The organism is Amycolatopsis sp. NPDC028719, assembly GCF_055565395.1.
Genome location: NZ_JBVHUL010000004.1, coordinates 610,913 through 664,333, shown reverse-complemented (window position 1 = coordinate 664,333; position 53,421 = coordinate 610,913). Strand labels below are relative to the sequence as shown.

At 71.2% G+C, this 53,421-nt stretch carries 66 protein-coding genes (2 of these 66 only partly in view); 44 read left to right on the top strand and 22 right to left on the bottom strand.

Annotated elements, in window-relative coordinates:
• The 6 genes from ACZ4TR_RS21730 to aroA form a co-directional block, all read left to right on the top strand.
• Window positions 1–758: the 3' portion of a F0F1 ATP synthase subunit gamma gene (locus ACZ4TR_RS21730; RefSeq protein ID WP_364520496.1), read on the top strand. 181 nt of this gene lie to the left of the window's left edge; only the last 758 of its 939 coding nucleotides appear in the window; its start codon lies beyond the left edge, outside the window; it ends in the stop codon at window positions 756–758.
• Entirely contained in the window at window positions 758–2,185 is a 1,428-nt protein-coding gene (atpD, locus tag ACZ4TR_RS21725) for a F0F1 ATP synthase subunit beta (RefSeq protein ID WP_285476233.1), read from the top strand. Before ACZ4TR_RS21730 ends, atpD begins: the two co-directional genes overlap by 1 nt.
• A 114-nt stretch (window positions 2,186–2,299) precedes the next feature.
• Window positions 2,300–2,665 (top strand): F0F1 ATP synthase subunit epsilon, encoded by a 366-nt coding sequence (locus ACZ4TR_RS21720; protein WP_364520497.1) that lies wholly within the window; start codon window positions 2,300–2,302, stop codon window positions 2,663–2,665.
• A gap of 25 nt (window positions 2,666–2,690) precedes the next feature.
• A complete protein-coding gene (locus ACZ4TR_RS21715) occupies window positions 2,691–3,125 on the top strand; it encodes a DUF2550 domain-containing protein (protein WP_257918441.1) in 435 nt (144 codons plus the stop codon).
• 55 nt (window positions 3,126–3,180) lie between these two features.
• Window positions 3,181–3,501, top strand: coding sequence for a putative quinol monooxygenase (locus ACZ4TR_RS21710; protein WP_364520499.1), 321 nt, complete (start codon window positions 3,181–3,183; stop codon window positions 3,499–3,501).
• A gap of 51 nt (window positions 3,502–3,552) precedes the next feature.
• Window positions 3,553–4,791 carry a 3-phosphoshikimate 1-carboxyvinyltransferase gene (gene aroA, locus ACZ4TR_RS21705; RefSeq protein ID WP_465288707.1) on the top strand — a complete coding sequence of 413 codons (1,239 nt, stop codon included), beginning with the start codon at window positions 3,553–3,555 and terminating at the stop codon, window positions 4,789–4,791.
• Here the strand turns inward: aroA and ACZ4TR_RS21700 are convergent.
• Window positions 4,788–5,363: a cob(I)yrinic acid a,c-diamide adenosyltransferase gene (locus ACZ4TR_RS21700; protein WP_465288706.1), complete on the bottom strand. Its 576-nt coding sequence runs from the start codon at window positions 5,361–5,363 to the stop codon at window positions 4,788–4,790. The genes aroA and ACZ4TR_RS21700 overlap by 4 nt on opposite strands.
• A 61-nt stretch (window positions 5,364–5,424) precedes the next feature.
• On the opposite strand from ACZ4TR_RS21700, the gene murA reads away from it, so the two are divergent.
• The gene (gene murA / locus ACZ4TR_RS21695; protein WP_465288705.1) at window positions 5,425–6,699 is read left to right on the top strand and encodes a UDP-N-acetylglucosamine 1-carboxyvinyltransferase; all 1,275 of its coding nucleotides are present in this window, start codon (window positions 5,425–5,427) and stop codon (window positions 6,697–6,699) included.
• A gap of 1 nt (window position 6,700) precedes the next feature.
• Here murA and ACZ4TR_RS21690 read toward each other — a convergent pair whose 3' ends face one another.
• Window positions 6,701–7,294, bottom strand: coding sequence for a TetR/AcrR family transcriptional regulator (locus ACZ4TR_RS21690; RefSeq protein ID WP_465288704.1), 594 nt, complete (start codon window positions 7,292–7,294; stop codon window positions 6,701–6,703).
• Window positions 7,295–7,387: 93 nt separating this feature from the next.
• Between ACZ4TR_RS21690 and ACZ4TR_RS21685 the strand changes: the two genes are divergently transcribed.
• The 4 genes from ACZ4TR_RS21685 (at window position 7,388) to ACZ4TR_RS21670 (ending at window position 10,922) form a co-directional block, all read left to right on the top strand.
• Window positions 7,388–7,819 carry a nuclear transport factor 2 family protein gene (locus tag ACZ4TR_RS21685; RefSeq protein WP_465288703.1) on the top strand — a complete coding sequence of 144 codons (432 nt, stop codon included), beginning with the start codon at window positions 7,388–7,390 and terminating at the stop codon, window positions 7,817–7,819.
• Window positions 7,812–8,630, top strand: a complete 819-nt coding sequence (locus ACZ4TR_RS21680; RefSeq protein WP_465288702.1) for an NmrA family NAD(P)-binding protein — start codon at window positions 7,812–7,814, stop codon at window positions 8,628–8,630. Before ACZ4TR_RS21685 ends, ACZ4TR_RS21680 begins: the two co-directional genes overlap by 8 nt.
• Entirely contained in the window at window positions 8,627–9,817 is a 1,191-nt protein-coding gene (locus tag ACZ4TR_RS21675; protein WP_465288701.1) for an alpha/beta hydrolase family protein, read from the top strand. Before ACZ4TR_RS21680 ends, ACZ4TR_RS21675 begins: the two co-directional genes overlap by 4 nt.
• A 97-nt stretch (window positions 9,818–9,914) precedes the next feature.
• Window positions 9,915–10,922, top strand: coding sequence for a hypothetical protein (locus ACZ4TR_RS21670; RefSeq protein ID WP_465288700.1), 1,008 nt, complete (start codon window positions 9,915–9,917; stop codon window positions 10,920–10,922).
• 1 nt (window position 10,923) lies between these two features.
• On the opposite strand, the gene ACZ4TR_RS21665 is transcribed toward ACZ4TR_RS21670, so the two are convergent.
• Together ACZ4TR_RS21665 and ACZ4TR_RS21660 are read right to left on the bottom strand one after the other, a co-directional pair.
• Window positions 10,924–11,547 carry a LysE family translocator gene (locus ACZ4TR_RS21665; protein ID WP_465288699.1) on the bottom strand — a complete coding sequence of 208 codons (624 nt, stop codon included), beginning with the start codon at window positions 11,545–11,547 and terminating at the stop codon, window positions 10,924–10,926.
• On the bottom strand, window positions 11,547–12,170 hold the full coding sequence (locus ACZ4TR_RS21660; protein WP_465288698.1) for a LysE family translocator: 624 nt from the start codon (window positions 12,168–12,170) through the stop codon (window positions 11,547–11,549). The genes ACZ4TR_RS21665 and ACZ4TR_RS21660 overlap by 1 nt, the downstream gene beginning before the upstream one ends.
• 157 nt (window positions 12,171–12,327) lie before the next feature.
• Here ACZ4TR_RS21660 and ACZ4TR_RS21655 point away from each other — a divergent pair, with 157 nt between their 5' ends.
• From ACZ4TR_RS21655 to ACZ4TR_RS21640, 4 genes are all read left to right on the top strand, one after another.
• Window positions 12,328–12,846, top strand: a complete 519-nt coding sequence (locus tag ACZ4TR_RS21655) for a PH domain-containing protein (protein WP_465288697.1) — start codon at window positions 12,328–12,330, stop codon at window positions 12,844–12,846.
• 37 nt (window positions 12,847–12,883) lie between these two features.
• Window positions 12,884–13,420, top strand: coding sequence for a hypothetical protein (locus tag ACZ4TR_RS21650; protein WP_465288696.1), 537 nt, complete (start codon window positions 12,884–12,886; stop codon window positions 13,418–13,420).
• A 64-nt stretch (window positions 13,421–13,484) separates the two neighbouring features.
• Window positions 13,485–14,105, top strand: a complete 621-nt coding sequence (locus ACZ4TR_RS21645; protein WP_465288695.1) for a hypothetical protein — start codon at window positions 13,485–13,487, stop codon at window positions 14,103–14,105.
• Window positions 14,106–14,189: 84 nt separating this feature from the next.
• Window positions 14,190–16,205: a protein meaA gene (locus ACZ4TR_RS21640; protein WP_465288694.1), complete on the top strand. Its 2,016-nt coding sequence runs from the start codon at window positions 14,190–14,192 to the stop codon at window positions 16,203–16,205.
• Here the strand turns inward: ACZ4TR_RS21640 and ACZ4TR_RS21635 are convergent.
• Window positions 16,177–16,740, bottom strand: coding sequence for a cysteine hydrolase family protein (locus ACZ4TR_RS21635; RefSeq protein WP_465288693.1), 564 nt, complete (start codon window positions 16,738–16,740; stop codon window positions 16,177–16,179). The genes ACZ4TR_RS21640 and ACZ4TR_RS21635 overlap by 29 nt on opposite strands.
• Window positions 16,741–16,811: 71 nt before the next feature.
• Here ACZ4TR_RS21635 and ACZ4TR_RS21630 point away from each other — a divergent pair, with 71 nt between their 5' ends.
• From ACZ4TR_RS21630 to ACZ4TR_RS21615, 4 genes are all read left to right on the top strand, one after another.
• Window positions 16,812–17,774: a GlxA family transcriptional regulator gene (locus ACZ4TR_RS21630; protein ID WP_465288692.1), complete on the top strand. Its 963-nt coding sequence runs from the start codon at window positions 16,812–16,814 to the stop codon at window positions 17,772–17,774.
• Complete coding sequence (locus ACZ4TR_RS21625) at window positions 17,771–18,544, top strand: enoyl-CoA hydratase-related protein (protein ID WP_465288691.1); 774 nt, start codon at window positions 17,771–17,773, stop codon at window positions 18,542–18,544. Before ACZ4TR_RS21630 ends, ACZ4TR_RS21625 begins: the two co-directional genes overlap by 4 nt.
• Before the next feature lie 64 nt (window positions 18,545–18,608).
• Window positions 18,609–19,109: a TetR/AcrR family transcriptional regulator gene (locus tag ACZ4TR_RS21620; protein WP_465288690.1), complete on the top strand. Its 501-nt coding sequence runs from the start codon at window positions 18,609–18,611 to the stop codon at window positions 19,107–19,109.
• On the top strand, window positions 19,106–19,570 hold the full coding sequence (locus ACZ4TR_RS21615; RefSeq protein WP_465288689.1) for a DUF2867 domain-containing protein: 465 nt from the start codon (window positions 19,106–19,108) through the stop codon (window positions 19,568–19,570). Before ACZ4TR_RS21620 ends, ACZ4TR_RS21615 begins: the two co-directional genes overlap by 4 nt.
• Here ACZ4TR_RS21615 and ACZ4TR_RS21610 read toward each other — a convergent pair.
• A complete protein-coding gene (locus ACZ4TR_RS21610; protein ID WP_364520539.1) occupies window positions 19,542–20,087 on the bottom strand; it encodes an NUDIX hydrolase in 546 nt (181 codons plus the stop codon). The genes ACZ4TR_RS21615 and ACZ4TR_RS21610 overlap by 29 nt on opposite strands.
• Before the next feature lie 37 nt (window positions 20,088–20,124).
• Between ACZ4TR_RS21610 and nucS the strand changes: the two genes are divergently transcribed.
• A complete protein-coding gene (gene nucS / locus ACZ4TR_RS21605) occupies window positions 20,125–20,784 on the top strand; it encodes an endonuclease NucS (RefSeq protein ID WP_364520541.1) in 660 nt (219 codons plus the stop codon).
• Between the two features lies 1 nt (window position 20,785).
• Window positions 20,786–20,992: a DUF1653 domain-containing protein gene (locus tag ACZ4TR_RS21600; protein WP_364520543.1), complete on the top strand. Its 207-nt coding sequence runs from the start codon at window positions 20,786–20,788 to the stop codon at window positions 20,990–20,992.
• Between the two features lie 3 nt (window positions 20,993–20,995).
• Here the strand turns inward: ACZ4TR_RS21600 and ACZ4TR_RS21595 are convergent, their stop codons facing one another.
• On the bottom strand, window positions 20,996–21,154 hold the full coding sequence (locus ACZ4TR_RS21595; protein ID WP_465288688.1) for a hypothetical protein: 159 nt from the start codon (window positions 21,152–21,154) through the stop codon (window positions 20,996–20,998).
• Window positions 21,155–21,616: 462 nt separating this feature from the next.
• On the opposite strand from ACZ4TR_RS21595, the gene ACZ4TR_RS21590 reads away from it, so the two are divergent.
• The 8 genes from ACZ4TR_RS21590 to ACZ4TR_RS21555 all read left to right on the top strand — a co-directional run bounded on the left by ACZ4TR_RS21590 (window position 21,617) and on the right by ACZ4TR_RS21555 (window position 29,887).
• Window positions 21,617–22,393 carry a hypothetical protein gene (locus tag ACZ4TR_RS21590; protein WP_465288687.1) on the top strand — a complete coding sequence of 259 codons (777 nt, stop codon included), beginning with the start codon at window positions 21,617–21,619 and terminating at the stop codon, window positions 22,391–22,393.
• 187 nt (window positions 22,394–22,580) lie between these two features.
• A complete protein-coding gene (locus ACZ4TR_RS21585; protein ID WP_465288686.1) occupies window positions 22,581–24,278 on the top strand; it encodes a sodium:solute symporter family protein in 1,698 nt (565 codons plus the stop codon).
• Between the two features lie 10 nt (window positions 24,279–24,288).
• A complete protein-coding gene (locus tag ACZ4TR_RS21580) occupies window positions 24,289–24,573 on the top strand; it encodes a hypothetical protein (protein ID WP_465288685.1) in 285 nt (94 codons plus the stop codon).
• A gap of 47 nt (window positions 24,574–24,620) precedes the next feature.
• Window positions 24,621–25,628 carry a DUF3558 domain-containing protein gene (locus ACZ4TR_RS21575; protein ID WP_465288684.1) on the top strand — a complete coding sequence of 336 codons (1,008 nt, stop codon included), beginning with the start codon at window positions 24,621–24,623 and terminating at the stop codon, window positions 25,626–25,628.
• A 67-nt stretch (window positions 25,629–25,695) separates the two neighbouring features.
• The gene (dhaK, locus tag ACZ4TR_RS21570; protein ID WP_465288683.1) at window positions 25,696–26,697 is read left to right on the top strand and encodes a dihydroxyacetone kinase subunit DhaK; all 1,002 of its coding nucleotides are present in this window, start codon (window positions 25,696–25,698) and stop codon (window positions 26,695–26,697) included.
• Window positions 26,697–27,326, top strand: coding sequence for a dihydroxyacetone kinase subunit DhaL (gene dhaL / locus ACZ4TR_RS21565; protein WP_465288682.1), 630 nt, complete (start codon window positions 26,697–26,699; stop codon window positions 27,324–27,326). The genes dhaK and dhaL overlap by 1 nt, the downstream gene beginning before the upstream one ends.
• Entirely contained in the window at window positions 27,323–27,997 is a 675-nt protein-coding gene (gene dhaM, locus ACZ4TR_RS21560; protein ID WP_465288681.1) for a dihydroxyacetone kinase phosphoryl donor subunit DhaM, read from the top strand. The genes dhaL and dhaM overlap by 4 nt, the downstream gene beginning before the upstream one ends.
• Before the next feature lie 120 nt (window positions 27,998–28,117).
• Window positions 28,118–29,887 (top strand): 3-hydroxyacyl-CoA dehydrogenase family protein, encoded by a 1,770-nt coding sequence (locus ACZ4TR_RS21555; RefSeq protein ID WP_465288680.1) that lies wholly within the window; start codon window positions 28,118–28,120, stop codon window positions 29,885–29,887.
• On the opposite strand, the gene ACZ4TR_RS21550 is transcribed toward ACZ4TR_RS21555, so the two are convergent.
• The 4 genes from ACZ4TR_RS21550 to ACZ4TR_RS21535 form a co-directional block, all read right to left on the bottom strand.
• The gene (locus ACZ4TR_RS21550; RefSeq protein WP_465288679.1) at window positions 29,888–30,412 is read right to left on the bottom strand and encodes a hypothetical protein; all 525 of its coding nucleotides are present in this window, start codon (window positions 30,410–30,412) and stop codon (window positions 29,888–29,890) included.
• Window positions 30,413–30,516: 104 nt separating this feature from the next.
• Window positions 30,517–30,927 (bottom strand): tRNA (N6-threonylcarbamoyladenosine(37)-N6)-methyltransferase TrmO, encoded by a 411-nt coding sequence (gene tsaA, locus ACZ4TR_RS21545; protein ID WP_465288678.1) that lies wholly within the window; start codon window positions 30,925–30,927, stop codon window positions 30,517–30,519.
• Window positions 30,924–31,352 carry a nucleoside deaminase gene (locus ACZ4TR_RS21540; protein ID WP_364520568.1) on the bottom strand — a complete coding sequence of 143 codons (429 nt, stop codon included), beginning with the start codon at window positions 31,350–31,352 and terminating at the stop codon, window positions 30,924–30,926. The genes tsaA and ACZ4TR_RS21540 overlap by 4 nt, the downstream gene beginning before the upstream one ends.
• The gene (locus ACZ4TR_RS21535; protein ID WP_465288677.1) at window positions 31,349–32,188 is read right to left on the bottom strand and encodes an LLM class flavin-dependent oxidoreductase; all 840 of its coding nucleotides are present in this window, start codon (window positions 32,186–32,188) and stop codon (window positions 31,349–31,351) included. The genes ACZ4TR_RS21540 and ACZ4TR_RS21535 overlap by 4 nt, the downstream gene beginning before the upstream one ends.
• A 93-nt stretch (window positions 32,189–32,281) precedes the next feature.
• Here ACZ4TR_RS21535 and ACZ4TR_RS21530 point away from each other — a divergent pair, with 93 nt between their 5' ends.
• Complete coding sequence (locus ACZ4TR_RS21530) at window positions 32,282–32,746, top strand: Lrp/AsnC family transcriptional regulator (protein ID WP_465288676.1); 465 nt, start codon at window positions 32,282–32,284, stop codon at window positions 32,744–32,746.
• Window positions 32,730–33,254, top strand: a complete 525-nt coding sequence (locus ACZ4TR_RS21525) for a P-loop NTPase family protein (protein WP_465288675.1) — start codon at window positions 32,730–32,732, stop codon at window positions 33,252–33,254. The genes ACZ4TR_RS21530 and ACZ4TR_RS21525 overlap by 17 nt, the downstream gene beginning before the upstream one ends.
• A 2-nt stretch (window positions 33,255–33,256) precedes the next feature.
• Here the strand turns inward: ACZ4TR_RS21525 and ACZ4TR_RS21520 are convergent, their stop codons facing one another.
• Window positions 33,257–33,733: an Lrp/AsnC family transcriptional regulator gene (locus ACZ4TR_RS21520; RefSeq protein ID WP_465288674.1), complete on the bottom strand. Its 477-nt coding sequence runs from the start codon at window positions 33,731–33,733 to the stop codon at window positions 33,257–33,259.
• Window positions 33,734–33,791: 58 nt separating this feature from the next.
• Between ACZ4TR_RS21520 and ACZ4TR_RS21515 the strand changes: the two genes are divergently transcribed.
• Window positions 33,792–34,910, top strand: a complete 1,119-nt coding sequence (locus tag ACZ4TR_RS21515) for a trans-sulfuration enzyme family protein (protein ID WP_465288673.1) — start codon at window positions 33,792–33,794, stop codon at window positions 34,908–34,910.
• Here ACZ4TR_RS21515 and ACZ4TR_RS21510 read toward each other — a convergent pair.
• Window positions 34,907–35,119, bottom strand: coding sequence for an FmdB family zinc ribbon protein (locus tag ACZ4TR_RS21510; protein WP_364520580.1), 213 nt, complete (start codon window positions 35,117–35,119; stop codon window positions 34,907–34,909). The genes ACZ4TR_RS21515 and ACZ4TR_RS21510 overlap by 4 nt on opposite strands.
• 45 nt (window positions 35,120–35,164) lie before the next feature.
• Between ACZ4TR_RS21510 and ACZ4TR_RS21505 the strand changes: the two genes are divergently transcribed.
• On the top strand, window positions 35,165–36,289 hold the full coding sequence (locus tag ACZ4TR_RS21505; protein ID WP_465288672.1) for an alkaline phosphatase family protein: 1,125 nt from the start codon (window positions 35,165–35,167) through the stop codon (window positions 36,287–36,289).
• A 264-nt stretch (window positions 36,290–36,553) separates the two neighbouring features.
• A complete protein-coding gene (locus ACZ4TR_RS21500) occupies window positions 36,554–36,859 on the top strand; it encodes a hypothetical protein (RefSeq protein WP_364520584.1) in 306 nt (101 codons plus the stop codon).
• Between the two features lie 36 nt (window positions 36,860–36,895).
• Here the strand turns inward: ACZ4TR_RS21500 and ACZ4TR_RS21495 are convergent, their stop codons facing one another.
• Complete coding sequence (locus tag ACZ4TR_RS21495) at window positions 36,896–37,435, bottom strand: GNAT family N-acetyltransferase (protein ID WP_465288671.1); 540 nt, start codon at window positions 37,433–37,435, stop codon at window positions 36,896–36,898.
• Here ACZ4TR_RS21495 and ACZ4TR_RS21490 point away from each other — a divergent pair.
• Window positions 37,434–38,195: an alpha/beta fold hydrolase gene (locus tag ACZ4TR_RS21490; protein WP_465288670.1), complete on the top strand. Its 762-nt coding sequence runs from the start codon at window positions 37,434–37,436 to the stop codon at window positions 38,193–38,195. The two genes, ACZ4TR_RS21495 and ACZ4TR_RS21490, sit on opposite strands and share 2 nt — an antisense overlap.
• Here the strand turns inward: ACZ4TR_RS21490 and ACZ4TR_RS21485 are convergent.
• Window positions 38,183–39,004, bottom strand: a complete 822-nt coding sequence (locus tag ACZ4TR_RS21485) for a phosphotransferase (RefSeq protein WP_465288669.1) — start codon at window positions 39,002–39,004, stop codon at window positions 38,183–38,185. The two genes, ACZ4TR_RS21490 and ACZ4TR_RS21485, sit on opposite strands and share 13 nt — an antisense overlap.
• A 135-nt stretch (window positions 39,005–39,139) precedes the next feature.
• Between ACZ4TR_RS21485 and ctaD the strand changes: the two genes are divergently transcribed.
• The 4 genes from ctaD to ACZ4TR_RS21465 all read left to right on the top strand — a co-directional run bounded on the left by ctaD (window position 39,140) and on the right by ACZ4TR_RS21465 (window position 43,469).
• Window positions 39,140–40,930, top strand: coding sequence for an aa3-type cytochrome oxidase subunit I (ctaD, locus tag ACZ4TR_RS21480; protein ID WP_364520592.1), 1,791 nt, complete (start codon window positions 39,140–39,142; stop codon window positions 40,928–40,930).
• A gap of 115 nt (window positions 40,931–41,045) precedes the next feature.
• On the top strand, window positions 41,046–42,275 hold the full coding sequence (gene serB, locus ACZ4TR_RS21475) for a phosphoserine phosphatase SerB (RefSeq protein ID WP_364520594.1): 1,230 nt from the start codon (window positions 41,046–41,048) through the stop codon (window positions 42,273–42,275).
• Complete coding sequence (locus tag ACZ4TR_RS21470) at window positions 42,272–43,051, top strand: peptidyl-tRNA hydrolase (protein WP_465288668.1); 780 nt, start codon at window positions 42,272–42,274, stop codon at window positions 43,049–43,051. The genes serB and ACZ4TR_RS21470 overlap by 4 nt, the downstream gene beginning before the upstream one ends.
• Window positions 43,052–43,067: 16 nt before the next feature.
• Window positions 43,068–43,469 (top strand): OsmC family protein, encoded by a 402-nt coding sequence (locus tag ACZ4TR_RS21465; protein ID WP_465288667.1) that lies wholly within the window; start codon window positions 43,068–43,070, stop codon window positions 43,467–43,469.
• Between the two features lie 239 nt (window positions 43,470–43,708).
• On the opposite strand, the gene ACZ4TR_RS21460 is transcribed toward ACZ4TR_RS21465, so the two are convergent.
• The 3 genes from ACZ4TR_RS21460 to ACZ4TR_RS21450 form a co-directional block, all read right to left on the bottom strand.
• Window positions 43,709–44,050 (bottom strand): hypothetical protein, encoded by a 342-nt coding sequence (locus tag ACZ4TR_RS21460; protein WP_155541322.1) that lies wholly within the window; start codon window positions 44,048–44,050, stop codon window positions 43,709–43,711.
• Window positions 44,051–44,108: 58 nt separating this feature from the next.
• The gene (locus ACZ4TR_RS21455) at window positions 44,109–46,160 is read right to left on the bottom strand and encodes an ATP-dependent DNA helicase (protein WP_465288666.1); all 2,052 of its coding nucleotides are present in this window, start codon (window positions 46,158–46,160) and stop codon (window positions 44,109–44,111) included.
• A 122-nt stretch (window positions 46,161–46,282) separates the two neighbouring features.
• The gene (locus ACZ4TR_RS21450; RefSeq protein WP_364520603.1) at window positions 46,283–46,873 is read right to left on the bottom strand and encodes a biotin transporter BioY; all 591 of its coding nucleotides are present in this window, start codon (window positions 46,871–46,873) and stop codon (window positions 46,283–46,285) included.
• Between the two features lie 306 nt (window positions 46,874–47,179).
• On the opposite strand from ACZ4TR_RS21450, the gene ACZ4TR_RS21445 reads away from it, so the two are divergent.
• A complete protein-coding gene (locus ACZ4TR_RS21445; RefSeq protein ID WP_465288973.1) occupies window positions 47,180–47,797 on the top strand; it encodes a choice-of-anchor P family protein in 618 nt (205 codons plus the stop codon).
• A gap of 5 nt (window positions 47,798–47,802) precedes the next feature.
• On the opposite strand, the gene ACZ4TR_RS21440 is transcribed toward ACZ4TR_RS21445, so the two are convergent.
• From ACZ4TR_RS21440 to ACZ4TR_RS21430, 3 genes are read right to left on the bottom strand one after another with little or no spacing between them, the layout of a single operon-like run.
• A complete protein-coding gene (locus ACZ4TR_RS21440; RefSeq protein WP_465288665.1) occupies window positions 47,803–48,447 on the bottom strand; it encodes a bifunctional 4-hydroxy-2-oxoglutarate aldolase/2-dehydro-3-deoxy-phosphogluconate aldolase in 645 nt (214 codons plus the stop codon).
• A complete protein-coding gene (locus ACZ4TR_RS21435) occupies window positions 48,444–49,013 on the bottom strand; it encodes an isochorismatase family protein (RefSeq protein WP_465288664.1) in 570 nt (189 codons plus the stop codon). The genes ACZ4TR_RS21440 and ACZ4TR_RS21435 overlap by 4 nt, the downstream gene beginning before the upstream one ends.
• 22 nt (window positions 49,014–49,035) lie before the next feature.
• On the bottom strand, window positions 49,036–50,337 hold the full coding sequence (locus tag ACZ4TR_RS21430; RefSeq protein WP_465288663.1) for a nicotinate phosphoribosyltransferase: 1,302 nt from the start codon (window positions 50,335–50,337) through the stop codon (window positions 49,036–49,038).
• 74 nt (window positions 50,338–50,411) lie between these two features.
• Here ACZ4TR_RS21430 and clpS point away from each other — a divergent pair, with 74 nt between their 5' ends.
• From clpS to ACZ4TR_RS21415, 3 genes are read left to right on the top strand one after another with little or no spacing between them, the layout of a single operon-like run.
• A complete protein-coding gene (clpS, locus tag ACZ4TR_RS21425) occupies window positions 50,412–50,711 on the top strand; it encodes an ATP-dependent Clp protease adapter ClpS (RefSeq protein WP_285476174.1) in 300 nt (99 codons plus the stop codon).
• Complete coding sequence (locus tag ACZ4TR_RS21420) at window positions 50,708–51,265, top strand: DUF2017 domain-containing protein (RefSeq protein ID WP_364520611.1); 558 nt, start codon at window positions 50,708–50,710, stop codon at window positions 51,263–51,265. The genes clpS and ACZ4TR_RS21420 overlap by 4 nt, the downstream gene beginning before the upstream one ends.
• Window positions 51,262–52,242: a P1 family peptidase gene (locus ACZ4TR_RS21415; RefSeq protein WP_465288662.1), complete on the top strand. Its 981-nt coding sequence runs from the start codon at window positions 51,262–51,264 to the stop codon at window positions 52,240–52,242. Before ACZ4TR_RS21420 ends, ACZ4TR_RS21415 begins: the two co-directional genes overlap by 4 nt.
• Window positions 52,243–52,636: 394 nt before the next feature.
• Here the strand turns inward: ACZ4TR_RS21415 and ACZ4TR_RS21410 are convergent, their stop codons facing one another.
• The gene (locus ACZ4TR_RS21410) at window positions 52,637–53,017 is read right to left on the bottom strand and encodes a hypothetical protein (protein ID WP_465288661.1); all 381 of its coding nucleotides are present in this window, start codon (window positions 53,015–53,017) and stop codon (window positions 52,637–52,639) included.
• A gap of 82 nt (window positions 53,018–53,099) precedes the next feature.
• Between ACZ4TR_RS21410 and ACZ4TR_RS21405 the strand changes: the two genes are divergently transcribed.
• A protein-coding gene (locus ACZ4TR_RS21405; RefSeq protein WP_093948156.1) for a M67 family metallopeptidase crosses the window boundary here: on the top strand, window positions 53,100–53,421 show its 5' portion. 86 nt of this gene lie beyond the right edge of the window; only the first 322 of its 408 coding nucleotides appear in the window; it begins with the start codon at window positions 53,100–53,102; the stop codon falls past the right edge of the window.

Sequence of the window (53,421 nt, the reverse complement as noted above, 5' to 3'; positions counted from 1 at the left end):
CCACCACGCTCGACCACCCGATGCTGGTGGAGCGCCCGAACCCGAAGCGGGCCGCCGTCCTGGTCGTGACCAGCGACAAGGGCCAATGCGGTGGGTACAACTCCAACGTGCTGCGCGCGACCGAAGAGCTGCTCGCCCTGCTTCGTGACGAGGGCAAGGAGCCGAAGGTCTACGTCACCGGCAACAAGGGGCTGAACTACTACCGGTTCCGCAACCGCGACGTCGTCGACGGCTGGACGGGCTTCTCCGACCAGCCGGGCTACGCCGACGCGGTCGCGGCCGGGGACGCCCTGGTGGAGTCGTTCATGCGCGGCGTGGACGACGAGCACGGCAACGCCGACGGTATCGAGGGTGTCGACGAGATCCACATCGTCTACACCGAGTTCGTGTCGATGCTGACGCAGCGCCCGACCGCCAAGCGCGTCGCGCCGCTCGAGGTCGAGTACTCCGAAGGCGAAGAGGAGAAGCCCGCCGGGCTGCTCCCCAGCTACGAGTTCGAGCCGAGCGCCGACAAGCTCCTGGACGCGCTCCTGCCGAAGTACATCAACACGCGTCTCTACTCGGCGCTGCTCGAGTCGGCGGCGTCCGAGCTGGCCGCCCGCCGGACGGCGATGAAGGCCGCGTCGGACAACGCGAACGAGCTGGTCGGCAACCTGACGCGGGAGATGAACCAGGCCCGCCAGGCGCAGATCACCCAGGAGATCTCCGAAATCGTCGGTGGCGCGAACGCGCTCACCGCAGCAGGAAGTGATGATTGATGACCAGTACTGAAGCCCCGCGCGCCAAGGGGCGCATCGTGTCGGTGACCGGTCCGGTCGTCGACGTCGAGTTCCCGCGCGGTTCCGTGCCCGACCAGTTCAACGCCCTCAAGGTCGAGATCGAGTTCGAGCAGCTCCGGAAGACGGTGACCCTCGAGGTCGCCAGCCACCTGGGTGACAACCTCGTCCGCACCATCTCGCTCCAGCCGCAGGACGGCCTGGTCCGGGGCGCCGAGGTCACCGACACCGGCAAGCCGATCACCGTGCCGGTGGGCGACAAGGTCAAGGGCCACGTCTACAACGCGCTCGGCGAGTGCCTCGACGAGCCCGGCTACGGCGACGACCTCGAGCGCTGGGGCATCCACCGCAACCCGCCGTCCTTCGACCAGCTCGAGGGCAAGACGGAGATGCTGGAGACCGGCCTGAAGGTCGTCGACCTGCTCACCCCGTACGTCCAGGGTGGCAAGATCGGCCTGTTCGGCGGCGCCGGCGTCGGCAAGACGGTGCTCATCAAGGAGATGATCACCCGTGTCGCCCGGAACTTCGGTGGTACGTCGGTGTTCGCCGGGGTCGGCGAGCGCACCCGTGAGGGCAACGACCTCTTCCTGGAGATGAGCGAAGACGGCGTCATCAACGACACCGCCCTCGTGTTCGGCCAGATGGACGAGCCGCCGGGCACGCGCATGCGCGTCGCCCTGTCCGCGCTGACCATGGCGGAGTACTTCCGCGATGTGCAGAACCAGGACGTGCTGCTGTTCATCGACAACATCTTCCGGTTCACCCAGGCCGGTTCCGAGGTGTCGACCCTGCTGGGCCGCATGCCTTCGGCCGTGGGTTACCAGCCGACGCTGGCCGACGAGATGGGTCAGCTGCAGGAGCGGATCACCTCGACCCGGGGTCGCTCGATCACCTCGATGCAGGCGATCTACGTCCCCGCGGACGACTACACCGACCCGGCCCCGGCCGCGACGTTCGCCCACCTGGACGCCACCACCGAGCTCTCGCGTGGTGTCTTCCAGAAGGGCATCTTCCCGGCGGTGGACCCGCTGGCGTCGACGTCGACGATCCTCGACCCGGCCATCGTCGGTGAGGACCACTACCGCGTGGCTTCCGAGGTCATCCGGATCCTGCAGAAGTACAAGGAGCTGCAGGACATCATCGCGATCCTCGGGATGGACGAGCTCTCGGAAGAGGACAAGCTGACCGTTCAGCGCGCGCGCCGCATCGAGCGGTTCCTGTCGCAGAACATGCTGGTCGCCGAGGCGTTCACGCAGATCCCGGGCTCGACGGTGCCGCTCTCGGAGACCATCGAGTCGTTCGACCGCATCTCGAAGGGTGACTTCGACCACTACCCGGAGCAGGCGTTCCTGGGTATCGGTGGCCTCGAGGACCTCGAGAAGAAGTACAAGGAAATCACCAAGAAGTGATTTTCGGAGCGCGGCGGGGGCAGTGTCCTATGTGGACTCAGGCCCCCGCCGTTCTCGTAACCCAGGACAGACCCATTACACTCGGTGGTAACACCCCGAGCGAAGGAGTGCTACGTGGCTGAGATGTCCGTGGAGCTGGTGGCCGTCGAGCGCCGTCTCTGGTCGGGTACCGCCACTTTCGTGGTGGCCCAGACCACCGAGGGCGAGATCGGCATCATGGCCGGCCACGAGCCCGTGCTCGGGCAGCTCGTCGAGGGTGGCGTGGTCAAGGTTTCGACCACCGACGGCGAGACGGTCTGCGCGGCCGTGCACGGCGGATTCCTCTCCGTGACCGGCACCGGGGTGAGCATTCTCGCCGAGAGCGCCGAGCTGTCCGACGAAATCGACGTCAACGCGGCGAAGGCGGCACTGAGCGCCGACGACGAGACCGAGCGGACGAGGGCCACGGCCCAGCTCCGCGCGGCAGGTCAGACGGCCTGAGCGGGATGCGGGCAGGAGCCGGGCCGTGAAGATCACCGTGGTCGTAGTCGGGCTCCTGATCGTGCTCGCCGTGCTGGTCGCCTGGTACGGCCAGCGGTGGATCCGGATGCGCCGCGGCGGGGGCGTGAGCGTCGCGCTGCGGTGGCGTCCGGACGCCGCCCGGTCCAGCTGGCACCTGGGGCTCGGCCGCTACGAGGGCGACGAGTTCGTCTGGTACCGCGTGTGGAGCCTGCGGACCGGCCCGGACCGCGTCTTCCAGCGCGAAAGCATGCAGATCGCCGACCGGCGTGACCCGTCCGGGAGCGAGGCCTACGCCGTTCCCGAAGGCTCGACGGTGCTGCGCTGCGAGTCGGAAACCCAGGAAGCGATCGAGATCGCCATGGGGCCGGGCGCGCTCACGGGCTTCCTCTCCTGGCTCGAATCCGCCCCGCCGGGGCGCCGTCTCCCGCGCGCCTCCTGACGCTGTCTCAGATCGAGACAGCCGGAGTCCGTTCCGAGGGCTTAGGGTTGGGCGCATGATCTTCATCGTGGTCAAGTTCCCGGTCAAGCCGGAGCACGCGGAAGCCTGGCCGGACATCGTCGCGGACTACACCAAGAACACCCGCGGCGAGGCGGGCAACCGGTTCTTCGAGTGGTCCCGCAGCCTCGAAGACAAGAACACGTACGTGCTGGTCGAGGGCTTCGAGGGGCAGGACGCCGCCGTCGCGCACGTCGGTTCCGACCACTTCAAGTGGGCGACCGCGAACCTGGGCGCCTACCTCAGCGACCACCCGCAGATCATCAACGTCCAGGACGCCTCCGACTGGGGCCCGATGGCGGAGATCTCCCCAAAGTAACCCCAGGCGGCACTTTCACGGGAAAGTGCCGCTCTCCGTAGACTTGGGTTCGTGACTCTCGTCGAGATCCCCGGCTCCAAGTCCGTCACCGCCCGCGGCCTGTTCCTGGCCGCCGCCGCGCACGGCACCACGACCCTCGGCCGTCCGCTGCACTCGGACGACACCGAGGGCTTCGCCGAGGGGCTCGTCAAGCTGGGTTACGGCGTCGACCGCCAGCCGGGCGCCTGGACCATCGAGGGCCGCCCTTCGGGCCCGGGCGTCGCCGAAGCGGACGTCTTCTGCCGCGACGGCGCCACGACGGCCCGGTTCCTGCCCGCGCTGGCCGCCGCCGGCACCGGCACGTTCCACTTCGACGCGTCCGACCAGATGCGCCGGCGGCCGCTCGGCCCCCTGACCGACGCGCTGCGGGAGCTCGGCGTCGACCTGACCTTCGAGGGCGAGCCGGGGCACCACCCGCTGACGATCCGCGCGAACGGCGTCAAAGGCGGTTCGCTGACCCTCGACGCGGGGCTGTCGTCCCAGTTCCTGACGGCGTTGCTGCTGCTCGGGCCGCTGACCGCGGAGGGGCTGCGGATCACGGTGACGGATCTCGTGTCGGTGCCGTACGTCGAGATCACGCTGGAGATGATGCGGCGCTTCGGCGTCGACGTCCGGCGCGAGGGCAAGACGTTCGTCGTGCCGCCGCAGCCGTACCAGGCGTGCGAGTACCCGGTGGAGCCCGACGCGTCGACAGCCAGCTACTTCCTGGCCGCGGCGGCGGTCACGGGCCGCACGGTGACCATCCCGGGCCTGGGGTCGGCCGCGCTGCAGGGCGACGTCCGTTTCGCCGACGTGCTGGAGCAGATGGGCGCGCACGTCGAGCTGACCGAGGATTCGGTGACGGTCGCGGGGCCCTCGGACGGCCTGCGCGGGGTCACGGTGACCATGCGCGACATCTCCGACACGGTCCCGACGCTGGCGGCGATCGCGCCGTTCGCTTCGGGCCCAGTGCGCATCGAGGACGTCTACAACACGCGCATCAAGGAGTGCGACCGCCTGGACGCGTGCGAGGAGAACCTGCGCGCGCTGGGCATCCAGGTCGAGACGGGCCGCGACTGGATCGAGATCCGGCCGGGCACGCCCACCGGTGCCTTGGTCAAGTGCCGCCGCGACCACCGGATCGCGATGGCGTTCAGCATCACGGGCCTGCGGACGCCCGGTATCACCCTGGACGACCCGGAGTGCGTGAAGAAGACGTTCCCCGGCTTCCACCAGACGCTCGGGTCGCTGCGGGAGAGCTGGGGGATCTAGGAGGGCTGCCCGCCCGGCTGCCACAGCACGTCACCCTCGGGGTTCGCCAGCCGGGCGAGGATGAACAGCAGGTCCGACAGCCGGTTCAGGTACTTGAGGGCGATCGGGTTCGTCGTCTCCCGCTCGGCTTCGTACAGGGCCCAGGCGCTTCGCTCCGCGCGCCGGGACACCGTCCGCGCCTGGTGCAGGAAGGCCGCCCCCGGCGTGCCGCCCGGCAGGATGAACGACGTCAGCTTCGGCAGGCGCTCGTTGAACTCGTCGCACCAGCCCTCGAGCCGCTCGACGTACTTCTCGGTGATCCGCAACGGCGGGTAGGGCGGGTCGTCGGAAATCGGCAGGCAGAGGTCCGCGCCGACGTCGAAGAGATCGTTCTGCACCGTGCGCAGCACGTCCGTCACTTCGGCCGGGAGGCCGCCGACCGCGATCGCCAGGCCCAGCACCGAGTTCGTCTCGTCGGTGTCCGCGTACGCGCCCAGGCGCGGGGACGTCTTGGGCACGCGGGACCCGTCGCCGAGCGCGGTCGTGCCGCTGTCGCCGACCTTCGTGTAGACGCGGTTGATGCGAACGACCATGAACCCACCATAGCGGCCCCCGCCCGGGCCGAATCCGGGCGAGAGGGCATGATTGGCGGCCATGAGCGAGCACTTCGACGTGCATGGCGGAGCCCGGCTGGTCGGCGAGGTCGACGTGGTCGGCGCCAAGAACAGCGTGCTGAAGCTGATGGCCGCGGCCCTGCTGGCCGAGGGCACCACGACCATCACGAACTGCCCGCAGATCCTCGACGTCCCGCTGATGGGCGACGTGCTGCGGAGCGTCGGCTGCGAGGTCGTGATCGAGGGCGACACCGCCACCATCACGACGCCGGCCGAGCTGTCGCACCGCGCGGACTCGGCCGCGATGGGCAAGCTGCGCGCGTCCGTCTGCGTGCTGGGCCCGCTGGTCGGGCGGCTGAAGCAGGCCGTCGTCGCGCTGCCGGGCGGCGACGCGATCGGCTCGCGCCCGCTGGACATGCACCAGAACGGCCTGCGCAAGCTGGGCGCGACGAGCACCATCGAGCACGGCTGCGTCGTCGCGAAGGCCGAGACGCTGGTCGGCGCGCAGATCTGGCTCGACTTCCCCAGTGTCGGCGCGACCGAGAACATCCTGATGGCGGCCGTCCTGGCCGAGGGCACCACGGTCATCGACAACTGCGCGCGCGAGCCCGAGATCGTCGACATCTGCACGATGCTCACCGAGATGGGCGCGAAGATCGAGGGCGCCGGGACGTCGACGCTGACCGTGCACGGCGTGGAGCAGCTGCACCCGACCCAGCACAGCGTGATCGGCGACCGGATCGTCGGCGCGACCTGGGCTTTCGCGGCGTCGATGACCCGCGGCGACATCACGGTCCGCGGCGTGAACCCGCACCACCTCGACCTGATCCTGAACAAGCTGCAGCTGGCCGGCGCGGACGTCGAGACGTTCGGCGACAAGGGTTTCCGCGTGGTCCAGCCCGAGCGCCCGAAGGCGGTCGACTGGGTGACGCTGCCGTACCCCGGCTTCGCGACCGACCTGCAGCCGTTCGCGGTGGCGCTCTCGGCGGTGTCCGAAGGCACGTCGATGATCACGGAGAACGTCTACGAGGCGCGGTTCCGGTTCATCGAGGAGATGATCCGCCTCTCCGGCGACGCGCGCACGGACGGCCACCACGCCGTGGTTCGCGGGGTGGAAAGGCTGTCGAGCGCGCCGGTCTGGGCGTCCGACATCCGCGCGGGCGCGGGTCTCGTGCTCGCGGGCCTGTGCGCCGACGGCGTCACCGAGGTCTGGGACGTCTTCCACATCGACCGCGGCTACCCGCACTTCGTGGAGAACCTGAACCGGCTGGGCGCGAACATCAAGCGCGTCAGCGGCGATCCCGAGCGGAACTGACTCAGCCGCCCTGCGCGCCCAGTGCGCGCAGGGCGTAGTCCACGAGCCGGTCCACGTAGTCCGGCTCCGCCTCGGCCTGCCGGACCACCAGACGCCAGTAGATCGGCGCGGCCAGCACGTCCAGCGCCATCTCCAGGTCGAGGTCTTCGGGCAGCTCGCCGCGGGCGATGGCCCGGCGCAGCATCACTTCGCCGACCTCGCGCCGCGATCTGCCGATGCTCTCGCGCGTGCTGCGGCTGCGCTCCGGGTTCCGCATGTCCTCCGCGATCAGGTCCGGCAGGATCCGCGAGAACAGCGGGTGCGTCAGCCAGCCGATCAGGGCCTGCATCGTCTCCCGCAGGTCGCCGCGCAGTGACCCGGTGTCCACGTCGGCCGCGCGGGTCACGCTGAACTCCGTGATCACCGCGGCGATCATCTCGTCCTTCGACCCCCAGCGCCGGTAGAGCGCGCTCTTGCCGACCCCGGCGCGTTTCGCCACCGCCTCCATCGACAACCGGCCGTAGCCCTGCTCGGCGAGCTCGTGCAGGACGGCGTCGGTGATGGCCTGCGTGACCTCGGGCTGGAGGACCGCGGCGCCGGTCGGAGTACGTGCCATGGGCGGCAGTGTAGCGGGTGGACGGGACCGTACCGTCCCGTCTACAGTGACGTCGGGACGGTACCGTCTCGTCCACTCGTCAAGGAGGCTGCGATGCACGACTTCGTCGACCACGCGCTCGATCTGCTGCTCAAGCACGACATGGCCGGGTTCGCCGGGCTGTGGGCCGAGGACGGCGTCCTCGAGTTCCCGTTCGCCGGCCCCGGCTACCCGAAGCGCGTCGAGGGGCGCGACGCGATCCGCGAGTACCTGCGCGACTACCCGAACCTGCTCGACATCCGCGAGATCGTCGCGAAGACCGTGCACGAAACGGCCGACCCCGGCGTGGTCGTCGTCGAACTGACCGCCGGTGGGGTCGTCGTCGCGTCGCAGAAGCCGTACGAGCTGTCGTACATCTCCGTGATCACCGTCGCGGACGGCGAAATCCGCTCCTACCGCGACTACTGGAGCCCGCTCGCCGCGGCCGAGGTCCTCGGCGGCCTCGACGAGCTGACCGCGGCCTTCACCGGCGGCACCCGTGGCTGACGTCCTGGTCCTCGGCGGCACCGGCACCACCGGGCGCCGGGTCGTCGCGGGCCTGCGCGACCGCGGCGTCACGGCTCGGGCGGCCACGCGCAAGCCGGGTGAGCCCGGGCAGGTCCGGTTCGACTGGACCGACCGAGCGACCCACGCCGACGCCCTGCGCGGCGCCACCGCCGTCTACCTCATCGCGCCGATCGGCGAAGCCGCACCGGCGGGCCTGGTCGAGCCCTTCCTCGACGACGCCCTGGCGGCGGGCGTCCGCCGGGTCGTCCTGCTCAGCTCGTCGGCCGTCACGGCGGACACGCCCGGGCTCGGCGACCTGCAACGGCTGGTGCGCGCGGCGCCGGAGTGGGCCGTGCTGCGGCCGTCCTGGTTCATGCAGAACTTCACCGGCGAGCACCTCGTCGCCCAGGGCGTCCGTGACGGCGAGATCGTCACCGCCACCGGGGACGCGCGGGTCGCGTTCGTCGACGCCGGCGACATCGCCGCGGTCGCCGTCCGCGCGCTCACCGATCCCGAACCGCACAACACCGAACACGTGCTCACCGGCCCCGGCGCGGTGAGCTATTCCGAGGCCGCATCGATCATCGCCGCGCGCACCGGCCGTCCGGTGCGGCACCGCGCCGTGAGCACCGCCGAATTCGCGGCGCGGCTGACGGCTTCGGGAATTCCGGCGGACTTCGCGCGGGTGCTCGCCGCGCTCGACGAGGACATCCGGCGCGGGACCGAAGACCGCGTCACCCCGGCCGTCGAAGAGGTCACCGGCCGGCCCGCGCGCGCGTTCGAAACCTTCGTGGAAGAGGAAATCCGATGAAGCAGCTCATGTTCACCGAAGACCCGCAGTTCTGGTTCGAGACGCTGCGCCTGTTCGGCCACGCGTCCTACGGCGGCTCGGACTTCGGCGAGGTGCTCGCGGCCGCGTCGACCGTGACGGCCGGCGACTACGACAGCTGGCACGACGCCTACCGCGCCCTGGCCGACCGCCTCTACGCCGAGGCAGCCGATGCCGGGCCCATCACCGCGCGGGACCTGCTGCTGCGCGCGTCGACGTACTACTTCTCGTCCGAGTTCTTCCTCCACGGCGACCCGGCGGACCCGCGGATCGCGGCGGCGTACGACCGCAGCGTCGAGTGCTTCCGGCGCGCGGGCGTCGCGGAGCCGGTCGAAATCCCTTACGAGGGAACGGTTCTGCAGGGGTACTTCTACCGAGCGCCGGGTGCCGGGCCGAAGCCGCTGCTGATCGTGCACAACGGTTTCGACGGCAGCGCCGAGGAATGCCACTACCTGGGCGCGGCGGCGGGTGCCGAGCGCGGCTACCACGTGCTGACGTTCGACGGCCCGGGCCAGCCGAGCGCGCGCCGGCGCGAGAAGCTCGTGTTCCGGCCGGACTGGGAGCACGTCGTCACGCCGGTGGTGGACTTCGCACTGGGGCTTGACGGCGTGGACCCGTCCCGCGTGGCGCTGCTCGGCATCAGCCTCGGCGGCATGCTCGCCCCGCGCGCGGCGGCGTTCGAGCCCCGCCTGGCGGCGGTCGTCGCGGTCGACGGCGTGTACGACGCGGGCGCGGCGGTGACCGGCCTGCTGCCGTGGGACCGCGCGGAAATCGCCCGCCGGGCGCGGGCCGCGGAGGACCCGGAGTTCGACGCGCTCCTGGCGGCCGGCCGCGAGGCGAGCTCGACCATGCGCTGGGCGTTCGACCACGGCCGGTACGTCCTGGGCGCGGCGACCGACCGCGAGTTCATCGCGAAGTACCTCGAATACACACTGGAGGGCGGCATCGCGGAGAAGATCACGTGCCCGGCGCTGGTGTGCGAAGCGGCGGACGACCTGTTCTTCGGCGGGGAAACGGAAACCGAGCCGCGCCGGCTGTACGACCACCTGAACGCCCCGAAGACGCTGATGACGTTCACGGCGGAGGAGGGCGCGGACGCGCACTGCCACGTCGGCGCCCAGCGGCTCGCGGCCGGCCGGGTCTACGACTGGCTTGACCGCACGCTCTGACCGGGGCGGCCGAACGGGTGAACCGGGTCCCCGGTGCTCAACGGCGAACGGCGCCGGCGCGTGGTGACGGCGACCGAGTCAACCGAGGGGGAACTCCATGAACCTGGTCAAGCGAATCACGGCGGCGGGGCTGGCCGTGCTGGCCCTGGCCGTCGTCACGGCGGCGCCGGCGGGCGCGGACCCGGCACCGGCCGCGTGCACCTGGCGGGCCGAGCCGGTCCCGGTGCCGCCCTTCGCCGAACCCAGCTCCTACTACGTCGACGCGACGGACGGCGAGGGGAACTTCTCGGGCCGCACGTTCGTCAGCCAGAGCGCGTTCGGCGTGGTGCTGTGGGAGCACGGGGAACCGCGGCAGCTCGACCTGCCCGCCGGCTTCGACTCGGCGGTGCCCGCCGGCCAGACCCGCTCCGGGACGGTGCTCGTGAACGCCACGTCGTTCGACACCACCCCGGCGACCCACCAGATCTTCTTGTACCGCGACGGAACGTACGAGCCGCTCCGGCTGCCCGCGGGCTACCGGGACGCGCGCGCGGACGCGATCAACGACCGCGGCGACGTCGTGGCCACCGCGAGCGTTCCCGGCGGGACCGGCAGCGTCGTGATCCTGTGGTCCGTGCTCGCCGCGGGACCGCGCGTCATCGCCCCGCCCGAGCTGCCCTACGCGTCCGCGGTGGACATCGACGAAGACGGCACCGTCCTGCTCAGCGGCGGGTATTCGGCCTACCTCTGGCGCTCGGGCACCCTCACCCCGCAACCGCCGTCCCCCGGGACCCCGGTGCTGGCCCGGGAGATCAGCGGCGGCACCGCCGTGGGCGCGGTGCTCGACGCCGCGGGCCCGAAGGCCGTGCTGTGGTCGCAGGACACGCCGCACCTGCTCGAAGGCGGTGGCACCGCCGAAAGCGTCAACCGCCACGGCACGATCGCCGGCCGGGTCGGCGCCTGGGACGGCCCGCCCGCGGTCTGGCAGGGCACCGGCCTGGTGACGAAGCTGCCGCTGCCCGACGGGGCGACCTCGGCGTCGGCCGACCTGATCGGTGACGACGGAACGGTCTTCGGCCGGGGCGACGGCGACACCGGTCCCGTCCTCTGGCGCTGCGGCTCCTGAGTCAGCCCTCGAACGCGAGGGCGGCTCCGAAGCCGATGAGCGCGGTGCCGGTGACGCCGTCGAGGGAACGGCGGACCCGGCGCCGCCGCAGCCACGCGCGCACCCGGTGCACGAACAGCAGAAGCAGCACCTGCCACACCACCCCGAGCGCCGCGACGGTGTACGCCAGCAGCAGCGAGTCACCCAGCGTCGACGCCGGCGTCAGGAACTGCGGCAGCACCGACAGGTACAGCACGATCACCTTGGGGTTGGTGATGTTCGACAGGAAGCCCTCGCGGAACCGGCGGCTCCGGGTGGCGCGAGCGCGGCGGACGTCGTCGAGGGCTTCGTAGTCCCCGCGCCAAGCGCCGCGCAACGCCTGGATGCCCAGGAACACCAGGTAGGCCGCGCCCAGCCACTTCACCGTCTCGAAGACCGGCTGGTAGCGCGTGATCACCGCGCCCAGCCCGAGCGCCGCCGCCGTGCCCTGCAGGAAGTTCGCGACGCTGATGCCCGCGCACGCCCAGCCGCCGCCCCGGGCGCCGCCCGTCAGCGCGTTCTTCAGCACGACCATCGTGTCCGGGCCCGGCATCATCGCCAGGAACGCCATCATCCCGGCGAACCCGAGGTAGGTGCTCCACGTCATCAGGACTCCAGGGCGAGGGCCGCGCCGAACCCGAGCAGCGCGGTGCCGGTGACGCCGTCCAGCGCACGGCGGACCCGGCGGCGGCCCAGCCACGCGCGGACGCGGTGCACGAACACCAGCAGCACCAGCAGCCACAGCGCGCCGAGCACCGCGACGGTGTAGGCCAGCAGCAGCGAGTCGCCGATGCTCGACTCGGCCGTCAGGAACTGTGGCAGCACCGAGAGGTACAGCACCAGCACCTTGGGGTTCGTGATGTTGGAGAGGAACCCTTCGCGGAACCGCCGGAACCCGCCGCCGCGGCGGCGCTGGACCTGCTCGACGACGTCGTAGTTCCCGCGGAACGCCCCGCGCAGCGCCTGGAAGCCGAGGAAGACGAGGTAGGCCGCGCCGACCCACTTGAGCGCGAGGAACACCGGCTGCGACCGCGCGATGAGGACGCCGAGCCCGAGCGCGGCGGCACTGCCCTGGACGGCGTTGCCGGTGAAGATGCCGAGCGACGCGAGCAACCCGCCCCGGAACCCGCCGGACAGCGCGTTCTTCAGCATCACCATCGTGTCCGGGCCCGGCGCGAGCACGATCAGGACCACGATGAGCAGGTAACTCCCGTAAGCACTCCACGTCACGGCTGACCACGCTAAACGACGCGCACCGGTCCGGTCTCGCGGATTTCCGTCACACCGTCCGCCGCGTAATGGGGTGCGTTGGGCACGGAGGGTGCACGAGCGTGCGCGGCGCGCGCGGAAATCGGCGGGAGGGGCCTCCGCAGAGTAGTGTTCGGCCATGTCAGCAGGGGAAATCGAGCTTCTACCCGGTGAGCGCGTGCTCTGGGCGGGAGAGCCGGTCCAGCGCCCGTTGTACGTCGCCACGGACGGGGTGATCGCCCCTGCCGGACTCATCCTCGCCGTCGCCGCGCTCTGGTTCCTGCTCGCGAAGCAGCCCAGCGGGGGCGCCATGGCCGGAGCTGTCGTCGTGCTGGTGATCGGCCTGTACGGCGCCGTCGGCCGATCCGCCGTCCGGTACCTCGCGCTCGGGCGCACGACCTACGCCGTGACCGACAGCCGGATCATCGCGCGTTCGGGGCTGTTCCGGCAGAAGGAACGCGCCAGCGAGCTGGCCGGGCTGTCCGCGCCCGTCCTCAAGCCGGGGCCGTCCCGCACCGGCACCATCACCGTCGGAACGGGCGAAGTGACGCTGATCGGCGTCGGCGAACCCAAGCGTGTCCGCGACCTGCTCACCAAGGCCATCGACGAGGCCAAGGCCCGCCAGGCCCCGCCGGAAACGGACACTTCGGCCGCCTGAGGGACAACCTCGGCGCCCGTTCGAACGTGCTCCGTGCATGCGGGAAGCAGTGCTGTGGACGGGCAAGCCGGCGATCCGGCGGTTGTTCCACCGCTACGACTACTTCGCGGCCGGGCTGGTCTTGGCCGTGGTGGCCGGTCTGCTCGGCATGACGTCCGCCGTGGACAGCCGGCCGGCGCTCCAGGCCACGGCCGTGGGCGGCGCTCTGCTGCTCGTCCAAGCCGGCGTGCGGTGGCTGCAACTCCGCCGGCTGACCTACGTCGTGACCGACCGGCGGGTGCTCGTCGACGCGGGCCTGGTGTGGCGGCGGACGACGTCCGCGCGCCTCGGTGGCCTGGCCGCGCCGGTCGTGGTGCCGGAACGCGGCGGCACCGGGACCGTCACCTTCGGCACCGTCGAACCGCACCTCGTGGCGGCCGCGAGGTACGGGGCCCACCAGAACAAGTCCGGCCCGCTCCCGGTCGTTCTGGCGGGCATCCCCGAGCCGGAGCGGGTGCGGGCGCTGCTCGCCGAGGCGATCGGCGCCGCCCGTCGGCGGCGAGCCACCGGCAAACCGGACGATTCGCTCTTCTGACCCGGATCGGGGCAACCCTCCGGGCTTGCCGTGCGTGAGCCGGGTAAGACAAAGGGGAGTCCCGGTGCCCGACCAGCGTGACGACGTCGCCGAGGACCGCTCGGATCCGGGAGCCGGACCGGCAGGCGCGAACCCGGCCGTCCACGCGGTCCTCTTCCCGGGGGAGCACGTGCTGTGGTGGGGACGGCCCCGCCGGCACCCCCTGCACATCGAGGAGTGGCTCCGGCTGGGCATGGCCCTGGTCTGGGCCGCGCTGACGTCCCTGATCTTCACCGCGTCGCTCATCCGGAACAACCCGATGGCCTACTTCGTCCTGCCGATGATGGTGTTCGGCCTCCTCCCGCCCGCCGTGCTGATCTTCTTCCGGCAGCGGATGGCGCGCTCGACCTCCTGCTTCCTCACGACACTGCGGGTGCTCGCGATCCACGAACGGCCGTGGTTCCGGGCGCGGTGGGAGTACCTGGCGCTGGTGCCGGCCCCGGTCGTGCGGACTGGCCGCACGGGCACCGGCACGCTCTCCTTCGGCCGGCCGGACCCGATCGCCCGGATCGGGGCGTTCTTCTCCCCGCCGGCGTGGGGGCCGCCACCGGACAGGGCCCTGTCGCTGCGTCGCGTGGAGTTCCGCGGGATCGGGGACGCCGAGCAGGTCAGGGACCTGGTCGTGCGAGCACAGGACCCGCGCTGAACCACCCGGACGTGTCCGATTGCACTGCCACCTTAAGTTACCGGTCGGTACACTCGACGAAACGTCCACCGCCGGAGGTGTCCTGTGCCGTACCCAACGGACCGCGAGCGAGACCGACCGTGGGTGATGCGGACCTACGCGGGGCACTCCTCCGCGGCCGCGTCGAACGAGCTTTACCGGCGCAACCTCGCCAAGGGGCAGACCGGGCTTTCGGTGGCGTTCGACCTGCCGACGCAGACCGGCTACGACCCGGACCACCAGCTTTCCCGCGGTGAGGTCGGCAAGGTGGGCGTGCCCGTGTCGCACATCGGCGACATGCGGCGGCTCTTCGACGGCATCCCGCTCGCCGAGGCCAACACGTCGATGACGATCAACGCGCCGGCCATGTGGCTGCTCGCGCTGTACGTCTCCGTGGCGCGCGAGCAGGCCGAAGCCGAGGGGCGCGACGTGGACGAGGTCCTCGCGAAGCTCACCGGCACCACGCAGAACGACATCATCAAGGAGTACCTGTCCCGCGGGACCTACATCTTCCCGCCGGGGCCCAGCCTGCGGCTGATCACCGACATGATCGCGTGGACCGTGCACCACGTGCCGAAGTGGAACCCGATCAACATCTGCAGCTACCACCTGCAGGAAGCCGGCGCGACGCCGACGCAGGAGGTCGCCTACGCGCTGTGCACCGCGATCGCCGTGCTCGACGCCGTCCGCGACTCCGGGCAGGTCGAGCAGGCCGACATGGCCAAGGTCGTCGCGCGGATCTCGTTCTTCGTCAACGCCGGCGTCCGGTTCGTCGAGGAGATGTCCAAGATGCGCGCGTTCACCGCGCTCTGGGACGAGCTCACGCGGGATCGTTACGGCGTAACGGATCCGAAGGCGCGCCGCCTGCGCTACGGCGTCCAGGTCAACTCGCTCGGGCTCACCGAAGCCCAGCCGGAGAACAACGTCCAGCGGATCGTGCTGGAGATGCTCGCGGTGTCGCTTTCGCGCGGCGCCCGCGCCCGCGCCATCCAGCTGCCCGCCTGGAACGAGGCGCTCGGCCTGCCCCGGCCGTGGGATCAGCAGTGGGCGCTGCGGATGCAGCAGGTGCTCGCGTTCGAGACGGACCTGCTGGAGTACGAGGACATCTTCGACGGCTCGCACGTCATCCAGGCCAAGGTGGACGAGATCATGGCCGGCGCGCGCGAGGAGATCGCGCGTGTGCAGGACCTCGGCGGCGCGGTCGCCGCGGTCGAGAGCGGCTACATGAAGTCGCAGCTGGTCGGGTCGCTCGCCGAGTACCGCCGCGGGATGGAAAACGGCGAGCGCGTCCTGGTCGGCGTCAACAAGTTCGAGACGACCGAGCCGTCGCCGCTGCAGGCCGAGGGCGCCAAGGCGATCGAGACGATCGATCCCGCCGTCGAAAAGGCGGCGGTCACCGCGATCGAGGAATGGCGCACCCAGCGCGACAACGCGGCCGTCGAGCGGTCCCTGGCCGTGCTGAAGGAACGCGCGCAGACCACGGAAAACCTCTTCGAGGCCACTGTGGACTGTGCACGCGCGGGCGTGACCACCGGCGAGTGGTCCGGGGCGCTGCGCGAGGTGTTCGGCGAATACCGGGCGCCCACCGGGGTTTCCGCGACCGCGGGCGGCGGGGGCGACCCGGAGATCGAGCGCGTCCGCTCCCGGGTGCGGGAAACCGAAGCGGAACTCGGCGAGCGGCTGCGGATCCTGGTCGGCAAGCCCGGCCTCGACGGGCACTCCAACGGCGCCGAGCAGGTCGCCGTCCGGGCCCGCGACGTCGGCTTCGAGGTCGTCTACCAGGGCATCCGGCTGACGCCCGAGCAGATCGTCGCGGCCGCCGTGCAGGAGGGCGTGCACGTCGTCGGGCTGTCGGTGCTCTCCGGTTCGCACCTGGAGGTCGTCCCGACTGTGGTCGACGGCCTGCGCGCCGCGGGCGCCGGTGACGTGCCGGTGATCGTCGGCGGCATCATCCCGCCGGACGACGCCGCGCTGCTGACCGAGCGCGGCATCGCCCGCGTGTTCACGCCGAAGGACTACGAGCTGACCGGGATCATGGACGGGATCGTCTCGCTCATCCGTGAGCGCCACGGCCTCGGCTGAGGCCGGCCAGGATCTCCTTCGTGGACTTCACGGTGGCGAACTGGTTCGCCAGGTTCGCCGCCGTGACGCGGTACAGCTCGTCGGCGGTCACGCCCGGGAGGTCGAACGTGAACGTCGCGTCGAGCGCGAAAGTCACGTCGTAGCCCAGGTTCCCGCCCATGCGCGCGGTGGTTTCGCAGCAGAAGTTCGTCTGGATACCGGCCAGGACGAAGCTCGTGATGCCGCGCTTGCGCAGCCACGCGTCGAGGTCGACGTCGCCGAGGAACGCCGAGTTCACCTTCTTGCCGAACACGAGGTCCGGCCGCGCGCCGTCGAGTTCGAGCTTGAAGTCGTTGCCCGGCTGACCGGGCCGCAGCGGCGAGTCCGGCTTCACGGAGTCGTGGTGCACGAGCACGACGGGCAGCCGCCGCTCCTGCCACGCGTCGAGCAGCGCCTTCATGTTCGCTTCGGCGCCGGGGTTGTTGCGCGGTCCCCAGAAACCTGCCTCGTCGAACCCGCGCTGGACGTCGATCAGGATGAGTGCCGTTTCGGTCATGACGTCGAGTCTCGCGGGCTCCGGCCGCGCGGGGGAGTGGCAGAAGACGCGCGATGCGGTACTTTCCTGCCATGCGCACGATCGGCGTTCTGCTGCTGCCGGGCACCCGGATGTTCGACCTCGCGGTGATCGGCGAGGTCTGGGGCCAGGACCGGACCGACAGCGGGATCGGCCCGTTCACGCTGCGGTTGTGCAGCCCGGGCCGCGTCCGCACCGCCGTCTCGCCGTTCGGGGACGTCGCGGCGACGCACGGGCTGGCCGGCCTCGACGGCTGCGACCTCGTCCTGGCGCCGGGCCGCGACGATCCGCTCGCGCCGGTCTCGCCGGCCGCCGTCGCGGCGCTGCGCCGGGCGCACCGGGCGGGGACGACCGTCGCCGCGCTGTGCTCGGGCGCGTTCACGCTGGCCGCCGCCGGCCTGCTCGACGGCCGCCCGGCGACCACGCACTGGCGCGACTTCGACGCCCTCACCAGCGTCGCGCCGCGGGCCGACCTCCAGCGCGACGTCCTCTACGCCGATGACGGCGGTGTCCTGACGTCCGCGGGCGTCGTGGGCGGCCTCGACCTGTGTCTCCACCTGGTCCGCCGCGACCACGGCGCGGAGGTCGCCGCGTCGCTGGCCCGCCGCCTGGTGATGCCCCCGGTGCGCGAGGGCGGACAGCGCCAGTACGTCGACACCCCGTTGCCGGCCAACGCTTCCCAACCGGGATTGTCGTCCACAATGGACTGGGCGCTGGCGCGGCTCGGGTCCGGCATCGGGGTCGAGGACCTCGTCGGGCACGCGCGGATGAGCGAGCGGACGTTCCACCGCGAGTTCGCGGCCGCCGCGGGCGTGACGCCGGGGCGGTGGCTGCGGGTGCAGCGCGTGCGGCTCGCGCAGCGGCTGCTGGAGACGACGTCGCTGCCGGTCGAACGCGTCGCGGAACGCTCCGGACTGGGGACGGCGGCGAACCTGCGGCGCCGGATGCGCGCCGAAGTGGGGGTCGGCCCGGACAGCTATCGGCGCACCTTCCGAAGAGTTACCGTCGAGGCATGACCGAGTACGAGCACATCCTGGTCAAGCGCGACGCCGACACCGTCACGATCACCATGAACCGCGCGGCACGGCGCAACTCGCTCTCCGCGGAGCACCTGGCCGAACTGCTGGCCGCGTTCCACGAGGCGGGGACGTCCGACGCGACCGGCATCGTGCTGGCCGGCGCCGGGCCGGTGTTCTCGGCCGGGCACGACTTCGGCGACGTCGCCGCGCGCGACCTGATGGGCGTGCGCGAGCTGCTGACGCTGTGCACCGACCTGATGAAGACCATGCAGTCCGTGCCGCAGGTCGTCATCGCGCGGGTGCACGGCCTGGCCACTGCGGCGGGGTGCCAGCTCGTGGCGTCGTGCGATCTCGCCATCGCGGCCGAATCGGCGGGCTTCGCGCTGCCGGGCGGCAAGGGCGGCTGGTTCTGCCACACGCCGGCGGTTCCGGTGGCGCGCTCGATCGGCCGCAAGCGCCTGATGGAGCTGGCGCTGACCGGCGACGTCATCGACGCGCCCACCGCGCTGGAGTGGGGCCTGGTCAACCGCGTAGTCCCCGACGATGAGCTGGACGACGCCGTCGCCGAGCTGCTGGCACGGGCGACCCGTGGCAGCCGGGCGAGCAAGACGATGGGCAAGGTCACGCTCTACGCCCAGCTCGACCGGCCCGAGGCCGACGCCTACGCGATCGCGCTGGAGGTCATGGCCTCGGCGTCCCAGCTGCCCGGTGCGCGCGAAGGCATGGCGGCGTTCCTCGAGAAGCGCAAGCCCTCCTGGCCCGACTGAGCGGCCGAGGCTCCGGCCGCGTTTCTTCGTGGCGGTCGGCCGTACCATACGGTATGGTATGGACATGGCGAGCAAGCGGGACTGGCTGGACGCGGGGTTGGTGCTGCTGGCGGAGCAGGGCGCGCCATCGGTGACCATCGAGCGGCTGTCCGAGCGGCTCGGCCTGTCGAAGGGCTCGTTCTACCACCACTTCAAGGGCATGACCGGCTACCGGACCGCCCTGCTGGAGCACTTCGAGACCGAGCGCACGATCCGGTTCGTGGAGCAGGCCGAAGCGGCCGAAGGCGACCGCCTGAGCACGTTGCTGAAGCTCGTCCTCGCGCCCGGACCCGGCCTCGGGCTCGAGATCGCCATCCGGGCGTGGGCCCTGCAGGACGCCGAAGCGCGGGCGGTCCAGGAGCGCGTCGACCGGACCCGCGTGGCCTACCTGACCGAGGTCAGCGGCGACGCCGGCCTGGCGCAGGCGCTGTACCTGATCGTCGTCGGCGCCGGGCAGGTCGTGCCGCCGCTGTCCGGCCGGGAGCTCAAGAGTGCGTTGGAACTCGTTCTGGGGAGAAGGAAATGACCGAACCGTTCGCCGATGGCGCCGACTACGTCGAGTTCAAGGAGATCGAGAGCGAGAACAGCCTGCGGGAGTTCGTCGCGGGGGTGTTCGGCTGGTCGCCCGTCTGGGTGAAGGCGCTGTTCGGCGCCCGGTACGTCCTCGCCAAGGCGCTGCGGCTGGACACCGCCTCGGTGCCGCGCGGTGGCCGGCTGCGGCCCGAGGACGTCGGGTTCGCGCCCGGCGACCGGGTCGCGTTCTTCACCGTCCGGGCCGGCGACCCGGAGCGCTACCTGGTCGCGGGCGTGGACGACAGTCACCTGAGTGGCTACCTGACGGTCGAATCGGTGCCCCGCGGCTTCCGGCTCGGCACGATCGTGCACTTCCACAACCGCGTCGGCCCGGCTTACTTCGCGCTCATCAAGCCGTTCCACCACCTGGTGATCCGCGGGATGCTCAAGGCCGGTGCCGCTCGGCCAGCATGAGCTGACCCCACGCGGCGATCGACTGCGCGTCGGTGATCTCCCCGGCCAGGATCATCTTCTCGAGGTCCGCGCGCGAGAACCACGCGCTGCGCATGTCCTGCTCCTCGACCTCGCGTTCGGGCTCGCCCTCGGTGATGTCGGTGGCGAGGAACACCCAGCCGCGCTGGCTGCTCATGCCGGCGGCGACGTCCAGCTTGCCGAGCGGCACCATCGAGCCGGCGCGCAGGCCCGTCTCTTCGCGCAGTTCGCGCGCGGCGAGCTCCGCGGGCGGTACGTCGGCGAGGCCGGGCGCGGTGCCCTGCGGGAACTCCCAGCGCCGCTCGCCCAGCGGGTAGCGGAACTGCTCGACCAGCCGGAACCGGTCGCCGTCCTGGGCGATGACGAGGGCGTAGTCCGGCTTGTCGATCACGCCGTAGATGCCCGCCGAGCCGTCCGGGCGGCGGATGTCGTCTTCGCGCACGGTCATCCAGTTGTTCCGGTACACCTCGCGGGACGCGACACGCTGAATGGGGTCCACGCGCCCAGTATCACCGACCCTGTCCTACCCTCCTCGGGTGCGTCTCGTGATCGCGCGGTGCCAGGTCGACTACGCCGGCCGGCTCACCGCCCACCTGCCGATGGCCACCCGCCTGTTGCTCGTGAAGTCCGACGGGTCGGTGTCCGTCCACTCCGACGACCGCGCGTACAAGCCGTTGAACTGGATGAGCCCACCCTGCTGGCTGATCGAGGACGGCAAGCTCTGGATCGTCGAGAACAAGCAGGGCGAGAAGCTGGTGATCACGATCGACGAGATCTACCACAACCACGCCCGCGACCTGGGTCCCGAGCCGGGCCTGCAGAAGGACGGCGTCGAGGCGCACCTGCAGGAGCTGCTGGCCGAGCACATCAAGACCCTCGGCGACGGCTACACGCTGGTCCGCCGCGAGTTCCCGACGGCGATCGGCCCGGTCGACATCATGGCCCGCGACGCCGACGGCAAGTCGGTGGCGGTGGAGATCAAGCGCCGCGGCGAGATCGACGGGGTGGAGCAGCTGACGAGGTACCTGGAGCTGCTGAACCGCGACCCGCTGCTGGCCCCGGTCCAGGGCGTGTTCGCGGCGCAGATCATCAAGCCCCAGGCCCGGACGCTGGCGGAGGACCGCGGGATCAGGTGCCTGACGCTGGACTACGACGAGCTGCGCGGCATCGAGTCCGACGAGTTCCGGCTGTTCTGACGTGGAACCCGGCCGGTACGTCCACTACAAGGGCGGCGAGTACGAGGTGCTCGGGGTGGCATCCCACAGCGAGACCGAGGAGCGGCTGGTGGTGTACCGGGCGCTGTACGGCGCGCGCGGGTTGTGGGTGCGGCCGGAGGCGATGTTCGGCGAGACGGTGGAGACGGCGGACGGCCCGGTGCCCCGCTTCCGGCACGTCCCGGACTGAGGCTCACCGCACGTCGAAGGTGCACGAGTAGGTCTTGCCGCGGGCGAAACTCGCGATGTGGTTTTCGCCCTTGATCATCAGGCCGCCGTGCCCGGACAGCTGCTCCCCGGTGTCCGGGTCGAGCGTGGACCACGACCCGGAGCCGCACCACCAAAGCCGCATGGCGTCCGCGTTGGTCGCGATGATCGGTCGGATGATGGGAACCTTCGTGATCGTGAGTGAAGATCGCGCGAAGCGTGCCCGTTGTTTCAGATGTGCGCCATGTCGAGACCATCGTCCGGCCGGCCTGAAACACCGATACCGAACCGATGCCGAATTGCGGTATCTGATTCTCCCGTGATTACTCCGCCAGGAAATCATTAACCCGATAGACGTCAGAACAGTGACCAGATCCTTTCTGACCTGCCTTTATGCGCTGTTCGGGTGAGTTCGGGATCCTCTTGCGGGCAGTTGTGCGACACTCGATTTCGAGGGGTTCCGCCGGTGCGTCCGGTGTGGCCGGAGGGTGGTGCGCTCGGCCGTCTTTCTTTGTCGTGCCTACGTTTTCAGTCCGCCTTCGAGCTCGTGTGCGCGTGCCTGTCCGGCCGGTGTGCGCGCTTTTTCGCCTGCACGGAGGAGGAAGTCATGCGTTATCGCCCACTCGGTTCCGATCCGGCCGACCCGCGGCTGGGCCGGTTCATTCCGGACGACTGGCGGCACGTCGAAAGGTATCCGCTCACCGCGCTGTCCGACGACGACCGGCCCACGCGGGCGCCCGTCGTGATCGGGGTCAACTGGTACTCCGCTTTCGACACCCCGGAGCAGGACGAGGCCTCCGGCGAGTTCTTCATCGCCAAGGCCGGCGTCAAGAAGCTGGGCCGGATCCGCGGCGGTCACTGCGTCTGCCTCGAGCCGGGCGGTACCCCGGACACCGATGCCTGGTACGCGTTCTACGACCAGGGCAAGGAAGGCGCCTGCGTCGGCTTCGGCTGGTCGCGCTGCATCTCGATCTTCAACGGCAGCGAGTACGCCGCCCGCTGGCTCTGGGACTCGGCCAAGAAGCGCGACGAGTGGCCCGAAACCAACCCCGGCGACGACAACGGCACGTCGGTCCGCGCCGCGGCCGAAGTGCTCAAGGAAGCCGGGCACGTCCTGTGGGACGACTCCTACGCCACCGACGACTGGGCGGCGCGCGAGAAGTACGCGCCCGAGGCCAAGCAGGGCATCAAGGCGTTCCGCTGGGCCAAGTCGGTCGACGACGTGCACTCGGTGCTCGCCAACCCGCGGGCCGACGAACTCGGCGCCGTGCCGCTGCTCAACTCGTGGGGCCCGGGCTACCCGCACCGCACCTACCTGCCCGACGAAGTGCTCGCCAAGCTGATCGAAGAAGACGGCGAGATCGCGGTCCCGACCGACCGGTGATCCACAGCCGCTCCCGCGGTGCGTGACAGAGGGCGCGTTTCCCCAGGTCAAGGCCGGGGGAACGCGCCTTCTGGCCACTTTGGACGCGTCAACGTGCCGACCCTGAATCCATGCAGTACTGTCCGGATCCGACAGAGCAGTGGTGATTCCTGTGGGTTGTTGTCCAGTTTGAAAAGAGGTGGGTCGGGTGCTCGTCCTAGCCGATGCGAACCTGCGACTCGACGCGAGCGCGATCGACTACATCGAGTTGGCGTTCTACTTCGTGCTCGTGCTCGGCATCGGGTACCTGGCACGGCGTCAAGTGTCGAGCAGTCTCGACTTCTTCCTGTCGGGCCGCTCACTGCCCGCCTGGGTCACCGGCCTGGCGTTCATCTCGGCGAACCTCGGCGCGGTCGAGGTCATGGGCATGTCGGCCAACGGGGCCCAGTACGGCCTGCCGACCGTCCACTACTTCTGGATCGGCGCGATCCCGGCGATGCTGTTCCTCGGCATCGTGATGATGCCGTTCTACTACGGCTCGAAGGTCCGCAGCGTCCCCGAGTTCATGCGGCGCCGCTTCGGCAAGCCCGCCCACCTCGTCAACGGCGTCAGCTTCGCCGCCGCCCAGATCCTGATCGCCGGCGCGAACCTGTTCCTGCTGGCCAGCGTGGTGAACCTGCTGCTCGGCTGGCCGCTGTGGGTGTCGATCATCATCGCCGCCGTGATCGTCCTCTCCTACACCGCGCTCGGCGGCCTCTCCGCCGCGATCTACAACGAGGTCCTGCAGTTCTTCGTGATCGTCATCGCGCTGGTGCCGCTGACGATCATCGGCCTGGTCAAGGTCGGCGGCTGGCAGGGCCTGGTCGACAAGGTCACCACCAGCCCGGGCGGCACCGCGCAGCTGCACTCGTGGCCCGGTGACAACCTGACGGGCTTCGGCAACAACATCCTCTCGATCCTCGGCATCGTGTTCGGTCTGGGCTTCGTGCTCTCCTTCGGCTACTGGACGACGAACTTCGTCGAGGTCCAGCGCGCGATGGCGTCGAAGAGCATGTCCGCCGCGCGGCGCACGCCGATCATCGGCGCGTTCCCGAAGATGCTGGTCCCGTTCATCGTGATCATCCCCGGCATGATCGCCGCGGTCACCGTGTCCGAGTACGTCAAGGACAAGCAGGTCCTGCTGGACGGCGGCACCGCGGAAAGCGGCGTCACGTTCAACAACGCGCTCCTGCTGCTGATGCGCGACCTGCTCCCGAACGGCATGCTCGGCATCGCGATCGCCGGCCTGCTGGCCTCGTTCATGGCCGGCATGGCCGCGAACCTCAGTTCGTTCAACACGGTCTTCACGTACGACATCTGGCAGACCTACATCAAGAAGGACAAGCCGGACGGCTACTACCTGCGCCTCGGGCGCGTGGTGACGTCGGTCGGCACGATCCTCGCCATCGGCACCGCGTTCATCGCGTCGAACTCCGGCAACATCCTGAACTACCTGCAGGACCTGTTCTCGTTCTTCAACGCGCCGCTGTTCGCGACGTTCATCCTGGGCATGTTCTGGAAGCGGATGACCCCGCACGCCGGCTGGAGCGGCCTGGTGCTCGGCACCGCGTCCGCGATCACGGTCTGGGGCCTGTCGCAGGCCGGGGTGATCGGGCTCGAGGGCCAGGGCACCAGCTTCGTCGCCGCCGGCACGGCGTTCGTCGTCGACATCGTGGTGAGCGTCGTGGTGTCGCTGGCGACCAAGCCGAAGCCGGACGAAGAGCTGGTGGGGCTGGTCTACTCGCTGACCCCGAAGGAAACCCGCAAGCACGACGACACCGGCGAGAACGCGGGCTGGTACCGCAAGCCGGGCCTGCTCGCGGGCATCGTGCTCATCCTGACCATCGCCCTCAACGCCATCTTCTAGGAGGTCCGTCATGGCTACCGAGTCCGGCGCGCGACCGCGGAAGGCGGGCGCCTTCGACATCCGGCTGATCATCGCCCTGCTGATCGGCGTCTACGGCGTCATCCTGACGATCATGGGCATCGGCTTCACCTCCGACGAGGACATCGCGAAGGCCGCCGGGGTGAACATCAACCTGTGGGCCGGCATCGGCATGCTGGTGGTCGCCGCGTTGTTCATCATCTGGGCCAAGGTCCGGCCGCTGATCGTGCCGGCCGAGCCCGAGAGCGAAGACACACCCGCCGCCAAGGCCGAATAGCCGGGTTGCCCGGACAGGGACGCGAGGTTCCGGCTACCGTGCATCGCGTGCTCCCCGACGTTCGGCGCCGCCGTCTCCCGAAGCTGTTCCTGCTGGTCACCGCCCTCGCGCTGCCGTTGACCGCGTGCGGGCAGGACCTCGGCAAGTCCAACTTCGCGCGGACGACGGTGCCCGCGGCGGCCGGCGGCACCGGCCCGGTCTCCGACGGCCCGATCACCGATGCCGCCGTGGCCGCGAACGTGCTGCGCACGGTCAAGCCGTGCCAGTTCCTGACCAAGGAAGCCCTCGGCGCGCTCGGCCTCGGCACGGTCGAGGAGGACCCGTCGCCGTCGTCGATCGCCTTCGACCGGTGCACCAACAGGGTGAAGGACCCCGGCGGCAAGGAGATCCGGCTCGGGTTCGAGATCGGCAACACCCTGCTGCCGCACGCGGACAAGACCACCGGGCAGACCGGCGGGCTGCCGCTGCGCGTGAACAAGACCGACGAGACGAGCTGCACGGTCGCGACGATGACGGCGCTGAACCCGGACATGGCGCTGACGGTGTCGGTCACCTACCCCGGCGATCCGTGCCGTCCCGGGCGGACGCTCATGGACGCCATCGTGCAGAAGCTGCACAGCTCGCCGGAGAAGTACTCGACGCCGGCGGGCACCCTGCTGACCGCCGACCCGTGCGCCATGGCCGACACCGCGGCGGTCGCCCCCACCGTGCCGTCGGCGAAGTCCGCGCCGTCGGGCCTGCACTCCTGCCAGTGGCAAAGCAACGGTGCCAACCCGACCGTGACCGTCAAGTTCCTGCCGGGACTGCCGCCGATCGCCGGGGACGGTTACTCCACCGTGGACCTCGGCAACGGCGTCACGGCGTTCCAGAAGCAGGGCGGCACGAGCGCGTCGCGGTGCACGGTCGAGTGGCAGCACCGGCCGTGGCAGGGCGACGACTTCGAACTGGCCCAGGTGGACTACGAGAACTACAACGCCAAGCCGGACGCCGACGACCCGTGCGGCAAGGCGGTCACCGTCGCGAAGAACGTGGTCACGAAGCTCCCGAAACCCTGACCTGGCGGCGCGAGGCGCGGAGAGGTAGGAAGGGGACACCCCACCCGCCGATGTGCCGGAGGTTGCCGTGAAGAAGATCATCAACGATCCGGCGAACGTGGTCGTGGAGTCGCTGCGGGGCCTCGCCGCCGCGCACGCGGACATCCTGCGCGTCCAGGAGGATCCGGACGTGGTGGTCCGCGCCGACGCGCCGGTCGCCGGGAAGGTCGCCGTCATCTCCGGCGGCGGGTCCGGGCACGAGCCGCTGCACGGCGGGTTCGTCGGCCGGGGCATGCTCGCGGCGGCCGTGCCGGGCGCGGTGTTCACGTCGCCGACGCCGGACGCCGTGCAGGCCGCCGTCACCGCGACCACCGGCGAGGCGGGCGCCCTGCTCATCGTCAAGAACTACACCGGCGACGTGCTGAACTTCGAGACGGCCGCCGAGCTGGCCGCCGCCGAAGGCCTCGAGGTGCGCAGCGTCGTGATCGACGACGACGTCGCGGTCAAGGACTCGACCTACACCGCGGGCCGCCGCGGGGTCGGCGGCACGGTGCTGCTGGAAAAGATCACCGGTGCGGCCGCCGAGCGCGGCGACTCGCTCGACGCCGTGACCGCGCTGGCGCAGAAGGTGATCGGCCGGGTGCGGTCGATCGGCGTCGCACTGACCGCGCCGACCGTGCCGCACGCCGGCACGCCCAGCTTCGACCTCGGCGACGGCGAGATCGAGTTCGGCATCGGCATCCACGGCGAGCCCGGCCGCGAACGGATCCCGCTCGAACCGGCCGACGCGCTGGTCGCGCGGATGGTCCAGGCGGTGGTCGAGGACCTGCCGTTCTCCTCCGGTGACCGCGTGCTGCTGTTCACCAACTCGATGGGGGCGACCCCGCTCGTCGAGCTCTACCTGGCGCACGGCATCGCCGAGCGGCTGCTGGCCGAGCGTGGGATCGTGGTCGAACGCCGGCTGGTCGGCCCGTACATCACCAGCCTCGAGATGCAGGGGATGAGTCTGACGTTGCTCAAACTGGACGACGAGCTGACCGAGCTCTGGGACGCCCCGGTGAACACCGCGGCGCTGCGGTGGGGGGTCTGATGACCTGCAAGGCCGACGGGGTCGCGGCGGCCGTGCGCGCCGCCGCGGCGGTGGTCGCCGAGCACCGCGTGGAGCTGATCGACCTCGACCGCGCGATCGGCGACGGCGACCACGGCGAGAACCTGAACCGCGGGTTCACCGCCGTCGTCGCGGCCCTCGACGCGGGTGCGCCGGAGACGCCGGGTGCGGTCCTGAAGCTCGTCGCGACGACGTTGATCTCCAAGGTCGGCGGGGCGGCGGGTCCGTTGTACGGCACGGCTTTCCTGCGTGCTTCGGCCAAGCTCGGCACCGCCGGTGACCTCGACGTCCCGGGGCTGCTGGACGCGTTGCGCGCCGGGCTCGAAGGCGTCCAGGCCCGCGGGAAGGCGGTGGGCGGCGACGCGACCATGGTCGACGCCCTGATCCCGGCGGTGGCGGCCGCGGAGAAGGCAGCCGAGGACGGCGGGGACGTCGCCGCGGTGCTGACCGCGGCGGCCGACGCGGCCGACCGCGGCGCCGAGTCCACAGTGGAGTTGGTGCCGCGCAAGGGGCGCGCGTCCTACCTGGGCGAGCGCGCAGTGGGGCACCTGGACCCGGGTGCGCGGTCGTCGGCACTGCTGCTGCGCGCGTTCGCGGAGGCCGCCCGGTGAGCGTCGGCATCGTGCTCGTTTCGCACAGCGCGAAGCTCGCGGAAGGCTTGGCGGAGCTGGCCGCCCAGATGGCGCCGGACGTCACCATCATGGCCGCTGGAGGTCTGTCCGACGGCTCGATCGGCACCGACTACGACGAGGTCGTCGCGGCCACCCAGCGCGCCGACTCCGGTGATGGGATCGTGCTGCTCTACGACCTTGGCAGCGCCCAGATGACCGCCGAGCTGGCCGTCGAATCGCTGGCCGACCCCTCGGCCGCCATCGTCGCGGACGGCCCGCTGGTCGAAGGCGCGATCGCCGCGGCGGTCGCGGCTCAATCGGGCAAGGACCGCAAGGCGGTGGCGGAGGCCGCCGCGGCAGCCGGGATGCCCGAGGACCTTTCGCCGGCCGAACCCGCCGCCGGCGGTGCGGACGAGGTCGAGCTGGTCCTGCGGAACGAGGTCGGGTTGCACGCCCGCCCGGCCGCGGTGCTGGTGCGCGCGCTGAGCGCGTTCGACGCCGAAGTCACCGTCCGGCTCGGTGACCAGGAGGCCGACGGCCACAGCGTGCTGGCCCTGATGTCGCTCGGTGCCCGCCAGGGTGACCGGATCCGCGTGCGGGCCCGCGGCCCGCAGGCGCCCGCCGCGCTGGACAAGGCGAAAGAGCTGGTGGACGGCAACTTCGGCGAGTGAACCCGGTTCGCCGACCGGGTGACTTGCCCGGTACTGACTCGATTCCGTCTGGGCTTCCGGCGGTTGCGTGTGGCAGAGTCAGGGGCCAATTACCGGTGAGTAACATCTCTGGAGGCCTCGATGGCGCGGGACATCTCGACAGTCGGAGTGGTCGGCCTCGGAACGATGGGGGCGGGTATCGCCGAAGTGCTCGCGCGCAGCGGACTCGACGTCGTCACGGTCGAGCTCGACCAGGCGGGGGTCGAGCGGGGCCGTGGTCACCTGCGGCACTCCACCGAACGGGCGCTCTCCGGCGGAAAGCTCGACGAGGCCAGCCGTGAGGCACTGCTGGAACGGATCCGGTACAGCACTTCGCTGTCGGATCTGTCCGAAGTGGACATCGTGATCGAGGCGATCCCGGAAAGCCTCGCGCTGAAGGCCGACGTCTTCACCGAGCTGGACAAGGTCACCCGGCCGGACGTCGTGTTCGTGTCCAACACCTCGTCGCTGTCGATCACCGAGATCGGGGTGCACACGGCGCGCCCCGGCAAGGTCGTCGGCATGCACTTCTTCAACCCGGCGCCGGTGCAGAAGCTGGTCGAGATCGTGAAGACCGTGGTCACCGAGCCGGAGGTGGTCACCGAGGTGGTCGCGTTCGCCGAGCGGCTCGGCAAGGTGCCGGTGGTGATCGGCGACCGGGCCGGCTTCATCGCGAACGCGCTGCTGTTCGGCTACCTCAACCACGCCGTGCGGATGTACGAGCAGCGTTACGCCACGCGCGAGGACCTCGACGCCGCGATGCGCTTCGGCTGCGGCTACCCGATGGGCCCGCTCGCGCTGCTCGACCTGATCGGGCTGGACACCGCATACGAAATCCTCGACACGATGTACCACCAGTCCCGCAACCGGCTGCACGCGCCGGCGCCGCTGCTCAAGCAGATGATCACGGCGGGCCAGCTGGGACGCAAGACGGGCCGCGGCTTCTACGCCTACGATGCACCGGATTCGCCCAACGTGGTCTCGGATGTAGTGGCGTCGTCCACTATGGACAGTGTCGCGCCTCGGCCGGTGGCCCGGGTCGGTGTGATCGGCACCGGGACGATGGCGACCGGCATCGCGGAGGTGTTCGCGAAACGCGGTCTCGACGTCGTGCTGCGCGCCCGGAGCCTGGAGAAGGCGCAGGCGTCCGTGGCGAAGGTGAAGAAGTCGCTCGACAAGGCCGTGGTCAAGGGGAAGCTGTCCGAAGAGGACGCGGCTCTCGCCTTGTCCCGGATCACCCCGGTCACCGACTTCGAAGCACTGGCCGACGTCGACCTGGTCGTCGAGGCGGTGGCCGAAGAGCTTTCGGTGAAGCAGGCGGTGTTCGCGGCACTGGACGAGGTCGTCCGCCCAGGCGCGGTGCTGGCGACGACGACGTCTTCCCTGCCGGTGATCGAATGCGCGGCGGCGACCTCCCGGCCGTCCGACGTGCTCGGTCTCCACTTCTTCAACCCGGCCCCGGTGATGAAGCTGGTGGAGGTGGTCTCGACGATCGCGACCGCCCCGGACGTGGTGGCGACGGCGAGCGCGGTCTGCGCCGCGGTGGGCAAGCACGCGGTCCACTGTGGAGACCGCGCGGGCTTCATCGTCAACGCACTGCTGTTCCCGTACCTGAACGACGCCGTGAAGATGCTGGAGGCCCACTACGCGGGGGCGGACGACATCGACACGGCCATGAAGGTGGGCTGCGGCCTGCCGATGGGCCCGTTCGAGCTGCTGGACGTGGTCGGACTGGACGTTTCGCTGGCCATCCAGCGGACCCTGTACAACGAGTTCCGCGAGGAGGGGTTCGCGCCGGCGCCGCTGCTGGAGCACCTCGTGACGGCCGGCCGGCTGGGCCGGAAGACCGGGAAGGGCTTCAAGGACTACTGATCAGCTTCCCAGGCTGAGGGCGACGTTCCCGTTGCGCGCGTCGTCGGGCTGCACCATGATCCGGCCCCGGTGGGACACCTCGACGAGGTAGAACTTCTCGCCCGCCGGAACGTTCGGCGCGGACAGCGTGAACACGCAGCTGCCGCCGCCGCCTGAGTGTCCCATCCCCAGCGCGCCTTGGGAGAGCACGGTTCCGGCGGCGTTGTAGACGGTGACCGTCGTCCCGGTGGTGATGTCCGAATAGCCGCCGGAGCCGCCGCAGGTGCTGTAGCCGTATCCACCGCTGTTCAGGGTGAACGTGCCGCGGAGGTCGAACGCCTCGCCGGCCGTGCCAGCCGTGCCGGGCGGGCCGATGGGCGTGCCGGAATCGGCCAGGTCCAGACCGACCCACAAGGCGCCGACCAGAGCCGCGCCGGCCGCGGCCGCGAGCACCAGGTGCCAGGGATTCGTCTTCGTCCGCACCGGCGGCGGATCCTGCGGCGGCGCCCACGGGCCGGGCGGCGCGGGTTCGTACGCACTGGTCATCGCGAGTCCTCCGTCGCACGTCCGGGCTTTGCTCCGTTTGTACGCAGGAGGTCGGCCGGACGGAGGCCGTCGTTACCTCGGTGCCCGGATCGTGATCGGCCGGCTCAGCGGGCGGCCACCTCGCCGAGGACCGGCTTCACGTCCAGGACCGGCGTGCCGTCGATCGCTTCCAGACCCGTCACCGTCAGCGTTCCGTCCTCGACCGCCGTCACCGTCACCGTGTGGAGGCCGATCGGGTTCGGGCGGTCGGGGGAACGCGTCGAGAACACCCCTTCGCGGGGGCGGTCCGGGTCGCCGCGCGGGTGGACCGCCTGGACCTCGCGGTCGGCTTCGTGCAGCCACGTCAGCAGCACCAGGCGGTCGCCCGGGCGGAGGTCGGCCGCCGCCGGGTGGAACTCCGGTGCGAACACCACCCGGGCCGGGGGCGCGCCCTCGTCACCCTGCTTCGGGGCCGTCCGGCGGTCCTCGAGAGGCGACTCGACGCGCGCCACCGGGCGCACCTCGTAGCTCGTCACTTGTAGTAGCCCTCGACCGGAACGCGGGCTTCGTCGAACAGCGCCGGGCCGTCCAGCTGGTGCTTGCCCCAGGTGACCGGCGGGCGCAGCGTCAGGAACTGTTCCGTCGACAGCGCGTAGACGACGCGGCCGAGCCCGGACCGCTCGATCGCGCCCGTGCACATGCCGCACGGCTGGGTGCTGGTGAACATCGTGGTCGCCGCCGCGACCTCGGGGGCCAGGTTCTGCGCCGCCCAGCGGGCGAGCTTCAGCTCCGGGTGCGCCGTGATGTCGTTGTCCGTCAACGACGTGTTGCGATCCTCGGCGAGGACGTTGCCGTCCGCGTCGGCCAGCAGGGAGCCGAACGGCGGGTTGCCGTGTTCCTCGCGCGCCTCGCGAGCGAGCTCGATCGCGCGCCGCAACAGGGCTTCTTCGGTGTCCTTCACCGGTTCTCCTTCCAAGACGCGGCGACTGCCGCGAGGTCCCGCCACGCGATCTCCGGGTGGAGGGTTTCGGCGGGGTCCGCATCGAACGGGTCGAGCACGACGGTGTCCGCGCCGAGCGCCCGCAGCTGGGCCAGGTCGTCGAGGACCTGCTCGAGGGTGCCTTCACCGGCGCGCCGGTCCGGGCCGGTCACCGGTTCGCCGGTCGTCCGCAAGACGATCCGCGGCGCGAACGCCGGCACCGGCCGGTCGCCGGCCAGGGTCTTCAGACGCTCCAGGCCCTCCCGGAACCCGGACATGGTCATCCGCAGCGGATGCCATGCGTCGCCGAGCTCCACCGCACGGCGCAGCCCCGCGTCGCTGTGCCCGCCCAGCCACAGCGGGATCGGGCCGGCGCGGTAGTCGTCCTGGTCGGCCCAGGCCGCGCGGATCGCCCGCAGGTACTCGCTGGTGAGCTTCCCGCGCTGCTCGAACGGCACACCGAGCGCGGCGAACTCCTGCTTCGCCCAGCCGATACCGGCCCCGAGCACGAGCCGGCCGCCGCTGAGCGCGTCGAGGTTCGCCGCCATCCGGGCCACCAGCAGGGGATGCCGGTACGGCACGACCAGCACGGTGGTGCCGAGCCGCACCCGCTCGGTGACGCCCGCGAGCCACGACAGCGTCGTGAACGGCTCGTAGAACGGCGCCGGGTACTGGCCCGCGACGTCCGGGGTGATCGCGACGTGGTCGGACACCATCAGCAGGTCGTAGCCGAGGCCTTCCACGGTCCGCGCCCAGGCGCGCAGCGCGCCGGGGTCGGTGCCGGGGCCGAAGTTGGGGACGTTCACGCCGATCTTCACCGGGAAAGGCTATCGACGCTCCAGCCGTGATCGGAAGGGAGCGATCACGGCGTTCGGCGGCTTCGGCCGTGGATCTCACGGTAGATTCGGCTCATGACCGAGAGCCTCGACGCGACGGACTGGGCCATCCTGGTCGAGCTCCAGCGGGACGCCCGGCTGCCGCTCACCGAGCTCGGCCGCCGCGTGAACCTCAGCGCGTCGGCCGCGACCGAACGGCTCCGGCGGCTCGAGGCGACCGGCGTGATCACCGGCTACCGGGCCGACGTCGACCTCGGCAAGGTCGGCTACCCGGTGCTCGCCGTCGTCCGGCTCAAGTACCCCGGCAGCCGGCACGAGGCACTGCACAAGCTGCTCGGCGAGCGCCTCGAGATCCTCGAATGCCTGCGCACCACCGGCGACGACTGCTACACGCTCAAGATCGCCGCGGCCTCGATGGCCCACCTCGAGCACACGATGGACGAGCTGGCCCAGTTCGGCAGCACGACCACGAACGTCGTCTACAGCCAGACGCTGCCCTACCGCGGGCCGCGGGAGCCCGCCCGTGACCTCGACGCCTGAACGCATCGTCGTCTACGGCGTGACCGGCTCGGGCAAGTCGACGCTCGCGGCCCGGATCGCCGAGCGCACCGGCCTGCCGTACGTCTCGGCCGACGACCTCAGCTGGCAGCCGGGTTGGGTCCCGGTGCCCGACGACGAGCAGCGCCGACGGATCGCCGAGGTGTGCGCGGGCGAGCGCTGGGTCCTCGACGCCGCCTACGGCAAGTGGCGGGACATCGTGCTGGAGCGCACGCAGCTGGTCGTCGGCCTCGACTACCCGCGCTGGCTCTCCCTCGGCCGCCTGGTGCGGCGGACGCTGGTGCGGTCGGTGACCCGCGTCCGGATCTGCAACGGCAATGTCGAGTCGTTCCGCCAGGTGTTCTCCGCCGACTCGATCATCCGCTGGCACTTCGTCTCGTTCGCGAACAAGCGGGCGCGCATCCGGGCCTGGGCCGCCGAATCGCCCGGGCCGGAGATCGTCCGGCTGACCTCCCCGCGCCAGACCCGCCGCTGGCTGGAGACGCTCTGAAGTCAGGCCCCCGGTGGCAGCAGCGGCCCGCCGCTCCAGTGCTGGAACACGAGGTTCGTGTGCACGCGGGCGACCTCGTCCCGGGCGGTCAGCTCGTCGAGGACCAGACGCTGCAGTTCGGCCGCGGAGCTGGTCGCGACGTGCGCGAGGAAGTCGTCCGGCCCGGTCAGGTGGTAGACCGCGCGCACCTCGGGCAGGGACAGCAGGTGCTCGACGAACGGGTCCACCAGCGGCCGCCGGTGCGGGCGGACCTGGACGAACAGGAACGCCTCCAACGGGCGGCCCAGCTTCGCCGCGTCGACCGACGCGTGCTGCCCGGTGATCACGCCGGTGTCCCGCAGCCGGGCCACACGGTCCAGGCACGTCGACGGCGCGATGCCGACCGCGGCCGCCAGGTCCTTGTTCGTGATCCGGGCATCGTTCTGGAGCAGGCGCAGAATCCGGAGGTCGACCGGACTGAGTTCGACGGAATCGGACATCGGCGAATGATATCCGAGACCGTTGCTTGGGATCCGGTGAAAGCTCGACCATGTCGGCATGACCTCTTCGCTGCGCACGCGTGCCGTCCACGCCGGCCGTGACGACCTCACGGACCTCGGCGTGCACGCCGTCCCGCTCGACCTGTCGACGACCTACCCCTCCCGCGACAGCGCCGCCGAAGCCGCCCGGATCGACGAGTTCGCCGCCGGCGGCGAACTCGACGGCCCGCCGATCTACGGCCGGGTGGGCAACCCGACCGTCGAACGGTTCGAGCGCGCGCTCGCCGAGCTCGAAGGCTTCGAGCACGGCGTCGCGTTCGCCAGCGGCATGGCCGCCGTCTCGGCCTGCCTGCTTTCCGCGGTGGCGCAAGGGAAACGGCACGTCGTCGCCGTGCGCCCGCTGTACGGCTGCAGTGACCACCTGCTCGAGTCCGGGCTGCTCGGCACCGAAGTCACCTGGGCCGCGCCCGGCGCCGTCGCCGCCGCGCTGCGGCCCGACACCGGGCTGGTGTTCGTCGAGACGCCCGCGAACCCGACGCTCGCCGAGGCCGACATCGCCGAGCTGGCCCGTGCTTGCGGGGACGTGCCTCTTTTGGTGGACAACACCTTCGCGACCCCGGTACTGCAGCGCCCCGGCTGCCACGGGGCGCGGATCGTGCTCCACAGCGCGACGAAGTTCCTCGGTGGCCACGGCGACGTGATGGGCGGGATCGTCGCGTGCGACGCCGCGGAAGCCGCCCGGCTGCGGCAGATCCGCTTCGCCACCGGCGGCGTGCTGCACCCGCTCGCCGGATACCTGTTGCTGCGCGGGCTTTCCACGCTGCCGCTGCGGGTCAACGCCGCGTCGGCCACCGCGGCGACGCTGGCTGCACGGCTCGGCGACCACCCGGCGGTGACGGCCGTCCACTACCCGCGGCTGGGCGGGCCGCTGGTGGCGTTCGAGGTCGACGGCGACCCGCACGCCCTGATCGGCGCGGTCCGGCTGATCACGCCGGCCGTCAGCCTCGGTAGCGTCGACACACTGATCCAGCACCCGGGTTCGATCAGCCACCGGATCGTCGACGCCGGCGACCGGCACGACGCGGGCGTGTCGGACCAGCTGATCCGGCTGTCGGCCGGGCTTGAAGACGTCGAAGACCTCTGGGCCGACTTGGAGCAGGCGCTGAAGGTGCTTTAGCCGCAGCAGCCGCCGCCGCAGCAGCCACCGCCGCCACCCGCCGGGACCGCGGGTCCGCTCGCGGCCCCGGTGAGGGCGACCGTGGTGAGCAGCTTGACGGTGTCGGCGTGACCCTCCGGGCAGGACGCCGGCGCGCTCGATTCGCTCATCGGGCGCAGGAGCTCGAAGGTCTCGGTGCACTCGCGGCAGCGGTAGGCGTAGGTCGGCATGCCGCGATTATCGCCGGAGGACCACGGGGATGGGAAGCTGGGCGCGTGCAGCCGCCCATGCTCGCCGACGTTCCGCACCTCGGCCAGGTCGTCCCGTCCCTGCTCGCCGCGCTCGGGGTGCCCGGCTTCGGCAGCACGCTGGCGCTGCCGGAGGCCCGCAGTGCCGGGGTCCTGCTGGTCGACGGGCTCGGCTGGGAGCTGCTGGCCGAGTACGCCTCGGACGCACCGGTGCTGACCGAGCTCGCCCGGGAGTCGCTGCGCGTGGGCTTCCCGTCCACGACGGCCGCCGGGGTCGCGGCGATCGGCACCGGGCTCGCTTCCGGCGAGCACGGCATGGTCGGCTACACGTTCGAAATGCCGGGCACCGGTGTGCTCAACGCGTTGCGCTGGTGCAGCCACGAGGACGGCAGCGACCTGCGCGGCGCTCTCCCGCCACGCGAGGTGCAGCCGCTGCCGACGACGTTCGAACGGGCGGCCGCGGCGGGCGTCGATGCCGCGGTGGTGTCGTCCGCCCAGTACCGCGACACGGCCTTGACCATGGCTACCCAGGCCGGGGCGCGCTACGCCGGGGTGCACGCGCTGGGCGACCTCGCCGCGCGGACGCTGTCGGTGCTCGGCGGGCGCGCGTTCTGCTACGCCTACCACAACGAACTCGACCTGCTCGGGCACGTGTACGGCCCCGGGTCCACCGCGTGGCGGATGCAGCTGCGGCAGATCGACCGGCTCGTCGAGTCCCTTGTGGACGGTCTGCCCGCCGGTGCCCTGCTCGCGGTGGTGGCCGACCACGGGATGGTCGCCGTCGACGACAAGCTCGACCTCGAAGACGTCCCGGAGCTGCTTTCCGGGGTCCGGACCTTCGGGGGCGAGGTGCGCGCCCGGCACGTCTACACCGAGCCGGGCGCGGCCGCGGACGTCCTCGCGGCCTGGCGGGCGGTGCTGGGCGAGCGGGCCTGGGTGCGGTCGCGGGAGGAGGCCATCGCCGAGGGGTGGTTCGGGCACACGGTCAGCGATCGCGTGCTGCCGCGGATCGGCGACGTCGTCGCGGCGGCCCGGGGCCGCTTCGGGATGGTGCGGGGGCTCGCCGAAGCCGTGGAGTCGTCGCTGATCGGACAGCACGGGTCGCTCACCACCGCCGAACAGCTGGTGCCACTGGCCCTCGCCCAGGGCTGACGGTTCCCGTTTGGGGAAGGTGCTCCGGCGAGCCCCTCGGGTGTTTCGACCTGTCCACTGCGTACCGAGTGGGCGGGGCGAGCGCGGCCAGCCCCGACGGGCATCACGTGTGTCTGGAGGGGAATCTCGCGTGTCTGGAGGGGCATCACGCGTGATTGGAGGGGCATCACGCGTGATCGGAGGGTCGGCTTGTGGACCTGGGGGGTCGGTTCGCGGGTGGAGGGACCGGGCGAGGGGTGCGAGGGTGGCGGATACCGTTTGGGCGTGCCTCGACGCAACCGTCCCGGCCGCCGCGCGGACGGCGGGCCGCCCGAACGCGACCTCGGCGCCGCGACCGGCTGGGCCCGTGCCGAGTCCGGGACCGACGGCGACTGGCTCGTGCGGACCGTGCCCGGCTCGCAGGCCACCAAGGACTACCGCTGCCCCGGCTGCGACCACGAGATCCGGCCGGGCACGCCGCACCTCGTCGTCTGGCCCGCCGACGAGACCGGCTCGGTCGCCGACCGGCGGCACTGGCACCGGCCCTGCTGGGACGCCCGGGCGCGCCGGCGGCCGAACCGCCGCCGGTGACGCGTTTCCTTCTGGAGTTGTCAAACATCGTCCGGCTCAGCGCCGGTAGTGCCGCGAGAAGGCGCCGTCGTACATCTCCTCCGTGTACTCGGTGAAGCCGAGCCGCTCCGCCACCCGCAGCGACGGCTTGTTCGCGGTGCTGACGCTCGCCAGCACCGGCACCGACGGCAGTTCGCGGGCACACCACTCCAGGACCGCCAGCCCGGCCTCCACCGCGTACCCCTTGCCCCACGCCGACGGCCGGAACCGGTAGCCGAGGTTGAGCACCTTCTCGCCGTGGAACTCCCGCATGCGCACCCCGCACATGCCGATGACCTCGGTGCCGCCGCGTTCGGTCACCGCCGGGTAGCCGAAGCCGTGCTCGGCCCAGTGCACCAGCCACTCCGAGAACATCGCCGACGCGCGCGGGACGTCGGGCGGGTCGGGGTTGAAGCGGTTGGTGCGCGGGTCCGTGTGGATGTCGACCATCGCCTGCCGGTCCGCCTCGTGGAGCGGACGCAGCAGCAGCCGGCCGGTTTCGATGTCGGTGAACACATCGGCGAAGCTAGCGAGGGGGTCCGACAAAATGACGCCCATGACCGAACTGCCGCTGGTCCTCCTCCACGCCTTCCCCCTGGATTCCCGCATGTGGAACGCGGTGCGCGAGCCCCTCGCTTCACACCTTCGGGTGATCACCCCGGATCAGCGCGGGCTGGGCCGCTCGCCGCTGCCGGACTCGGACCGCGAACCGGACCTCGAGGACGCCGCGCGCGACGTCGTCGCCCTGCTGGACCGCCTGGAACTGGACCGCGTCGTGCTCGGCGGCTGCTCGATGGGCGGCTACCTCGCGATGGCCGTGCTGCGGCTGGCACCGGAGCGGGTCGGCGGGCTCGTGCTCATCGACACGAAGGCCGCGCCGGACACGCCCGAGGCCGCGCAGAGCCGGCTGGACGTCGCCCAGCGCGTCGAGGACGAAGGCACCGGGGGCTGGCTCGCCGAGGCCAACCTGCCGAACCTGCTGGCCGGGTCGACGCGAGAGCAGCGCCCGGACGTCGTCGAGACCGTCCGGGAGATCATCGAATCCCAGCCGCCGGCCGGCATCTCGTGGACGGCGCTGGCGCTGCGGACCCGGCCGGATTCCCAGGAACTGCTGCGGGACTGCGGCGTTCCCGCGCTGGTCATCGTCGGCGAAGAGGACCCGATCACCCCGGTTTCGGCGGCGAGCGCGATGGCCGAGGTCATGGACGGCGCGACGCTCGTGGTGCTCCCGGAAGCCGGCCACCTGACCCCGCTGGAGGACCCGGCGGGCGTGGTCGAGGCGATCCTTTCCTGGTACCCGGCGACTCACGAGAAGTAGGCGGCGAGCGCCGAGCGGGCGCCGGGGAGCCGGTGCGGGAACCGGATCGAGATCACGTACTGCCACGCGACCGCGTAGAGCTCCCGTACCCGGATCCACGGCTCGAGCGCGGTCTCGTCGGACGAGCCCGGGTAGGCGGCCACGAACTCCGGGCCGCCCTGCCGGGCGAGGATCCCGAGGTCCCAGGCCAGCGGCCCGAGCCAGGTGTCCTCGAAGTCGAGCCAGCAGGGGCCCGCGGGAGTGGCGATCAGGTTGCCGGGGTGCGCGTCGCCGTGCAGCGGCTGCACGGCGAGGTCCGGCAGCGTCGCGGCGAGGCGGGCCGCCTCCGCGCGCAGCCGGGGCGTTTCGCCGTCCAGATCGTGCCGGTCGAAGATCAGCTCCAGGTCGTCGAGCGGGCCGCGCCGGGGGAGCTCGCCGGGGAACTCCCGCAACGCGGCGTGCACCTCGGCGAGCGAACGCGCGACGACGTCCGGTGCGTACCGGTGGTCCGGATCGTGCGGGGTGTGGTGCCAGAGCGTGACGGGCAGGCCCTCCGCGAAATGCGGTCCGGCCGGGGGATCGGTGGCCGGTGAGACGACGAGCACACCACGTTCGGTGAGGAACCGGGACAGCGCCACGTCCCGTTCCTGCCACGCCGGACCGGGCCGGGAGAGGCGGGTGGTCCCCGGCACCCGCGCGACCAGCGGACCCAGCTTCACCAGCACGTTCGAGCGTTCGTGGAGCACCTCGGGCTCGTGCTCGCGCAGACCCAGCCGGGAGGTGACGGTCCGTGCCGCGCGGACCGCGGCGCGCGTGTATTCGTCGGCCACCGCCCGATCTTGCCAGCCGGTGCGCGCGACTGTCGGTAGCGAGGGCTACGATCCCCATGACCGCCGGAACCGGGCCTCGCCCGCGCCCGGCGGCCGGACGATGACCACCCCGAGGTTTCAGTGTTGGAGGCAGGAGTGACGGCCGTAGCCCCCAAGCCGATCGCGACGCGCCCGTACCCCGCGCGCGAGTCGGTCAAGGGTTCGTACCTGCTGCGGTTGTTCCGCACGACGGACCACAAGCAGATCGGGATCATGTACCTGGTCACGTCGTTCGCCTTCTTCATGGCGGGCGGCGCGATGGCCATGCTCATCCGCACCGAGCTGGCGCGGCCCGGGCAGCAGTTCCTTTCGCAGGAGCAGTACAACCAGCTCTTCACCATGCACGGCACGGTGATGCTGCTGCTGTACGCGACCCCGATCCTCTTCGGTTTCGCGAACTTCGTGCTCCCGCTGCAGATCGGCTCGCCGGACGTCGCGTTCCCGCGGTTGAACGCGTTCTCGTACTGGCTGTACCTGTTCGGCGGCCTGATCGTGCTGTCGGGCTTCCTGACGCCGGGTGGCGCCGCCGACTTCGGCTGGTTCGCCTACACCCCGCTGTCGGACGCGATCCACTCGCCGGGCGTCGGCGCGGACCTGTGGATCTCCGGCCTGGTGGTCTCCGGTCTCGGCACCATCCTCGGCGCGGTCAACATGGTCACCACCGTGGTCTGCCTGCGCGCGCCGGGCATGACGATGTACCGGATGCCGATCTTCACCTGGAACATCCTGGTGACGTCGATCCTGATCCTGCTCGCCTTCCCGATCCTGACCGCGGCCCTGATGGGCCTGCTGGCGGACCGGCACCTCGGGGCGCACGTGTTCGACCCCGAAAACGGCGGCGTGATCCTCTGGCAGCACCTGTTCTGGTTCTTCGGCCATCCCGAGGTCTACATCGTCGCGCTCCCGTTCTTCGGGATCGTGTCGGAGATCTTCCCGGTGTTCAGCCGCAAGCCCATGTTCGGCTACAAGAGCCTGGTCTGGGCGACGCTGGCCATCGCGGCGCTGTCGGTCGCGGTGTGGGCGCACCACATGTACGCCACCGGGGCCGTGCTGCTGCCGTTCTTCTCCTTCATGACCTTCCTGATCGCGGTCCCGACCGGTGTGAAGTTCTTCAACTGGATCGGCACGATGTGGAAGGGCCAGCTGTCCTTCGAGACGCCGATGATCTTCTCGATGGGCTTCATCGTCACGTTCCTCTTCGGCGGCCTGACCGGCATCATGCTGGCCGCGCCGGCGATCGACTTCCACGTGTCGGACAGCTACTTCGTCGTCGCGCACTTCCACTATGTGCTCTACGGCACGATCGTGTTCGCCACCTTCGCCGGCATCTACTTCTGGTTCCCGAAGATCACCGGCCGGATGATGGACGAGAAGCTCGGCAAGTGGCACTTCTGGACCACGTTCATCGGCTTCCACGGCACGTTCCTCGTCCAGCACTGGCTGGGTGCCGAGGGTATGCCGCGCCGGTACGCGGACTACCTGACCAGTGACGGCTTCACGACGCTGAACACGATCTCGACGATCGGCGCGTACATCCTCGGTGCCTCGACGCTGCCGTTCATCTGGAACGTCTTCAAGAGCTACCGGTACGGCGAGATCGTCACGGTGGACGACCCGTGGGGCTACGGCAACTCGCTGGAGTGGGCGACGTCCTGCCCGCCGCCGCGGCACAACTTCACCGAGCTGCCCCGGATCCGTTCGGAGCGGCCCGCGTTCGAGCTGCACTACCCGCACATGATCGAGCGCCTCCACAACGAGGGCGAGATCGGCTTCTTCGGGAAGCAGAAGGTCAACAGCCACGCGGCGCCGTCGCAGGTGCTCACCGAAGCGGTGATCCCGGGTGACCACTCCCGGGACAACGCGAGCGAGCAGGACGACGGCAAGTAGGACCCGATCGAGTGAGCGCGTGCCCGGCTTTTGTGAAGCCGGGCACGCGCTCTACTTGTGTCCGTGTCCGGACCGGCAGACTGATCGTGCAGCGTCGCCGAACGAGGGATGACCAGTGACCCAGACCCCCGTCCTGATCACGACCACCGGGCCCGACAAGCCGGGCGTCTCGTCCGTGCTGTTCGCCGTGCTGACCCGCCACGACGTCGACGTGCTCGACGTCGAGCAGGTCGTCATCCGCGGGCAGCTCGTGCTCGGCGTGCTCGCCGGCGTGTACCGCGATCCGGAGGGCCTGCAGGAGTCCGTCGAGCAGGCGATGGCGTCCGTAGGCATGACGGTCGAGGTCAAGATCGGCTCGGCGATCGGGGACGACCCGTTCGCGCTCGGCCGCCGCGACTCTTCGCACGTACTGGTGATCCTCGGCCGCCCGGTCACCGCGCGGGGCTTTTCGGAGGTCGCGCGCCGGCTGGCGTCGCTCGGCGCCAACATCGACGCGATCCGCAGCGTCGCCGACTACCCGGTGACCGGGCTGGAGCTGTACGTCTCGGTCGACCAGGACACCCCGCAAGCCGACGCGGCCCTGCGCTCGGAGCTCGCCGATGCCGCGGTCGAGGCGGGCGTGGACATCGCCGTCGAACGGGCCGGGATCACGCGCCGCGCGAAGCGGCTGGTCGTCTTCGACGTCGACTCGACGCTCATCCAGGGCGAGGTCATCGAGATGCTGGGCGCGCACGCCGGCGTCGAGCCGCAGATCCGTGAGATCACCGAGGCCGCCATGCGCGGCGAGCTCAACTTCACGGAGTCGCTGGAACGCCGGGTCGCGCTGCTGGCGGGCCTGCCCGCGACGGTGATCGACGAGGTCGCCGCGACGATCGAGCTGACCCCGGGCGCCCGCACCACGATCCGCACGCTCAAGCGGATGGGGTTCAAGACCGGCGTGGTGTCCGGCGGGTTCACCCAGGTCATCGGCGGCCTCGTCGAGGAGCTCGGACTCGACTTCGCGGCGGCGAACGAACTCGAGATCGTCGACGGCAAGCTCACCGGGCGCGTGGTCGGGGATGTCGTCGACCGCGCAGGCAAGGCGAAGGTGCTTCGCCGCGTCGCCGGCGAGTACGACATCCCGCTGGAACAGTGCGTCGCGGTCGGGGACGGCGCCAACGACATCGACATGCTGTCGGCGGCGGGCATGGGCGTCGCGTTCAACGCCAAGCCCGCGCTGCGCGAGGTGGCCGACACCGCGCTCTCGCACCCGTACCTCGACGCCGTGCTGTTCGTGCTCGGCCTCACCCGCGGCGAGGTCGAGGCGGCCGACGCCGCCGACGGGCTCGAGCTGATGCGGCCGTGAGCAGCGTTCTCGACCCCCTGGGTGCCCGCTACGCCTATTGGCTGGGGCTTCCGGCCGAAGACACCTCGGACACTTCGGACGAGCTCCCGGAGGAAGTCCGGGCGATGCCGGTGATCCTGCGCATAGAGCGGGCCGAGCCGCCGGCCCGCACGCCGCTGCTGGAGGCCGCGGCGGCCGCCGCGCTGGCCGTCTGCCTCGACGAGCGCGCCGAGCCCGGCGGCGAGTGGGCCGAGCCGATGCACGCGTGGCTCGACAACCGGATCCGCAAGGTGGCGCGGCGGGCCCGGGGCGCGCACTGGGCGGCCGTCCAGGACCTGCCGGGCATCACGGTCGAGATCGACGGCGCGGAGGCGCGAGCCCTGGTGCCGGGACTGGTCGCCGAGGCACCCAAGGAGGTCTCGCGGCTGCAGATCTCGGGCAGCGAGCTGCCGCCCGACGAGCCCGGGCCGCCGCCCGCCGGTGTCCCGCTGCTCCTGCTCAACCCGCACGCGCCGATGACCGTCGGCAAGGCCGCCGCCCAGGTCGGGCACGCCACGATGATCCTCGCCGCGCTGCTGGACGACGACGCCCTGGCCGGCTGGGCCGCGCGGGGCTACCGGACCGCCGTGCGGACGGCGAGTGTCGCGCGGTGGAAGGAACTGCACCCCGGTGACGACCCCGAGGGCGCGTGGCGGCGCGATCGCGTCGTCGCCGTGCGGGACGCCGGGTTCACCGAGGTCGATCCGGGCACCATCACGGTTCTCGCCCAGTGGGCGCCGGAACAAGCGGTTTCCTGACCGGGTTGGAGCGGGCATGGGACTCGAAGTACAACGAGACGGCCAACACTCCTTCGTCGGCCGCAACGACCGGGGTGCTTCGGTGCGGCTGGGCCGCACTGGCGCGGCAGGGGCGTTCTCGCCCGCGGAGCTGCTGCAGATCGCGGCCGCGGGCTGCAGCGCGGTGACCGCCGAAGAGCTGATCACTCGGCGGGTGGGCGAAGACGCGAAGTTCCGCGTGACCGTCGAAGCCGACCGGCGTGCGGGGGCCTCGGAGCTGGACGCGGTACACGTCGCCTTCGATGTCGATGTGTCGACTTTGGCGGCGGATCAGCGGGAGGCGCTGGCCGGGGCCGTGGATCGCGCGATCGAGCGGCTCTGCACGGTGAGCCGGACGCTCAAGAAGGGGATCCCGGTGACGGAGGAGTTCCCGGCTTAGGGTCGGGAGCGACCGGGATGAGGTTCGGCCAGTCCCCGGCGAGCTTCTCGCGGTCCGCCTGGTCGAGGCACGGCAGAACACCGCCGCACGACCGGTAGGCGCGGGCATGACGCGCCATGAAGTGCGGACGCGACCCGAGAAATCCCGGACGTTTGAAGAGAAGGTGAATCCAGTTCTGGGGCTGGAGATCGGCGAGGCGGCTCAGGCCGTCTTCCGCACCGCAGATCGGGCAGCGCACCTCAGTTCTCGCTGGATTCCCAGACGACGTAGGCCTGGTCGGCGTCGGTCGTCATGGCCTCGATGAACTTCTCGTTGTCGAAGCCCGGCAACGACTGCAGGCGCTCGATCAGCGCGTCGGCCGCCGGATCGCCGCTGGGCACCGCGGTGCCCTTGCCGTCGGTTCCGACCAGCATGAAGAACACGTCTTCGTTCCACGGGCCGTCGGGGATCACCCGGACCATCACCGACGACAGGCCGGCCCACGTGACAGCTTCTTCGCTGCCGTCCGCGAGCCGCCGCCGCACGCCGGTGTCGTCGACACTGACGGTCCGGGACTGTGCGCTGGACGAATCCTGGGTCAACCGGTGCTCCCTTGCTGCGTCGGTGGGTTCACCGTACCGGGCGCGGCCGTGGACCGCGTCACGCGGGCGCGGCTGCGTCCAGCCGGCGCAAGGCGTCACGCGCCACCTTCGGGTCCATCGTCGGCCAGAACGGCGGCAGCGAAGCACGGAGGAATCCGCCGTAGCGGGCGTTCGCGAGCCGCGAATCCAGCACCGCCACCACTCCGCGGTCGGTGACCGACCGGTGCAGCCGCCCGGTGCCCTGCGCGAGCAGCAGCGCCGCGTGCGTGGCCGCCACGGTGAGGAAGCCGTTGCCACCGCGGGCTTCCACCGCGCGCTGGCGAGCCGAGGAGACCGGGTCGTCCGGGCGCGGGAACGGGATCCGGTCGACCACCACGAGTTGCAGCGACGGCCCGGGGACGTCCACGCCCTGCCACAGGCTCAGCGTGCCGAACAGGCACGTGCGGACGTCCTCGGAGAACTTCTGGACCAGCAGCGAGGTCGCGTCCTCACCCTGGCAGAGGATCGGGAAGTCGAGGCGCCCGCGCATCTCCTCGGCCGCCTGCTTGGCCGCCCGCATCGAGGAGAACAGCCCCAGCGTGCGCCCGCCCGCGGCATCGACCAGCTCCGCCAGTTCGTCCATTGTGGACGCCGCCAGGCCGTCGCGCCCCGGCGGCGGCAGGTGCTTGGCCAGGTAGAGGATGCCGTTGCGCTTGTGGTCGAAGGGCGAGCCGACGTCGAGGCCGGTCCACTTCGGCCCGGTGCCGGCGTCGGACGGCGCTTCCTTGTCCGTCGCGGCCCCCGGGGCCTTCTCGACGCGGGCCGCGCCCGGCGGGAGCCCCCACTGCCGCGCCATGGTGTCGAACGTGCCGCCCAGCGTCAGCGTCGCCGAGGTGAGGACCGTCGTGTGGAGGTTGAAGACGCGCTCGCGCAGCAGCCCGGCGACACCCAGCGGAGCCACCTTCAGCGCCGGCGGCCGCGGGTTCGACGAGTACTTGTCGCCGGAGAGCCAGACGACGTCGCGCTGGTGGGCCTGGTCGTCGTCGAACGCCTCCAGCAGCCGGACCGCGGTGTCGTGCACCTCGTCGAGCAGCGAGCGCGCCAGCTTGCGCGCGGTGGCGCCTTCGACGTCCTCCTTGCGATCCGAGCCCAGCGCCGTGATGCACCGGTGCGCGGCGTCGCGGATCGCCGGGATCGCGCCCCTCAACGGCTGGGGCAGCTCGTCCATCCGGCCCGCGGGCAGGTCGTCGACGATCAGCGCCAGCCCGTCACCGGCCTCCAGGAGGCCGTCGGCGACGTCGGCGTCGATCAGCTTGCCGCAGCGGCGCGCGGCCGCCGCGCACATCGCGCTGGTGAGCTCGCCGGTGGCGACGGAGGTGACGCGGTCGACGAGGTCGTGCGCCTCGTCGATGATCACGACGTCGTGGTCCGGCAGGACCTGGTAGCCCTGCAGGGCGTCGATCGCCAGCAGCGCGTGGTTGGTCACGATGACGTCGGCGCGGCCGGCCTCGGCGCGGGCCTTCTCGGCGAAGCAGTCCGTGCCGATCGGGCAGCGTGACGCGCCGAGACATTCCTTCGCCGTCACGGACACCTGGCGCCACGCCTGGTCGGTGACGCCGGGGACGAGCTCGTCGCGGTCGCCGGTTTCGGTGTCCGACGCCCACTCCCGCAGCCGCGTGACCTCCTTGCCGAGGCGCGACACCGCGAACGGGTCGAAGAGCTGGGCGTCCTCCGGCTCGTCCGGCGCGCCGGAGTCCAGGCGGTGCAGGCACATGTAGTTGCGGCGGCCCTTGAGGATCGCGAAGGTCGGTTCGCGGCCCAGCGGCTTCTTCAGCGCCTTCGCCAGGCGCGGGAGGTCGCGGTCGACGAGCTGGCGCTGCAGCGCGATCGTCGCCGTGGAAACCACGACGGTGGCTTCCTTCTCGACGGCGTGGCGGATCGCGGGAACGAGGTAGGCCAACGACTTGCCGGTGCCGGTGCCGGCCTGCACGGCCAGGTGCTCGCCGGTGCGGATGGCGCGGCCGACGGCGTCGGCCATCTCGACCTGCCCGGGGCGTTCGGCACCGCCTACGGACTCCACCGCGTGGGTGAGGAGTTCGAGGACGCCGGGGAAGTCTGTTCGAGCGGGCACAGCGACACATTAGCCGCCACCGCCGACAGGATCGGTGCTCCGTCGCGAACGGGCCACTCGCGCCGTGTGCCGAAGGGCACCTTCCTCGCGTCAGACGCGAGGAAGGTGCCCTTCAGCTCACTTCAGTCCTCGGAACGGCGGCCCGAGACCAGCTTCCAGGTGAGCGGCAGCAGGCCGGCGGCCACGACGATCTTGATCGCGTCCCCGATCAGGAACGGCGTCACGCCCTTGGCGAACGCCGTCGTCAGGTCGAACCCGGTCGAGGCCATCAGCCACGGCACGCCGAACGCGTAGACGACGAGGTTGCCGAGCACCATGGTGCCCGCGGTGCGCACCGGCGTCCGGTCGCCGCCGCGGCCGGCGAGCGCGCCGACCAGCGCGCCGGCGAAGACGAACCCGACGATGTAGCCGGCGCTCGCGCCGGACAGGCCCGCGGTGCCGTGCTGGAACCACGGCACGCCCACGGCGCCGACCAGCAGGTACACCAGCATCGACGCGGCCCCGCGCGACATGCCGAGCGACGCGCCGACCAGCAGTGCGGCGAACGTCTGGCCGGTCATCGGCACCGGGCTGCCCGGCACCGGGATGGTCAGCTGCGCGGCGGCGCCGGTGAGCACGGCACCGCCGGCGACCAGCGCGATGTCCCGGACGAGCGAGCCGGGGACGAGGTCGGCCAGCACGGGCCGCTTGCCGGCGAAGGACAGCGAAGACACAGAACCTCCCTGGGTGAGCAAAGATCGCCGTTGCCCATCCGGCCGAAAGCAGGCGGATACGTTCCGCGACCGATCAGCGCGAGGCGCGGGTCTCCGCCGTGGCTGCTGCCGGGTGGGCAACGAACGGCACAGTAACGCTCGTTACCCCGGGAAAACCCCGGAAGTTGCGTTCCTCACCGGCCACCCGTCCGGGTGGACCCGATCAGGGGTGCCCGCGTGCCTGCCGATGACGAAAGGGGTAACTACGAACTGTCACGGAACCTAGGAGGCCGGTGGATGCGAAACGCCAGGAAGAGGACATTCCGGTTGCTGGCGGCGGCGACGCTGGCCGCGCCCCTCCTGGCCGCCGCGGCCCCCGCGACGTCCACCGGATGGGCGTCCGCGGGCTCGCTGGACGTGACGATCGACAACGAGCACGTCGTCACGGGTGACCTGGCGAAATGCACGGCCGACGGCCCCTTGCGCGCGCGCACGCAGGGAGGCGTGACGGGGGACGTCGCGACGTTCGGCACCGGCGAGAGCGGCTGCGGGCGGTCGGGCGACGTGGCGATCGCGCAGGCGACCGGGCACCGCTTCGAAGCCGGCGTGCTCGAGCGCTTCGGCGGCCCGGTGATCACCGTCCGCAGCTACTCGGCCAAGTGCGCCACGTCGGAGACCGGCAGCGGCGGCGAAGTCTCGATCGGCGCGGTCGACGGGATCACCGTGCCCGCGCAGATCCCGCCGAACCACCGGATCGTCATCCCGGGCGGGCCGGCGGGCACGGCGCTGGCGACGGTGGTGCTCAACGAGACCGTGACGCCCCAGCCGCCGGACGGCAGCCTCGTGACGCACGCGCTGCACGTCAAGCTGTTCCCGCAGGGCGGCCCGGCGAGCGGTGACATCTACCTGGGCACGGCGGCCTGCGACCCGTTCGGCAAGAAGTAGCGCGCTCAGGCGGTGGTGAAGCGGGCCGCCGCCGCGACGAACTCGCCGGCTCGCGCCGCCAGGTCCGGGAGGCTTCCGCTGGGCGAGAGCGCGTCGCCCAGCAACGGCGTCGCCGCGGCCACCGCGATCGCGCCCGCGCGCAGGTAACGCTCGACGTCGGCCAGGTGGACGCCGCCCGTCGGGACCAGCGGGACGTCGGGCAGCGGGGCCCGAACCGCGCGCAGGTAGGCGACCCCGCCCACCGCCGCGATCGGGAACACCTTGACCGCGGCCGCGCCGAGGCGCCAGGCCTGGTCGATCTCCGTGGGCGTCAGCGCGCCGCAGATCACCGGCGTATCCAGCCCGGCGGCGCGTTCCAGGACCGCCGGGTTCACCGTCGGCGTGACCAGGTACGCCGCACCCGCGTCGACCGCGATGTCCACATCGGATGGTTCGCGGACGCTGCCCGCGCCGATCAGCGCGTCGTCGCCGAGCGCCAGGCGCAGCGAGGTGATCGCGGCGGGCGCGCCCGGTGTCGTCAGCGTCGCCTCGAGCAGGCGGATGCCCGCCGCGTGCAGCACCATCGCCGCGTCGGCGAAGCGCGACGCGTCGGCCGCCCGCAGGATCGCGACGAGCCGGTGTTCCGCCAGCGCGGCCTGCAGATCCTTCACGCGACGTGCGCCGTTCCGGTGTACGCGACGCCGGCTTCGTCGAAGTCCCGCAACGTGCTGTCGACCGAAGCACGCGCGATCCCGGCCGTGTGGTCGAGCAGGACCCGCACGCCGAACCCGGCCCGGGCCGCGTCGAGCGCCGTCGCCCGCACGCAGTAGTCGGTGGCGATGCCGACGACGTCGACGTCGGTCACGTCGTGCTCGCGCAGCCACGTCTCCAGGGACTTGCTGTCCCGGGACGCGCCCTCGAAGCCGGAGTAGGCCGCGCTGTACTCGCCCTTGGAGAAGACCTCGCCGATCGGGACGACGTCGAGCGCGGGGTGGAACGACGCGCCCGGCGTGCCGGCCACGCAGTGTGGCGGCCAGCTCTCCTTGAAGTCCGGGGTATCGCTGAAGTGGGCGCCCGGGTCGATGTGGTGGTCACGGGTGGCCACCACGTGCGAGTAGCCGCCGCCGTTGCTCAGCGCGGAGATCGTCTCCGCGGCCGCCGCGCCGCCCGCGACGGCCAGCGAACCCCCTTCGCAGAAGTCGTTCTGCACGTCCACCACGATCAGCGCGGTCCCCATGGCCGGTCTCCGTTTCAGAGGATCAGAGGAAGAGCGTCGGGATAGCGGGCTCGCCGTGCGAGAGCTTGAGGCCCTCCCACGGCAGGCTGACCAGGCCGCGGCGCAGCCGCTGCCTCGCGTCGTCGAGCGTAGGCAGGTCCGCCACCGGGCGCCCGGCGCGGATCAGCGGGATCTGCAGGGGCCGGTCGTTCGCGTCCGGCTCGGGTGCGTCGCCCGCCGTCGTCCAGACGACCTCTTCGACCGCCGTGCCGGTGCCGCGGTGGCGCCGCAGCGCGGACTTGCGCCCGCCGCGGGACTCCTTGTGGGCGCTGCGCTTGGCGACCGGCCTGCCGTCCACCTCGACCAGCTTGTAGACCATCCCGGCGGTCGGCGCGCCGGACCCGGTGACCACTGACGTCCCGACGCCGTACGCGTCCACGGGCTCCGCGCGCAGCGCCGCGATGGCGTGCTCGTCGAGGTCGCCGGAGACGACGATCCGGGTGTCCTTCGCACCGAGGGAGTCGAGCTGCTCGCGGGCGCGGCGGGCGAGCGGGCCGACGTCGCCCGAGTCGATCCGGATCGCGCCGAGCTCCGGCCCGGCGACGCGGACGGCGGTCTCGATGCCGGCGGTGATGTCGTAGGTGTCGACGAGCAGCGTCGTGTCGGCGCCCATCTTCTCGACCTGCGCGCGGAACGCCGCCTCTTCGCTGTCGTGCAGCAGCATGAAGGCGTGCGCGACGGTTCCGCGCGTCGGGATCCCGTAGCGGCGGCCGGCCTCGAGGTTGGACGTCGTCGCGAACCCGGCCAGGTAGGCGGCCCGCGCCGCCGCGACCGCGGCGTACTCGTGCGTGCGGCGCCCGCCCATCTCGATGATCGGGCGGCCGTGCGCGGCCCCGGACATCCGGGCCGCGGCGGAGGCGATCGCGCTGTCGTGGTTGAGGATCGACAGCACCAGCGTCTCGAGCAGCACGCACTCGGCGAACGAGCCGGTGACGGTGAGCAACGGCGAGCCCGGGAAGTACAGCTCGCCCTCGGGATAGCCGTCGATGTCACCCGAGAACTCGTAGTCCGCGAGCCAGGACAGCGTCGCGTCGTCGACGACCGCGGTGGCTTCCAGCTGCGCCAGTTCGGCGTCGGTGAACCGGAAGTCCGCGATGGCGTCGAGGACGCGGGCGGTACCCGCGACGACGCCGTAGCGGCGTCCGTCCGGCAGGCGCCGGGCGAACACCTCGAACACGCAGGGCCGCGCGTGCGTCCCGTCGGCGAGCGCGCTGCCCAGCATGGTCAGCTCGTAGTGGTCGGTGAGCAGCGCAGTGCTGGTCGTGGCCGGCTCCGGTGAACCCATGGGGTCAGCCTATTCACCCACATGGCCGGACCTGGCGCGGCGTACCCTGTCGCCCCCGTGACACCATGGGGTGCATGTCCATGCCTGTCGCAGCCGAGCAGACGCAGGTCGAGCCGGCCGGTGCCGAGGTCGCCGAGTCGGACACACCCTGGCGGACCGTGGTGTGGAACGACCCGGTCAACCTGATGTCGTACGTGACGTACGTCTTCCAAAAGCTGTTCGGGTACGGGCGCGACCACGCCACCAAGCTGATGCTCGACGTGCACCACAAGGGCAAGGCGATCGTCTCGTCCGGCACCAAGGAGAAGGTCGAGACCGACGTGGCGAAACTGCACGCGGCGGGCCTCTGGGCCACGATGGAGCAGACCTCGTGAACGGCTGGCGGCGCAAGGGCGCGGTGATCCACGCCGGGTTCGAGCAGCAGGAAGCCGCGGTGCTGCGCGGGCTGGTCAGCCAGCTCGAAGACATGCTCACCGCGCGCGCCGAGGAGGCGCCGCAGGACGAGCTCGCCGAGCTGACCGGCATTCGGACCGGGCCGACCGAGTCGCCGGACGACCCGGTGCTGTCGCGGCTGCTGCCGGACTTCCACAAGCTCGACCCGGACAACCCGACCCGCGAGGACCTCGACTCCGCGTCGGCGATGCGTTCGCTGCACGAGCCGGAGCTGCTCGACCTCAAGGTCGGCGTGGCCAAGATCGTCCTCGACACGCTGCCCCGCGACGGCGGCCACGTCCGGCTGACCGAGGAGCAGGCCGACGCCTGGCTGGGCGCGCTCAACGACGTCCGGCTGGCGCTCGGCACCGCGCTCGACGTCACCGACGACATGCCCGACGAGCTGCCCGAAGACGACCCGCGGGCGCCGCACCTCGGCGTCTACCACTGGCTGACCTGGGTGCAGGAGACGCTGATCCAGGCGCTGACCGGATGATCACCGACGTGCCGGGGGTCCTGGTCGGGCACCACGAGCGGGTCGGCGACGGCTGGGCGACCGGGACGACGGTGGTCCTGGTGGCCGAGGGCGCGGTCGGTGCGGTCGACCAGCGCGGCGGCGCGCCCGGCACGCGGGAGACGAACCTGCTGGAGCCGGAGAACCTGGTGCAGCGGGTCAACGCGATCTGCCTGTCCGGCGGGAGCGCGTACGGGCTGGCCGCGGCCGACGGCGTCATGCGGTGGCTCGCCGAGCGGAACCTGGGTTTCCCGGTCGGCACGCGGCCCCACGAGGTCGTGCCGATCGTGCCCGCGGCGGTGCTGTTCGACCTGCCGCGCAGCGAGTGGAGCAACCGGCCCGACGCGTCCTTCGGCTACGCGGCGTGTGAAGCGGCTTCCGGCTCGTTCGCGCAGGGGACGGTCGGCGCGGGTGCCGGGGCGGCCGTCGGGTCGCTCAAGGGCGGCATCGGCTCGGCCAGTGAGGTCGTCGGTGAGTTCACCGTCGGGGCCCTGGCGGCGGTCAATGCCGCGGGCGAAGCGGTGGACCTCTCGACCGGACGCGCGTATGCGGCCGACCACGGCGACTTCGGCGTGACCTGGCCTTCGCGGCCTGCTTCACTGCCCACTCGCTCGACCGACCTCAACACGACCATCGGCGTGGTCGCGGTGGACGCGGCGCTGTCGAAGGCCGAGGCGCGCCGGATCGCGGTCGCGGCCCAGGACGGGCTGGCCCGCGCGGTGCGCCCGGCCCACACGATGTTCGACGGCGACACGGTGTTCGCGCTGGCCACGGGCGCGCGCGAGCTGCCGGACGCGAGCGGCCCGTTCGGCGCGGCGGCGCGCCCGGCAGTGCTGGACGCGCTGTGCTCGGCGGCAGCGAGGGTGTTCGCGCGGGCGATGGTGCACGGCCTGCTGGCGGCGACGACCGCGGGTGGAGTGCCGGCTTACCGGGACGTGTGGCCGGAAGCGTTCGCGTAACACCGGGACGCGGCGCACGGATCATCCTCGCCTGCGGACCGAGGAGAAGCGGATCGTCCGGATCCACAACGACGACGTGAACAGCTTCCCCGGAGTGACCTTGGTGCTGGAGGAGCTCGTCGGCTGATGCGGGCCGAGGTGGCCGCCACCTTCGCCCGGGTGCTCGCGGCCTGGGACGGCGGGACCGAGCTCGATCTCGCCTGGCGAGCGCCCGCTGCCTGCGGGTCGCGCTCGTCCACGCCCAAACGGTCACCCTGCGGCTGGCACCAGCATGTTCGCGGCGCGGTGGGGCGCCGAGCGGACCGCCGTCTGGCTGCAGGACCTGGAAAGTCACGTCGCCACGGCCGCGCCGGCCCGGGACGACGTGCCGGTGTTCCTGGAGCTGTGACCAGGGTCAGCCGCCCGGGTAGGGGTCCTCGGGCAGGGCGTCGTCCTTGAACTCCAGGTTGGCGGCGCGCACCGCGCTCACGTACTCCTCGTCGATCTCCAGGTCGATCCCGGCGACGGAGAGGATCGGGCCCAGCGACGGGTGGATCTCCAGCGGCCCCAGCTCGGTGTCGCGTGGCAGGCGCTCCCAGATCTGCTTGGGGCGGTGCAAGGTCCAGCGGCTGCAGGCCAGCAGCGTCACGTGCCGGTCGGTCACCATGACCAGGAACCCGACGCGCATGTGGGAGCGGTTGACGTAGAGCGACATGCCCGGGATGACGTACTGGATCCGCTCGTCCGTGCCGAGGTACCTCCGGCACCGATCGCGCACTTTCGACGACAGCGGCATGGGCCTCAGTGTCCCAGGATTCCCTGGTGAGCGGTATGTCTCACGATCTGGACAGCTTGTGTCCACCACCTAAGATGTGGGTGTGCTCCGGATCCGCCGTGAACTCGTCGACGAGATCGTCGCCCATGCCCGCCGTGACCATCCCGACGAGGCCTGTGGGGTGATCGCCGGGCCCGAAGGGTCGGATTCGCCCGAGCGGTTCATCCCCATGCTGAACGCCGCGCGCTCGCCGACGTTCTACGAGTTCGACTCCGGTGACCTGCTGAAGCTCTACCGCGAGATGGCCGCCAACGACGAGGTGCCCGTGGTGATCTACCACTCGCACACCGCGACCGAGGCCTACCCGTCGCGGACCGACGCGAACATCGCGGCCGAGCCGGACGCGCACTACGTGCTCGTCTCCA

Bases quoted from the DNA above. Each gene is read 5' to 3' on its own strand.
- ACZ4TR_RS21415 (WP_465288662.1), top strand. From the start codon at position 51,262: ATGATCACCGACGTGCCGGGGGTCCTGGTCGGGCACCACGAGCGGGTC.
- ACZ4TR_RS21515 (WP_465288673.1), top strand. From the start codon at position 33,792: ATGACCTCTTCGCTGCGCACGCGTGCCGTCCACGCCGGCCGTGACGAC.
- atpD (WP_285476233.1), top strand. From the start codon at position 758: ATGACCAGTACTGAAGCCCCGCGCGCCAAGGGGCGCATCGTGTCGGTG.
- ACZ4TR_RS21520 (WP_465288674.1), bottom strand. From the start codon at position 33,733: ATGTCCGATTCCGTCGAACTCAGTCCGGTCGACCTCCGGATTCTGCGC.
- ACZ4TR_RS21495 (WP_465288671.1), bottom strand. From the start codon at position 37,435: ATGGGCGTCATTTTGTCGGACCCCCTCGCTAGCTTCGCCGATGTGTTC.
- ACZ4TR_RS21650 (WP_465288696.1), top strand. From the start codon at position 12,884: ATGCGGGAAGCAGTGCTGTGGACGGGCAAGCCGGCGATCCGGCGGTTG.
- ACZ4TR_RS21665 (WP_465288699.1), bottom strand. From the start codon at position 11,547: ATGACGTGGAGCACCTACCTCGGGTTCGCCGGGATGATGGCGTTCCTG.
- ACZ4TR_RS21710 (WP_364520499.1), top strand. From the start codon at position 3,181: ATGATCTTCATCGTGGTCAAGTTCCCGGTCAAGCCGGAGCACGCGGAA.
- ACZ4TR_RS21700 (WP_465288706.1), bottom strand. From the start codon at position 5,363: ATGGTCGTTCGCATCAACCGCGTCTACACGAAGGTCGGCGACAGCGGC.
- ACZ4TR_RS21635 (WP_465288693.1), bottom strand. From the start codon at position 16,740: ATGACCGAAACGGCACTCATCCTGATCGACGTCCAGCGCGGGTTCGAC.
- ACZ4TR_RS21625 (WP_465288691.1), top strand. From the start codon at position 17,771: ATGACCGAGTACGAGCACATCCTGGTCAAGCGCGACGCCGACACCGTC.
- ACZ4TR_RS21595 (WP_465288688.1), bottom strand. From the start codon at position 21,154: ATGCGGCTTTGGTGGTGCGGCTCCGGGTCGTGGTCCACGCTCGACCCG.
- ACZ4TR_RS21615 (WP_465288689.1), top strand. From the start codon at position 19,106: ATGACCGAACCGTTCGCCGATGGCGCCGACTACGTCGAGTTCAAGGAG.
- ACZ4TR_RS21685 (WP_465288703.1), top strand. From the start codon at position 7,388: ATGCACGACTTCGTCGACCACGCGCTCGATCTGCTGCTCAAGCACGAC.
- ACZ4TR_RS21510 (WP_364520580.1), bottom strand. From the start codon at position 35,119: ATGCCGACCTACGCCTACCGCTGCCGCGAGTGCACCGAGACCTTCGAG.
- ACZ4TR_RS21530 (WP_465288676.1), top strand. From the start codon at position 32,282: ATGACCGAGAGCCTCGACGCGACGGACTGGGCCATCCTGGTCGAGCTC.
- ACZ4TR_RS21590 (WP_465288687.1), top strand. From the start codon at position 21,617: ATGCGTTATCGCCCACTCGGTTCCGATCCGGCCGACCCGCGGCTGGGC.
- ACZ4TR_RS21630 (WP_465288692.1), top strand. From the start codon at position 16,812: ATGCGCACGATCGGCGTTCTGCTGCTGCCGGGCACCCGGATGTTCGAC.
- murA (WP_465288705.1), top strand. From the start codon at position 5,425: ATGAGCGAGCACTTCGACGTGCATGGCGGAGCCCGGCTGGTCGGCGAG.
- ACZ4TR_RS21410 (WP_465288661.1), bottom strand. From the start codon at position 53,017: ATGCCGCTGTCGTCGAAAGTGCGCGATCGGTGCCGGAGGTACCTCGGC.
- ACZ4TR_RS21435 (WP_465288664.1), bottom strand. From the start codon at position 49,013: ATGGGGACCGCGCTGATCGTGGTGGACGTGCAGAACGACTTCTGCGAA.
- ACZ4TR_RS21550 (WP_465288679.1), bottom strand. From the start codon at position 30,412: ATGACCAGTGCGTACGAACCCGCGCCGCCCGGCCCGTGGGCGCCGCCG.
- ACZ4TR_RS21675 (WP_465288701.1), top strand. From the start codon at position 8,627: ATGAAGCAGCTCATGTTCACCGAAGACCCGCAGTTCTGGTTCGAGACG.
- ACZ4TR_RS21490 (WP_465288670.1), top strand. From the start codon at position 37,434: ATGACCGAACTGCCGCTGGTCCTCCTCCACGCCTTCCCCCTGGATTCC.
- ACZ4TR_RS21580 (WP_465288685.1), top strand. From the start codon at position 24,289: ATGGCTACCGAGTCCGGCGCGCGACCGCGGAAGGCGGGCGCCTTCGAC.
- ACZ4TR_RS21465 (WP_465288667.1), top strand. From the start codon at position 43,068: ATGGGACTCGAAGTACAACGAGACGGCCAACACTCCTTCGTCGGCCGC.
- ACZ4TR_RS21430 (WP_465288663.1), bottom strand. From the start codon at position 50,337: ATGGGTTCACCGGAGCCGGCCACGACCAGCACTGCGCTGCTCACCGAC.
- ACZ4TR_RS21670 (WP_465288700.1), top strand. From the start codon at position 9,915: ATGAACCTGGTCAAGCGAATCACGGCGGCGGGGCTGGCCGTGCTGGCC.
- dhaL (WP_465288682.1), top strand. From the start codon at position 26,697: ATGACCTGCAAGGCCGACGGGGTCGCGGCGGCCGTGCGCGCCGCCGCG.
- ACZ4TR_RS21555 (WP_465288680.1), top strand. From the start codon at position 28,118: ATGGCGCGGGACATCTCGACAGTCGGAGTGGTCGGCCTCGGAACGATG.
- ACZ4TR_RS21620 (WP_465288690.1), top strand. From the start codon at position 18,609: ATGGCGAGCAAGCGGGACTGGCTGGACGCGGGGTTGGTGCTGCTGGCG.
- clpS (WP_285476174.1), top strand. From the start codon at position 50,412: ATGTCCATGCCTGTCGCAGCCGAGCAGACGCAGGTCGAGCCGGCCGGT.
- ACZ4TR_RS21655 (WP_465288697.1), top strand. From the start codon at position 12,328: ATGTCAGCAGGGGAAATCGAGCTTCTACCCGGTGAGCGCGTGCTCTGG.
- ACZ4TR_RS21690 (WP_465288704.1), bottom strand. From the start codon at position 7,294: ATGGCACGTACTCCGACCGGCGCCGCGGTCCTCCAGCCCGAGGTCACG.